The following is a 57,671-nucleotide window of genomic DNA, read 5'->3' on the forward strand; positions in this document are numbered from 1 at the left end:
ACCATCATTAAAGGCCTCCTGTAAGTCTGCCATAGAAAACCCGCCATCTCCTTCCAAAGCATCTGGACAACCATCGCCGTCGCTGTCGAGGTCTAAATGATTAGGTATCCCATCTTTATCATAATCACAAGCCCCTCCCTCCTCTCTTATTGCCACCCTATCAATTACAAAATCATCTTCACTATTGCTCGGCCCTAAGGTTTTAAACGCTAAATAATAATCGTCTGATGATGAATTGACACTAAAACTACTATTAATCACTTGATAACCTTTACCCGTCCCTCCGTCATTATAGTTTTTCAAGGAGCTCAATGATTTTCTCACTATCTCTTTTTCAACAGCATCAGTTGTTCCGTTATATAAATAAACAACATAGTCCTGATTATTTGAAACTGGAAAACCTCGTAGCGCTATATCAAATGCAAGTTCATAAGTTGCCGTTGAAGATAATTTCTGCGGAAACTTGTAAACAATTGATTTGTTGGGATCTTCACACAAAGCATTTATCGCCCCAGAATTGCTGTTATCTCCATTTAGTTCCCCAAATAAATCTTCATACAGCGGAGAATTTACTTGCCCACTATTAACTCCATACCCAAACACTCCATTTGGGTACTGAAAATGTTTAACTTCAAAATCGTCCCCTTGGGAAATGTACCAATGGGGAGCAGTATTAGCATTCGTAAAACCTCCATCAATAATTAATCCTCTAAAATACTCAGGACTTTCATCAATATCCGGAATCCCATCATTATCATCATCTAAGTCATTACCATTGATTACACCGTCTCCATCATAATCACAACTTGGATCTGTTAAATCTCCACCAGGACAAGGAGCGTAAGCACAACCTCCCAAAAACTTAATTTCCGCTACGCCAGACCTATCAGATACCGAATAGCTAGATGTAATTTCTACTCTTGAAACTGGTCCTGCAAAATAAAAAGTTACTCTTGCTGTGGAATTTGAAGGTGCACTAAGAGACGTGGTCGCAGAATTAGTCCCCGAATTACTAATGTTAGCCGAATAACCACTTTGAGAGGTATATGAGGTATAACGTACCGGATTGCCTTGAGGATCATAAGCTGTTAACCTAGCGCGTTCTGCTCCACTGGAGGTATGGGCTAGATTACCTATATACAGGTAAAAGTTCTCCAAAGGTCTATTGAATACGATATTTCCACCCCTATAAGTCGTTCCATCACTAATTACTGTAAGCCGCTTACCTAGACTATTTTCACTCCAGTAAATCCCGTTTTTGGTCCCTATTTGCTCCACCATAAAAGTAAAACCATCAATTGGGGTTGCTATTGGTTCTGTTAGTGTGTGTAAATAAGTAGTTTCGCTAAAGCTCATGGTATTAGGGCTGATAACTTCGGTATTACTGTCCTCCGCACACGGAGATGCAGAGGTTGCGATACCTCCATCGAAAGACTTCCCCTCAAAAACCTCTGCACTTGGCTGCCAAAGCAAATATTTGAAACGATCAACTCCGTTATTCAAATATGTTTCACTTTTGGTGTCGGCATCTAATTTGGGCATGCCATAACTAGACGACAGCAACACCAAGGCAAAACCTAACAATATCTTATAATTCACCTTATACATAAAGCTTACTTTTTTTATTGAACTGTCCCCTTATTCCTTTACCACGAACACCACATTCATAAAGGAACCTTCATAGACTTCAGCACCATCTATAACATCATAGGTTAATACACCTGTTTCAGAAACTTGTACGTTTTCAAACAAACTTTCATCAAACCATGTAATATGGTATTCCAATTCATTTGCAGGCAATACAGGAATTCCTTCCGAAGCCCCGGTGCTGCTCACCAATGGATTCGTAAATTGACTGATATACTTGGAATGTAAATCTATGGTACCGAAGGTATCTCCTGAAGGCACCTGCTCTTCATTCACAGGAATGAGCACAGATGGCATGTAAAAGAATTTTGGCAGTGTTGCCTTAAGGGATTTAATAACACCGTCTGTTCCTGCAACCAGTACACGATCCTTCTGACCTGTCTCAGCAGCCTCAATCGTACCAATGTTTGTATTAATCTCACGTATTCTTACATTACCATCTTTTACATCAAGCCTAACCGAAACGGCTTCACCTGAAAAATCCCCTACTCCTACATTACCCACTTGGTAAATATGCTCGGTATTCGATTGTGCCTTTGCTGTGGTATTTTCTATTTGCCATGGCTCCGTTACATTTGTTTGTATCCATGTAGCATCATTAGTTGAGGGATCTCCATCAGGGTCTTCAATATAAGTATATACATCGCCCGTCATTTCATCAACATAGATATCACCTCCCTCTCCTGTCGTGCCGTTTCCGTTCGGGTTGCCCGTTCCGCTCTGCGTGACATCAAAGCTCACCGCTGAACCATCAACGGCAGTATGCGTTACCGTGCCGTTGTTAACCGCCAGCATGTCAGAAAGGCCACTCGCCTGTTCCCAGGTATCGGTCGTAGGATTATACGTGTAGATTTCCCCTGTCGATTCGTCAACATAGATATCACCGCCTTTGCCTTGGGTGTCGTTACCGTTCGGGTCGCCCGTCCCGCTCTGCGTGACATCAAAGCTCACCGCTGAACCATCAACGGCAGTATGCGTTACCGTGCCGTTGTTAACCGCCAGCATGTCGGAAAGGCCGCTCGCCTGTTCCCAGGTATCGGTCGTAGGATTATACGTGTAGATTTCCCCTGTCGATTCGTCAACATAGATATCACCGCCCTTGCCTTGGGTATCGTTACCGTTCGGGTCGCCCGGGCCGCTCTGCGTGATATCAAAGCTCACCGCTGAACCATCAACGGCAGTATGTGTAACCGTGCCATTGTTCACCTCAAGCATATCGGTGTTTTTATCCCACTCTCCAGTCGTTTCATTGTATACATACGTGTCGCCCGTGCTGTTGTCGATATACACATCACCACTCTCGCCTGACGTACCGTTATCATTGGGGTCGCCCTCGTCAACCGTGATCGAATCGCCATCGCCGCCAACCTTTACCCAGTCCGTACCATCATTGGTATATACCGTTCCTGTGGTTTCATCGACATAGATATCACCGGCCGCCCCAACTGTACCGTTGTCGTTCGGATCGCCCGTCCCGCTTTGCGTGACATCAAAGCTCACCGCTGAACCATCAACGGCAGTATGCGTTACCGTGCCGTCCTCTACACTCAGGCTGTCGCTGTTGACCTCCCACTCCCCGCTTTCCGGGTTGTAAACATAGGTGTCCCCTGTGCTGTTGTCAACATACACATCGCCCGCTTCGCCTGGCGTGCCGTTATCGTTGGGGTCGCCCTCGTCAACCGTGATCGAATCGCCGTCGCCGCCGACCTTTACCCAGTCCGTACCATCATTGGTATATACCGTTCCTGTGGTTTCATCGACATAGATATCACCGGCCGCGCCAACTGTACCGTTGTCATTCGGATCGCCCGTCCCGCTTTGCGTGACATCAAAGCTCACCGCTGAACCATCAACGGCAGTATGTGTAACCGTGCCATTGTTCACCTCAAGCATATCGGTGTTTTTATCCCACTCTCCAGTCGTCTCATTGTATACATACGTGTCGCCCGTGCTGTTGTCGATATACACATCACCACTCTCGCCTGACGTACCGTTATCATTGGGGTCGCCATCGTCAACCGTGATCGAATCGCCGTCGCCACCAACTTTCACCCAATCGGTACCGTCGTATGCGTATACATCCCCGGTACTCTCGTCCACATATACATCCCCGGCCTCGCCAACTGTAACGTTGTCATTCGGATTTCCTGATCCGCTTTGCGTTATATCGAAACTCTCGGTGTTGCCATCAAGGTCGGTATGGGTTACTTTTCCACCTGATACCGTCAGGCTGTCGCTGTTGACCTCCCACTCCCCGCTTTCCGGGTTGTAAACATAGGTGTCCCCTGTGCTGTTGTCAATGTACACATCGCCCGCTTCGCCTGGCGTGCCGTTATCGTTGGGGTCCCCATCGTCAACCGTGATCGAATCACCGTCGCCACCGACCTTAATCCAGTCCGTACCATCATTGGTATATACCGTCCCTGTGGTTTCATCGACATAGATATCACCGGCCTCGCCAACTGTAACGTTGTCGTTCGGATTTCCTGATCCGCTTTGCGTTATATCGAAACTCTCGGTGTTGCCATCAAGGTCGGTATGGGTTACTTTTCCACCTGATACCGTCAGGCTGTCGCTGTTGACCTCCCACTCCCCGCTTTCCGGGTTGTAAACATAGGTGTCCCCTGTGCTGTTGTCAATGTACACATCGCCCGCTTCGCCTGGCGTGCCGTTATCGTTGGGGTCCCCATCGTCAACCGTGATCGAATCACCGTCGCCACCGACCTTAATCCAGTCCGTACCATCATTGGTATATACCGTCCCTGTGGTTTCATCGACATAGATATCACCGGCCTCTCCTGTCGTGCCGTTTTCGTTCGGGTTGCCCGTTCCGCTCTGCGTGACATCAAAGCTCACCGCTGAACCATCAACGGCAGTATGCGTTACCGTGCCGTTGTTAACCGCCAGCATGTCGGAAAGGCCGCTCGCCTGTCCCCAGGTATCGGTCGTAGGATTATACGTGTAGATTTCCCCTGTCGATTCGTCAACATAGATATCACCGCCTTTGCCTTGGGTGTCGTTACCGTTCGGGTCGCCCGTGCCGCTCTGCGTGACATCAAAGCTCACCGCTGAACCGTCAACGGCAGTATGTGTAACCGTGCCGTTCTCAACTGCCAGCATATCGGTGTTTTTATCCCACTCTCCAGTCGTCTCATTGTATACATACGTGTCGCCCGTGCTGTTGTCAATGTACACATCACCACTCTCGCCTGGCGTGCCGTTATCGTTGGGGTCGCCATCGTCAACCGTGATCGAATCGCCGTCGCCACCAACTTTCACCCAATCGGTACCGTCGTATGCATATACATCCCCGGTACTCTCGTCCACATATACATCGCCGGCCTCGCCAACTGTAAAGTTGACGTTCGGATCGCCAGTGCCTGTTTGGGTTATATTAAAGCTTATTTCGGTATTATTTTCAGACGTATAGGTGTACGTTCCGTCCCCATTATCCTTAAGAGTGGTTACCGTCTCATTGGACTTTACAAGCTCATCAAAGCTTATGGTCTGCGTGTCACCTGCATCGTCAACGTAGGTGAATTTATCTCCATCGTAGCTCACATTCCCGCCGACGCTCTGGATGTACTCCTCTACCGTCGTGTAATCATTGCCGTTGATCGTAACGGGACCCTCATTGATGATTTCCTCGAACTGTTCCACCACACCGGCAGGAATGTCCACTGCTGTTCCCGTACCCGCAATGGGATCGCCATTCTCGTCGATCTCCGATTCGTTGTAATACGTATAGGTACCGTCGCCATTGTCCACAAGGGTGGTTACCGTTTCGTGTTCTTTTACAAGCTCTTCAATGTTGATGACCTGCTCATTACCTTCTTCATCCACATAGGTGATATTTTCACCGTCGTAATATACATTGCCGCCTACGTTCTCGATCAGCTCCGTAATGGATTTCTTTACGGTCTCATTATTGATGATGTCACCGAATTCATTGACCACAGCTGACGGTACATTGATGATCGTCTCCAGTCCTTCCTCGTTCGAATAGGTATATGTCCCATCACCATTGTCCACCAAGGTGGTTACCGTCTCGTGTTCTTTTACAAGCTCTTCGATGTTGATGACCTGCTCATTACCTTCTTCATCCACATAGGTGATATTTTCACCGTCGTAATATACATTGCCGCCTACGTTCTCGATCAGCTCCGTAATGGATTTCCTTACCGTCTCATTATTGATGATGTCACCGAATTCATTGATCACAGCTGACGGTACATTGATGATCGTCTCCAGGCCTTCCTCGTTCGAATAGGTATATGTCCCATCACCATTGTCCACAAGGGTGGTTACCGTTTCGTGTTCTTTTACAAGCTCTTCGATGTTGATGACCTGCTCATTACCCTCTTCATCCACATAGGTGATATTTTCACCGTCATAATATACATTGCCGCCTACATTCTCGATCAGCTCCGTAATGGATTTCCTTACCGTCTCATTATTGATGATATCACCGAATTCATTGACCACAGCTGACGGTACATTGATGATCGTCTCCAGTCCCTCCTCGTTCGAATAGGTATATGTCCCATCACCATTGTCCACCAAGGTGGTTACCGTCTCGTGTTCTTTTACAAGCTCTTCGATGTTGATGACCTGCTCATTACCCTCTTCATCCACATAGGTGATATTTTCACCATCATAATATACATTGCCGCCTACGTTCTCGATCAGCTCTGTAATGGACTTCCTTACCGTCTCATTATTGATGATGTCACCGAACTCATTGATCACATCTGACGGTACATTGATGATCGTCTCCAGTCCCTCCTCATTCTTATAGGTGTAGGTACCGTCGCCATTGTCCACTAGGGTAGATGTTGTTTCATTCAATAACGTTTCAATGCTAACCTCTACTAAATCCCCCTCTTCAGTGGTATAGCTAAATGAATCACCATTATAGTAGACATTTCCTCCGTTTTGCTCGATGATTTCCACCAGCTCTTGTAAAACCTCAGTATTGTTTACTATCTCCGTAAACATATTCACAACGTCTGAAGGAACATTTATGATCGTCTCCTCTCCTTTTTCGTTGGTATAAAGATATGTCCCATCCCCTTTTTCTTCCAAAGTGGACGTAGTTTCCTGTAGTAAATCGCTGATATCGATTTGCACCAAATCGCCCTCTTCATTTACATAGAAGAACTGCTTTTTTTCAGGATCAAATATCACATTATTGGCATCATCACCAGTAGATCTCAGCCTTCTCCATTTGTTTGAAAACCAGTAATAATAACCTGGTGAAATCAAGTCACTGTCTGTGATATTGAAAACCAACAGGCTTTCAATATTTCCTTCAGTTATCGTTTCGTTATCCGTAACGCTCTTCAATGCTATTCTTGGGATCAAAACTCCTTTATCTGATGAAACGATCTCCAATTGAGATGAAGGGTTCGGCGTGTTGGTTCCTATCCCTACTTGAGCATTGGCATACCCCGCTCCTAGGCAAAATAGCAACACTAAAAGTAAATTTTTCATGCTCATATTATTTTGGTCAAATGTCTTACAATATTTTTTTGTTATTCTAATGGTTCTGAGATTACCTGGATCCACCCTTTAAACTCTTCCTTTTGGCCATTTTGCATTATGACTTCGAGCACATAAAAGTAGGTTCCATCGACCAAGCCTTTTGCGGCCCAATCATTTTGGTAATCTTCAGCTTCATATACATGGTCACCCAACCGATTGAAGATGGTGATCCTATTTTCTTTAAACTTGTTCAGCCCATTGATTATGAATGTATCGTTATCTAAATCACCATTTGGGGTAATCACATTGGGTAAAAAGAACTTGTTTACCTTATTAATGTCCTCATCTTCGTTGTCTTCTGGATTAGCATCTTCTTCTGCCGAATTCACATTTACTGCGTTTAGGATCGTCCCCTCTTTTTCCGTCGTAATGGTCAGCTTAATGACCATTTCATCTCCAGCAATAAATTCTGGAATGCTCCACATCAAGGTCTGTCCATTCACTTCCAGCTCATACTCCAAAAGCCCAAATGCCGACTCCACTGTCATCTCTTTAAAGCGAGTTCCCGGAGGAAGATTATCCACCAGCACCACATCAGTAGCATTGACATCACTGTTATTTTGCACTATAATTTCATACTCAAGATCATCTCCTTCCCATACCACTTTCTCAAATGACGTCTTGGTAACCCTTAAATCAGTAATTCCGCTTTGTATCAAAGCAAAGGTGTACACCCCGCTAGCATTAAGCCGTGCCTTTGCGGTGACAGTGTAGTTTTCAATATCTACCACTCCTCCCAAATCAATCCATTGCCCCTCTTCCTCATCCCATTTTACGATGTGAATATTACGCTTTTCTTCACCTAGGATAAATGCAGGAGTGGTCACATCACGCCAGGACAACGTCACATCTATATCTTCACCTCCACCACTTACCCAGTTCAAAACCCAATATTCTGAATCATCAATCTCCTGAATTTTTGACTCCTTATTTGCCCGCGGATAGTGCGCATCGGGATCCTCAAAAAAATACTTGGTTTCTGCCGTATATAAATCACCCGCAGGGGAATACGACATCCCATCGAACCTAAAGTAACCTTTATCACCGATTGGACATATAAAATCCTCATTTCCACTCTTTTGAATCACCCCATCAACATGACTATCGTCTGAAACATTGCTGTGGGTCGCACCATTTTCGAAAATGATCAATCCTCCGTATCCATCACCTTGGACAATCCCACGCCTGAAATCTCCATTACCCGCAACACTCAACACCCCTCCCAAATGAAATGCATACTGGTCGTGGCCATTATCAAATACCACATCATTGAGTTCAGCGATCTGACTACCGGTAATTTCTTGAATTCCAGAAAGCCCTATAAAGCGTGTCATTCCTGCATTGCCTCCTTTGGTAAAAGTGACTTCTCCATCATTTTTAAAATGGGAATACACGTATAGGTCCCCATCATTTACTATGGACCCCTCCACCTTGTTTTCCAAAGGAAACAAGGTGGAAACTGTTGTTCCTTCCGCTATTGTCATCACGCCGTGATTGGAAGTCTGTGCATTGGCTATGTCACAAACCACCATCAGTATCATTATGGCCAGACTAGCGATAAGCGATATGTTATTCCTTCCTGGCATCATTTAATTTCAATTATTATTTCCTGTAGTCCTGTATCAAAAGAGGCCATCCGAGACTGGTGTTTGGTACCCTGAACTTCCTCTACATTCTCAAACCACTCCTTGGACAACCTTTTGGAGGAAATCCCTCTCCCCGTCAAATAGTCCACGGACATAGATGCCCATTTCTCAAAAACTGCTTGATCAGAAGCTCCTAAAAAACGTAAAACCACCTTTGGATTCATCTGCAAAAACAGCTTTAATCGCTCTAACGTCATCAACTGCTCTCCACCAAGGGCATCTTCTTCTGGCTCAAAATCCAATTTGTCCGCCTCTGCTTTTTTGAGCAATTCGTCCAAGGAACTGGTAAGTGAACAGTAATCCTTGTACTCCTTGTGATTGGCCAACCAATCATCGACAGCAACTTTAAGCACGAGTTCACTTCGTCTGTTAAGTTGATGTTGGTCTTCGCTGCAGTCCTTGCCATCAGGACAATCTACTGCCAAGCGTCCTTCTCCAAACCAATTGACATTTATCCGTTCTTTGGGTATTCCCTTTCCTACCATATAATCCTCCACTGACTTTGCCCTGCTCTTACTCAGTCGCTGATTGTAGCGATCGGTAGCCCTAGAGTCCGTATGGGAACTCACATCCAAGGACAATCGGGGATACATCTTCATAACTTCCACTACATCATCTAGGATATCATGCTCAGTCCTTCGGATAAGGCTCCTGTCCAAGTCATAATAGATGATTTCTGTAATGGCTATATCAGCCGCGGGGATCTTGGCCAAATAGTATGTTCTTTTGATGGTTCCGGAATCCAACCCGACACTCGATATACTCTTATCGTACACAGGAAAGTAGCCTTCAAGATCGATTTTGATCTCATAATTTTGCTCTGCTGACAAATCCGCAAGAAACGTCCCCTCCTCTTTTCTTTTCCATTCCACACTATCACCGTCGATTTGGTGAAGGACCACTGGGGCATTTTCCAAAACATTTCCATCGCAATCCATCACTTTTGCCAATAGCTTTCTCCGAGCGGGAAGCAATTGATAAATATCATCAAGACCTTCTTCTCCTTTTCTGTTTGAACTTATATAGATTTCTTCGTCACCGTACTGTCGGTAAGCAAAGTCATCACTGACCGAATTGACTTTCTCCCCCATATTGACTGCTTGGCCAAAGACCTCACCTGTGAGTGACCTAGCAGAAAAAATATCTAAGCCTCCGTATCCGGAATGGCCATCTGACGCAAAATAGAATTTACCTTTATATGCAAAGGGATCCCTTTCATTGGACTTGGAATTGATCCTCTCCCCTAAATTTGCCGGAGCAGAAAAAATAAACCTGTCACCTTCTTTATAATAGGTAACATAGTAAATATCGTAACCTCCGTATCCGCCTTCCATGTTGGACGCAAAGTATAATCGACTGGTCTCCTGATCAGCAAAAGGCGTAATCAGGCCATACTTGAGTGGTGAATTCCGTGGAAATGGCTGGGCAAACAAGAGCCTGCCGTCTTTATTGATTGCACCGTAATACAACTCGGGCTGTATCTCAAAGTCGCGGCTTTTCACCTCATCTTTCAGGTCCCTTGTTACCGAAAAGAACATATAATCCACTCCCTCAACAGTGACGACACTGGGGTCGCTTACATGCATAAAGCCACTGCCCTTCGTATTGACCGCATGAATATTACCTTCAGCATCCTGGCGGTAAATCTTAAGGTAATCACGTCCAGTCCATTCATAGATCTCCTCTCCATACATCTTGTTCTTGGCATCAAACCGAAGTTTCTTCACCCGTGCCCCATCATCAAGCTTTTCTCCCCTATCTGACACAAAGTAGCGATTCCCATTTGCGTCTTTGTCAAGTATAAAATCAGCTGCTACGCTGTTGATATCCCCTAGATACTTTACCGGATCCTCTCCTCCTGTTTTAGAAACAGGCTTATAGTTTACTGGCTTGTGTTCTTTATCCGTTATCCTGTTTTCTGACAGGTAATCCAATATTTCTTCTCTCTGGCCTATCGCTAGGGCTGCATCCAAGAAACCCGTAATGTCCTCATCTGTGTATTCTCCACTAAAAGCAAAGGCCTTCTTGTACCATTCAATGGAAAGGTCGTATTCATTGTTTTTTGAATGACAAAATGCAGCATTCTGGGCTGAAGTATAGGTAGGCCTTTTTTCATAGGCCTTTTCATACACCTCAGCAGCCACTTTATAATTCATCTGCGTCTTTTGCTGATCTGCATACCTGAGCAATGAATATTGGGCATTTGCAGTCAAAGCCACCAATAAAATCGATATGATTAAAACAACTCTCTTCATAACTAAAACCATCTTTGGTTTCTCATTTTGACTTTCTTTGGAGACAAATAATAGCCCAAGGAAATTTCGTGGGAATTGTGCCTTTTATTCTGTAGGACATTCATATTCACATCATAGGCATAGCCGACCCTGAAATTCTCTACAGCGAAAATCTCCACGATCAAGGCCACAGCATTTCGGTTGCTCAAATTCTCTGGAAGGTTGCTTTTCCAAGCTTTTGTATTCGTCCTGTAGGATCCTCCAAGCCAGAGCCTGTCATAAAACAAGAACAAAGCATTAAGGTCTATATTGGTAGGGGCACCCTTTACTTCTTTGACCAAAAAAGATGGTTTAAAGGATAAATTATCCGCAATGGGCACCAAACCACCAGCTGTGAAATAAAAATGAAATGCCTGATAGCCTCGACCAACCCCCTGTTTTTCAAACACTTTGTTATTAATGACATTATAGGCACTGATTCCTACATAAAAATTTGAAGTATTATAGAATAACCCCAAATTCAGGTTTGGATCGAGTACATTGACAACTCCCCGGCTAATATTTTCATCATCTTCATGTACCGCTTCTAGCATACTGAAGTCTATCCGATAGTCAGAAACCCCTGCACTGATTCCTAATCCCAAAAACCCCTCATAACCTACCTGAATGCGGTATGCATAGGTCAACATGGCTCCAGTGGTCTTGGAGGGTCCCAGTTCGTCATGTAAAAAAGAAATGCCAAAGCCCATTGTCCCTTCATTGGCACTGAAATCGGCCGATAAAGACATCGTCCTGGGAGCCCCAGGGAAATTGGCCCATTGAGAGCGGTAGGTGGACTGAATATATCCTTCCTCCTTGTAGCCTGCGTATCCAGGATTAATATAAAGACCATTAAATATGTATTGGCTAAACTGGGGAAGTTGTTGAGCATGCCCTTCCATGATGCCCAAGGCAAACATAATTAGGACTGCTACTTTTAATAATTTTCCCATAGCTCAAAGCATTTAATTCTTAAATTGGATTATTCTCATTCCAATGATCTAATTGCATCGTGCCGGCATTTTTGAGTGGATAAAAAAGAACTACTATCATTTATTACCACTTATAAACCATTCGACTACATACAAATGTCATTTATACAAATAACATAAGTTTTTTTATTAATTGATAAAAATCACATACGCAGATGTACGCAAACTGGTAAGTTATAACTACGCATTCATACTCAAAATTATTTATATACAATAAAAAATTCTTATAGTTAATTTTTATAGCATAAAAAACATTTAATAACACAAATATTTCACATAAATGTAAAAATTAAAAAATACATTGAAAGCCAAATAATCAAACCTAAAAATAATTATATTTAAATAGCGTATAGAACAGATTTCTTGCGAAATCAGTTAAATAAAACCACTTCATTGCTTACACAAATAAAACATCTCTTTTAAGTAGAAATCGCCAAATTTAACTGCACGTATTTTATTTTCCTTCATCCTGTTTGGTCATTTTCCGGATCAAGGCATACTTCTGCGTGGGGGCTCAAAACAATTTTAAGCTACAGACTATAAGGATGAGCACCGATTTACAATTGCTCAAGAGTCCTATCTGCGTTAACCACATCTATCTCCGGTAGAAGTACTGGGTGTAGCGAAACCTGAAGAGCGGTGAAAAGAAAAATACCGATGACCGCTGGCATTCACTTTACATTTATTAAGGCCTCAGAGCCTGAAAAAACCCAAACACAAATGGGGAGACTGTTTGGCTTTGCAGCCCTACACCCTCCCCATTTGAATATGTTAAATGTTCCTTATAATTCAGCTTTTATCCGAGCAGCTATCTCCGCCAGCTCATCATCACCTAACTTTAACTTAGGCCGTGTAAAATTGATATCATCCATGGTATTCAAAGGCACCAAATGGACGTGGACATGAGGCACTTCCAATCCAATTACCGCAACCCCTACCCGTGTACATTTGATTGCCTTATCCACTCCCTTTGCAACTTTTTTAGCAAAAATATTCAGCCCTGAGAGTATTTCATCTTCTAGGTCAAAAATATAATCAACCTCCTTTTTGGGAACAACCAGCACATGCCCCTTTACCAAGGGCATAATGTCCAGAAACGCGATAAAATCTTCATCTTCCGCCACGATATGGGCGGGGATTTCTCTATTAATAATTTTTGTAAAAATGCTTGCCATGGGATAAAAATAAAAAATCCCGAATGGAAAACCATCGGGATCGTGTTTTTTAGTAAGTAATATCTAGTACTTCAAATTCTACGACTCCTGCAGGCGCATTTATCTGTGCAACTTCTCCTACTTTCTTGCCCAAGAGGCCTTTTCCAAAAGGTGAAGCCAAGGAAATTTTATTGGCTTTCAGGTCTGCTTCCTCTTCCGACACCAAAGTATAGGTCACCGTCATGCCATTTTTTACGTTTTTTATTTTCACTGTGCATAGGATCCCTACTTTAGAGGTATCCATTTTGGAATTGTCCAGCACGCGGGCATTGCCGATCACCCCTTCCAACTTGGCTATTTTCAATTCAAGAAGTCCTTGCGCATCTTTAGCGGCATCATACTCAGCGTTTTCACTCAGGTCCCCTTTATCTCTTGCCTCAGCGATCTGCTTGGCAATATCCTGTCTTCCTTTGGTCTTTAGTTCCTGAAGTTCATCCTTCAGTTTTTTAAGCCCCTCTTCAGTATAATATTGTACTTGTCCCATAGTCTTATAATTTATCAAAGTGTGAAAAATAAAAGAACGGTCTCATTTCTGAAGACCGTTTCTCTTTTCCACTTGTATCTTGTGTATAGCGCAAATATAAGTATATATTGACGACAAAGCAATTTTACCCATTGGATTTATAGGCCAAACCACCTCATTCTGCCAAAAATTCACCCGAAATCTTCTTCACGAGCACTTCATTGATCTTTTTATAAGATTGGAAAGTCCATCCTGCTATATGCGGAGTAAACACCACATCTGTGCGCATCACTAACTTATCAAAAGAACGCTTCTGGAGGGGCGTTAAGGATTGAAGCTTTTCATTTTCGAGCACATCAAGCAAGGCACCTTTTAGGATCCTTTTTTCCAACGCCTCGTTTAATGACTCCAGGCTGACCACCTCTCCTCTCGCCGTGTTGATAAGGTAAAATGGCTTGCTAAAATCATCCAACACCTCTACGGTGAAGAAATCCCTCGTTTCAGAAGTGAGTGGCACATGGATACTGAGTACATCTGCCTTTTGCTGAATATCCTCAAAAGTCGCCTCTGTGGCATATTCATCACTGTAATTTTCCAAGTACTTATCATAGGCCAAAACCTCAACACCAAAACCACTAAGCCTGCGGGCAAAGGCCTTTCCCATATTGCCATAGCCAAAAACCCCCACGGTCTTACCCTGAAGCTCTTCACCTCTGTTGCCTTCCCGGTCCCATATTCCTTGGCGCACTTCTCTATCTGCATTCTGGAGGTTATTGAAAAGCATCAGCAGCATCGCAACGGCGTGCTCAGCCACCGCGTCCCGGTTCCCTTCGGGTGCATGAAAAAGCCTTATGCCATGCTCACGGATATAGTCCAAGTCTATCTTATCCAATCCTGCCCCTGCCCTACCGATGAATTTTAGCTTTTTGGCCTTCTCCATCAGTGCCTTGTCCATTGGAGTCTTTGACCTGATGATCAACCCTTCATAATCTCCAATGATTTCTTCTATCTCCTCCCTGGTGATCTTTGGGCTATAATTCACCTTAAAGCCTTTGGCCTCCAGTAAAGGAGTAATACTGGCGTGCATTTCGTCAATTATCAGTATGTTCATCTATCTGTAGATTAAAAACCTGGCCAAACCAAGTTTTCTATTGTTAACTTTTAAAGATTAAGGAGCATCATGGCCACTAAAAAGTAAACTGCCAGGCCCAGCAGGTCATTTGCAGTGGTGATAAACGGGCCGGAAGCCATCGCAGGATTGATGCCAAATTTGTCCAAAACGATCGGGGTCACCGTCCCCATGAACGATGCCAAAAGCACTACACTGAACAATGCAAATCCCACCACGACTCCAAACTTCATCTCATTGCCATAAACGAATACCACCGTGCCAAAAACAACGGCACCAAGCACTATGCCATTGAGCACGGCCACCAGCAGTACTTTAGCAAATCTCCTCCCAATACTCTCCGCAAAGACCGACTTCGCCGCAAGGGATTGTACGACCAGTGAGGAAGATTGGATCCCGACATTCCCCCCGGTCGCGGTGATAAGCGGTATAAACGAGGCCAGCTGTATGTACTTGCTCAGCCCATCATTGAACACCCCAATGATCCTTGCGCCCATCAATCCGCCAAAAATCCCTATCAATAGCCACGGCAAACGTGCCTTCGAAAGCCGGAACACAGAATCCGACTCCTCTACGTCATCGGAAATACCGGTCATCGCCTGCATGTCTTCTTCCGTCTGCTCTCTGATCACATCCAACACATCATCTACCGTAATCCTCCCTACAAGTTTGTTTTTGGCATTGACCACAGGAAGTGCTTCAAGATCGTATTTACGCATAATCTCGGCGATTTCCTCTTCATCCATATAGGTAGGCACCGACATGATATCTTCTTCATAAATATCCTTGATTTTGGTATTTGCAGATCCCAAAATAATTTTCTTTAGCGCCACTCTACCCAAAAGGCTCTCTTTATTATCCACCACATAAATGGAATAAATTTTCTCCACATTCTCTGCTTGCCTTCGGATTTCGTCTATGGTCTGGACAACGGTCCAGTTAAGATTGGCCTTGATAAACTCCTTAGCCATCAGCGCACCGGCACTTCCTTCTTCATACCGCAACAGCTCCATGATGTGGCCAGCTTTCTCTTTTTCTTGAAGATGGCTGATCACATCTTCCCGGTCTTTCACTACTAGCTGATGCAGGATATCCACCGCATCATCAGACTCCATAGAATCAAGCAATACAGCCAATTCATCTGATTCCATCTCTTGGACCAGCTTAAACTGCGATTCCTCATCCAGTTCAATAAGCACGTCTGCAGCAAATTCACGCTCAAGTATCCTCAGCACAAACAGTACTTCTTCCATCTCCAGTTCGTCCAGCAGTGAAGCCACATCAGCCTCATTGGTTCCCTCCAAGGATTCCAAGATACCATCGATGTTCTCCTCCTCAATACCTGTCCTAAAGGATTCCAAGTACTCTCTTGAGAGCTCAAATTCTCTTATTCTTTCCAAGACATTTCCAGTTTATTGGTTAGTGAAATAAAAGCTGATACATCTAGCTGTTCTGCACGCTTGTCCAAAATGGGGTCTTGTTTCATTTCATCAGACAGCCCTAGCGATTTCAACGCATTCCTTAAGGTCTTTCGCCTCGTGCTAAAGCCCTGCTTTACCACCCTAAAAAACAACTTTTCGTTGCAATCCAGCATTTCGGTTTTATTTCGCTTTAGCCGGATCACACCACTGTTTACTTTTGGAGGGGGATCAAAAACGGCTGGCGGAACGGTAAATAAATATTCTATATCATAGTAAGCCTGCAAAAGCACGCTCAGAATACCGTAATTCTTATTGCCATGGGGAGAGGCTATCCGTTCGGCCACCTCCTTTTGAAGCATACAGACCACTTCTGCCACATTATTCCGGACTTCCAAAATTTTGAAAAATATCTGGGACGAAATATTGTATGGAAAATTACCAGCTACGATGTACCTTCCAGCAATAACCCTTCCAAAATCATATTTCAGGAAATCGGCATCAATAATTTTTTCATCCAATTGGGGATATTTCTTGTGCAGGTAAGCAATCGATTCCTTGTCAATGTCCACCAAATATAATTCCCAGTCCTGCTCAAGCAGAAAGTCGGTCAGTACCCCCATCCCCGGACCTATTTCCAAAACCTTCTTGACTCCCATGTGTCCTGTTACGGACATGGCAATCCTTTCAGCTATCCCAAGGTCTTTCAGGAAGTGCTGTCCAAGGTGCTTTTTCGCTCTGACCTTCTCCATCTTTATTTGTCTGATAAAATTATACTAAATTGCCAATCAAAATTAAGACAATATATGTTAACCGCCATAAGATTACTAGACTCTCCGGGAAATCTTCTCCACCAAAGTGGGGTGATATTTATTTCCAGTGAGCAAGACCTCGAAAGGGTCCCTGTAGATACAACCAAGTCTGCCTATATCAAGTCGCAGTTATGGGAAAAGAACAAGTCACAAGTACATTTTTCAAGTGAAAGTAGCCAATTGGTTTTTGTAAAGACCAAAGATCATGATAGCTCCAGTTATCAATTGGAATTGGCCAGAAAAGCAGGAGCTGCCAGCTGGAAAGTATTGAAGGAATGGGACCGCCCTCGTGTCTTTTATTTTGGAAAATCAGAGAAACTCCTGATGGCATTTCTTGAAGGCGCTGTACTGGCCTCTTACAAATTTTCCAAATACAAATCCTCAAAAAACCAAGCCCCTTCTTCTGTAGAAGTTTGCACAGACATTACGGATGAAAGCAATCTGGAAGAGTTGATCTCGGTTTGTCTGGCTACTTTTGTTGCCCGGGATTTGGTCAATGAACCAGTGATCTACCTGAATGCTGTCCAGCTTAGCAATGAGATCGAAAAACTGGGAAAGGCCTATGGCTTCCATACTGAAATACTGGATGAAAGTAAAATCACCTCATTAAAAATGGAAGGACTGCTGGCCGTCAATGCAGGAAGTGAACTCCCTCCCACCTTCTCAGTGATGCATTATAAGCCTGCTTCTACCAAGAAATTCAAGAAACCTGTTGTCCTGGTGGGAAAAGGAGTCGTGTACGACACCGGCGGACTTAGCCTTAAGCCCACACCGAATTCCATGGATTTCATGAAAGCAGACATGGCCGGTGCAGCAGCGGTCGTGGGCACATTATGCGCCGTTGCCAAAATGGGATTGCCTGTGGAAGTGATCGGGCTCGTTCCTGCCACAGATAATCGACCCGGATATAACGCCATCACTCCCGGGGACATCATCACTTACCCAAACGGCAAAAGTGTGGAAATCCTCAATACCGACGCAGAGGGCCGGCTGATTCTTGCCGACGCCCTACTCTATGCGGCTAAATACGACCCAAAACTGGTCATCGACCTGGCCACACTTACCGGGTCAGCTGCTGCTGCACTAGGGAAAGAAGGTGCCGTGATGATGGGCAAAGCCTACGATGAGGAAAAAGGGTTCCTGAAAATAGCGGGCAAAGAAGTTTGTGAGCGATTGGTAGAATTCCCCCTGTGGGAAGAATATGGCGATCAGCTAAAGTCAACTGTGGCGGACATCACCAATATCGGAGGCCCTACTGCAGGTGCTATTACAGCAGGTAAGTTTTTGGAACACTTCACGGATTACAACTGGATCCATATCGATATTGCTGGGCCTTCGTTTATCAAAACGGGAGAAAGCTACCGGCCCGCCGGAGGAACGGGCTTTGGCGTTAGGCTGATCACGCAATTCCTAAAGAACATTTCCAAATAAGCCGTTTCCACAAAACATAAATCATCGTAAAATGTCCACAGCCAAAACACCTTCTTAGGATTAGGGCAGGGCATCGAAAAACATAAACAAACTGATGAAATGAATTCTAAAAAGAATAAACCTGTAATAGGCATTACTATTGGCGACATTAACGGGATTAGTGCTGAGGTGACCATGAAAGCACTGATGGACAATCGTATCCTAAAACTGGTCACACCAGTCATCTACGCCCATGGTAAAGCGTTGACATTTTACCGAAAGCACTTAAAGCTGGAAGACTTTAACTTCATGCAGGTCCGAAACATCGGTGAAATCCATCATAAAAAGGTGAATGTCATCAACGTGACGGAAGAATGTCCCGAGGTCATGCCAGGAACGGAAACTTCTGAAGCCGGCAAAATGGCCTTGGCAGCACTGGACCGAGCGATTGCGGATATCAGAGAGCATAAAATAGATGCCTTGGTCACCGCTCCGTTAAATAAAAACAATATTAACGCGGAGTCGTTGAAGTTTGTGGGGCACACAGAGTATTTGACAGAGGCTTTCGAAGCCAAGGAAAGCATGATGTTCATGGTTTCCGAAGACATGCGAGTGGGATTGGTTTCCGGCCATGTGCCCCTTAGCCAGGTAACCGAAAATGTCACAGGCAAAAAAATCAAGCAAAAACTAAAAATAATGCTGGCTTCGCTGCGTGACGATTTCGGCATCGAAAAGCCGCGAATAGCCGTTTTGGGACTGAATCCACATGCGGGAGAAGATGGACTTCTGGGCAAGGAAGAAACGGAAATCATCCAACCAGCCATTCGGGAATACAAAGACAAAGGCCATTTGATATTTGGCCCATACCCTTCGGACGGTTTCTTCGGGATGATGCACCAGAAAAAATTTGATGGAGTACTGGCCATGTACCATGACCAAGGCCTCATCCCTTTTAAAACCTTGGCTTTTGAAAATGGCGTCAACTTCACGGCAGGATTGCCTATCGTAAGGACATCGCCAGACCACGGCACTGCGTACAATATTGCCGGCAAAAACATTGCTGATGAGGGCTCTATGCGCGCAGCCATCTTTACAGCCTACGATATCCTCTCCCAAAAGCAACCTTGGGAAGAGGATGAATAAAAATAAATCGTAGCCATATTTTATATTTAAAAATAGTTCGCTAAATTTGCGGTCTTAAACAAGCAGGAGGAATGGTTAAATTCTGGAGAGCTTTTGACATTGACATCATCAAACTCAACGAAGGAACGCATGAGTTTTCCTTGGATGTAGGCGATGAATTCTTTGAGCAAATCAAAGGCAATGATCTGGTAAAAAAAGGAAATCTGCAGGTCACGCTCCTTTTACGAAAGGAAGTCAACCTTCTGGAGGCAACATTCAAAATAGATGGCACAGTGGAACTTACCTGTGACAGAAGCTTGGAAAAATATGACCAGGCACTGCACACGGTGGAGAAGATCATCTACAAATATGGGCCAGAGGAGCAGGAAATCAACGAAGAAATCTTCATGATTACCCGTGACACGCCCAAAATCAATGTTGCCCAATTGATTTATGAGTTTGTAATACTTGCTTTGCCGATCAAAAAAATTCATCCTGATTATCGGGACGAAGAAGAAATGGAAGGTGAAGGCAGGTTGGTATATTGGTCCGATGAGCCAGAAGAAGAGGAAGAAAGCAATTCTTCTGAACCTGACACGGACGACCAGATAGATCCCAGATGGGAAGCATTAAAAAATATTAAGAAAAAAGATTAATCTAAAAACTGTATAGAGATGGCACATCCTAAGCGCAAAATTTCAAAAACCAGAAGAGACAAGAGAAGAACGCATTATAAGCTTACCGCTCCAGGTTTGGCTCAATGCCCTACTACTGGTGAATACCACTTGCCTCACAGAGCTTATTGGCTTGATGGAAAACTTTATTACAAAGGTCAAGTGATCATTGAAAAAGAAGTCCTTGCCTAAGCAAGTGGAATCGATCAACGAATCTTATGTCACTTAGAAAAAGTGATAGCCATAAAAAAATCCATTTGGAAAAATCCAGATGGATTTTTTTTATGGCTTTGGTTCTCTTTTGTCACATCACAGATGAATAGCCATACCCAAAAGGCACCAAATGCATGTCGCAACCTGCACCCATAGGAATTTATAATCCCATCAACTTCAAAAAAGATATCCGAAAATCACACCCTGCAGGTCAAATCGAGGGCTGCTTGGTCTTAATCGGCCACAAAAAGGATTCTACTTCCAAAATTACTTGGTGGTAAGGCACATTTTAAATAATTTTGAAAGCCAAAATTATTTTGTATTTGATTCACTGTAAGAAATACTACAAAATAGCATAAAGTAAGGAGCAATTGCTGACATCCCACCGATTTAACAATAGCATTTGCCCAAAACAAAAAATAAATGGAAAAAACAAGAGCTGTCATTACCGGTGTCAATGGATGGGTTCCGGATTATGTTTTGACAAACAAGGAACTCGAGTCCATGGTGGAAACCAGCGACGAATGGATTACCTCCCGTACCGGTATCAAAGAACGACGAATACTTAAAGGTGAAGGCAAAGCCACCTCGGACATTGGTGCCAATGCCATCAAGGGCCTACTAGAAAAAACGAATACCGCCCCAGAAGACATTGACCTCATCATCTGTGCGACGGTAACCCCGGATATGCCTTTCCCTTCCTGTGCGAACATGATTGCTCATAAAGTAGGGGCCAAAAACAGCTACAGCTTTGACATTTCTGCTGCCTGCTCGGGCTTCATCTATGCCCTGACCATCGGCAGCCAATTTATCGAAACGGGTATGCACAAAAAAGTCATCGTGGTAGGTGCGGACAAAATGTCCTCCATCGTAAATTATGAAGACAGGACGACCTGTATCATCTTTGGTGATGGTGGCGGAGCGGTCTTATTGGAACCTACTACCGAAAACGTAGGGGTCATGGATTCCCTGCACCATTCAGACGGATCAGGCTCTCCTTACTTACACATCAAAGCAGGAGGCAGCTTAAATCCAGCCACCGAGGAAACCGTCAAAGCAAAAGAGCATTATGCTTACCAAGAAGGCTCCACTGTATTTAAATTTGCCGTAACCAATATGGCAGAAGTGAGTGCCCAAATAATGGCCAAAAACAACCTCAATGGAGACGACATCGCTTGGCTAGTACCCCATCAGGCCAACAAACGGATCATTGACGCCACTGCAAACCGCATGAACGTGGGGCCCGAAAAAGTAATGATCAACATCGAAAAATACGGCAACACCACCGCCGGAACCATCCCGCTCTGCCTATGGGATTATGAATCTAAACTTAAAAAAGGAGACAATATCATCCTTGCCGCTTTTGGAGGAGGATTTACTTGGGGCTCCGTTTATCTCAAATGGGGATACGACCCAAAATAAATTAACATAACTAACAAGAATCTTATGGCAAGTACTGCAGATTTCAAAAATGGTTTATGCATGGAGATGAACAATGACATTTGGAGCATTGTGGAATTCCAGCATGTCAAGCCCGGAAAAGGTGCTGCTTTTGTCAGAACCAAACTAAAAAGCCTAACCACTGGCAAGGTACTGGAAAAAACCTTCAACGCCGGAGAAAAAATCACGACCGCCAGGGTAGAAAGAAGACAGCATCAGTTTTTGTATGCAGACGACTTGGGCTATCACTTTATGGACACCACTACCTTTGAGCAAATCCCTATTCAAGAAAAACTCATCGAAAGGGCGGATCTGATGAAGGAAGGACAACAGGTGGACATCCTTATCCACGACGAAACAGAAACTCCCCTTGGCGTCGAGTTGCCGCCTTTTGTAGAGTTACTGATCACCTATACAGAACCCGGCATCAAAGGGGACACGGCCACCAATGCCCTGAAACCTGCCACAGTGGAAACTGGAGCGACTGTGATGGTACCTCTTTTCGTGGATCAAGACATCATCATTAAGGTGGATACACGGGACGGTTCCTATTCTGAAAGAGTAAAATAATTTCAAAAGCTATGTGATTTGTTTAAATTACATAGCTTTACGTTTTTATAAACCCATCAATTGCTCTATCAAAAAAAGCAATTCTTAAAACATAATTTCATGAAAGCCAAAGAAATACAAGAACTAATAGATTTTATTTCCAACTCAGGCCTAGCCGAGGTAAAAATCGAAACGGACGAATTCAAGTTGTCCATCAAGAAAAATGCAGAAGCCCAAGTAGTAAAAGCTGCCGAAGCAGCTCCTGCACCTACCCCAAGCCCTGCACCCGCTCCTGCACCTGCGGCGGCTTCTCCTTCTCCGGAAAAAGAAGCTCCTGAGGCAGAAGACACTTCCAAATACTTAGAAATAAAATCGCCGATGATCGGTACCTTCTACACCACACCAAATCCTGATTCTGACAACTTTGTCAATGTGGGAGACAGCGTGAAGACAGGACAGACCGTTTGCATTATTGAAGCCATGAAACTTTTCAATGAAATTGAGTCTGAGGTTTCAGGAAAAATCGTAAAAATCCTTGTCGAAAACGCTACTCCAGTAGAATACGACCAACCACTTTTCTTGGTTGACCCAGCAGGATAAATTTATTTTTCCACCAATTTGAAATAACCGTGTTTAAAAAAATACTAATTGCCAACAGAGGGGAAATAGCACTAAGAATCATCCGTACTTGTAAAGAAATGGGGATCAAAACAGTAGCCGTTTACTCCACTGCAGATAAAGACAGCCTCCATGTGAGATTTGCAGATGAAGCCGTCTGTATAGGCGCGGCGCCCAGTCGTGAATCCTATCTGAATATCCCAAGGGTAATAGCAGCAGCCGAAATCACCAATGCTGATGCGATCCACCCCGGCTATGGCTTCCTTTCAGAAAATGCCGAATTTTCCAAAATCTGTGAAGAATACAACATCAAGTTCATTGGTGCCAGCTCAGAAATGATTGAGAAAATGGGCGACAAGGCTACTGCCAAAGCGACCATGAAAGCAGCTGGCGTACCTACCATCCCTGGCTCTGAAGGCTTGCTTGACTCTATCGAGCAAGGCATCAAGATCGCCAATGAAATGGGATACCCAGTTATCCTCAAAGCCACCGCAGGTGGTGGTGGACGTGGCATGAGGATCGTCCGTGAAGAAAGTGGATTCAAAAAAGCTTGGGACGACGCCCGCCAAGAATCAGGTGCAGCCTTCGGCAATGACGGCCTTTACCTCGAAAAATTCGTTGAAGAACCTCGTCACATCGAAATCCAAGTCGTCGGCGATAACACGGGCAAAGCTTGTCACCTTTCTGAAAGGGACTGCTCTATCCAACGAAGACACCAAAAACTGGTCGAAGAAACACCTTCTCCTTTTATCACTGACGAACTCAGGGATGCCATGGGCAAAGCTGCCATCAAAGGCGCCGAAGCCATTGGTTATGAAGGTGCCGGTACCATCGAATTCCTTGTGGACAAACACCGTAACTTCTACTTCATGGAGATGAATACCCGTATCCAAGTAGAACATCCGATTACCGAAGAGGTGACTGATTACGACCTGATCAAGGAGCAAATAAAAGTAGCTGCAGGCATCCCTATCTCGGGTCAAAACTACTATCCAAAATTATACGCCATGGAATGCCGGATCAATGCCGAAGACCCTGCCAATGGTTTTCGACCCAGTCCTGGCAAAATCATTAACCTTCACCTCCCCGGAGGACGTGGCGTAAGGGTGGACAGTCATGTATATGCTGGCTATATCATCCCACCAAACTATGATTCGATGATCGCAAAGCTGATTGTCAGTGGGCAATCGCGGGAAGAAGTGATCGTTAGAATGAAGCGTGCGCTAGAGGAATTTGTGATTGATGGCATCAAGACCACCATTCCATTCCACATAGCGCTTTTAGAAGACGAAGAGTTTAAAGCAGGCAACTTCACCACAAAGTTCTTGGAAACGTTTGACTTCTCAGTCATTAAAGGCTAAATAGGTCATTAACAGTTATAAAAAAAGCAAAAAGGCTCCAATTTTGGGAGCCTTTTTGCTTTGGCATGCCTATCTTTGGCATGCCTATCCTCATCAGTCCTCGCATTCCACTTCCATTTTGGCACCGACGTGAACCGAGTAATAGGGATATCGCTTCAGGATTACTTCGTAATACTCCCAATCATCACCTGTGGCGATCTCTGCCACACCACTGTGCGTATCAAAAGTCGAAGGATCAAACCCGCCAGAAGGCTCACTTGTAAACCCCTGAACTTTTATATTTTCTGTATCCGGACCGAAATACCACATAGGCTCGTCAATCCGAATAAGCAATTTCACATATTCTCCGGCCGCTGATCCTTCAGGAATCTCACCAGGCTCTAACTCCTTAAACTTGACAGCACCTATGTGCTCATGCTCATCACCATCTGTATCCAATTCGAGATAAAGCCATAAAATATCCCCTTTACCTACCATACTTTCATCATATGTAGGAAGATCAATGAACTTAATGTGATGACTTTCATGATCAAGCCCCATTGCCCAAGCATTATTCTCAATAAAGCACCTCGCCTCCTCTGGAATTCCCTCTTCTGCCTCCCCTTCTGGATTCTCCGGTTCTTGTTCCGAATCACTGCAAGCCAGCATCACACAGGCAATTAGAGCCATAAAAAATGCCCTCATCACCTCAGTTACTTCTCTGTGTCTCATGGTAATAACGTTTAGTTTCAACATCGTAAATATTAAACAAAATACATATTAATAAGTCTAAATTACATTTTTTATTATATTAATCACAATTTATAGTAAACAAAATAAAAAATAAACTACCAAATTCATTTCATTAATTGGCTTGAACAGAATAAAACCATCTACAAATCCAGCTCAAAAGCCTGAAGCATTTTCTCCTTTTTGAGATGCATTTATGTAAAATCAATGGGTATAAATATCGATCTTCATGATAAAACTGATATATTTAACATCACCACTAATCATATTGGCCTATGCAGACTATACTTGGATCAGGAGGAGTTATCGCAAATGAATTGGCCAAAGAGTTAAGCCCATATACGGCTAAGCTCAGGTTGGTGAGTCGGCACCCTCAAAAAGTCAATCCTGAAAACGATATTTTCACTGCAGACTTAACCAATGCAGAACAGGTAAACCAAGCAGTAGCAGGAAGCCACATTGTGTACCTCACTGTAGGCCTTAAATACAAGGCCCATATATGGGAAAGTGCCTGGCCAAAAATCATGTCCAATGTTCTGAATGCCTGCAGCCGCCATCGATGTAAGCTGGTATTTTTCGATAATGTATATATGTACGACCCCAACTACATTGGTAAAATGACGGAAGAGACCCCTATCAGGCCGGTCAGTAAGAAGGGGACAGTCCGAGCTAAGATTGCCGATATGCTTTTAGAAAAAATTCAAAAGGGTGAAGTTGACGCCATTATCGCCAGGTCGGCTGATTTTTACGGCCCCCATATCAAATTAAAAAGCATTCTTACAGAACTAGCCTTTAAACCATTGGCCAAATCGGGAACTGCCAAATGGCTAAGCAACGCCCATCAGCCTCATGCATTTACCTTCACCCCTGATGCAGGTAAAGCACTCGCACTGCTTGGCAATACGGAAGATGCCTATAATCAGGTATGGCACCTCCCCACAGCCTCTAATCCGCCAACAGGCAAAGAGTGGATTCACCTGATCGCAAAGGAACTGGGCAAAACACCAAAACACCAGGTCTTGCCGCCATGGTTTTTTACCACTTCCGGCTTGTTTGTTCCATTTATGAGGGAACTAAAGGAAATGCTATATCAATACGATAGGCCATACATTTTTGACAGCACCAAATTTCAAGAGAATTTCTTCTTCAAACCTACCAACTATAAAGACGGCATAAAAAAAATTGTCGAGGCTGAATTTTCAACCTAAATCAAAAGAGAGAAAGCCCCTTTACTGAATTTCTCCCTTTTGGACTGGAGTTTATTTTCCTTCAATATCTGCCACCAGTTCCTCATACCATGTCTCACCGTACTTACGGATCAAGGCATCTTTGACAAACTTATAGATGGGGACATTCAGCTCTTTTCCGAGGCCACAGGCTGGGCTACATATATCCCACCGATCGTAGTTTAGTGCATCATATTCATCGTATTTGGTCACTCGCACTGGATAGAGGTGACAGCTGAGGGGCTTTTTATAATCAATATCCCCTTGGATATGGGCTTCTTCAATGCCGCATTTTAAGGTACCGTTTTCATCCCGAAGTGCATAAGCGCATTCCCGATTATTTATGGTGGGAGTGCCTTTTTCACCTTCTTGGTCGATCACCCAGGCACCTTGCTTTTCTATCGCTTCGATACCTTCTTTGGTAAGGTATTTTTTGATTTTGGGATAGAGTTCTTCCAAAATCTCGGTTTCATCATCTTCCAAAGGCGCACCTGCATCACCTTCTACACAGCAAGCCCCCTTGCACTTCTCCAAGTTGCAAACGAAGAAATGTTCCTTAAGGTCATCGCTGAGCACTGCATTACCTACTAATATCATAAATTGTCTCTTTTCCGGTACAAAGTTAGAAAAAGTACGTCGCATATCCCTCTCCATTTGCCAAAGCATCACATTGGAGCACAACATTTCTATAGATTGATGAAAAATCAACGGAAATTAACTTATTTTGCAAGGTGCAAGCTGACTTGTCGCTCCGACCCTAGTGGTCGGTGAGGAAAGTCCGGGCAACATAGAGCGCCATACTTCCTAACGGGAAGGGGGACTGCTGGAGACAGCAGGGCTACAGACAGTGCCACAGAAAACAAACCGCTCCGTCCTTTATGGATGGAGTAAGGGTGAAAAGGTGAGGTAAGAGCTCACCGGGCAGCGGGTGACCGATGTCGCATGGCAAACCTTATGGGTTGAAAGATCAAATAGGCTCCGGTCCAAGGGCTGCTCGTCCAATTCCCGCCTCGGCGGGAAAACCGGAGTGGGTAGATCGATAGATCCTGGTCGCGAGGCCAGGGCCAGATAAATGACAAGTACCCGCCACGGCGGGGACAGAACCCGGCTTATAGGCTTGCACATTTATCATTTAACATTAACAACTACTTATGCCGAAAATCCTGATTATCGATGATGAAAAAGTCATCAGATCTACGCTCAAAGAAATTTTAGAATACGAAAATTATGAAATCCACGAGGCACAGGATGGTGTAGAAGGACTAAAAAAAATAGAAAGCCAGGATTTTGATTTGGTGCTATGTGATATCAAAATGCCCAAAATGGATGGACTGGAAGTACTGGACAAGGTCTATCAATCCGACAAACAACCCCAATTCATCATGATATCCGCACACGGCTCCATCGAATCTGCGGTAGAAGCCACCAAAAAAGGCGCCTTTGACTTTATCCCCAAACCGCCAGATCTCAATAGGCTTCTCCTTACGGTCAGAAATGCATTGGAGAAGAAAGATTTGGTCACCGAAACCAAGGTACTTAAGAAAAAGCTGTCTAAAAAACTGGATATGGTGGGCGAATCCGCTGCAATTCAGCAAGTAAAGGAGACCATCGAAAAAGTAGCTCCAACGGATGCACGCGTACTCATCACCGGCCCCAACGGGACAGGTAAAGAGCTCGTTGCCCACTGGCTCCACCAAAAAAGTGGACGAAACAAGTCACCATTTATTGCCGTGAACTGCGCAGCCATTCCTGCAGAACTAATCGAAAGTGAACTTTTCGGACATGAAAAAGGTGCTTTTACTTCTGCCAACAAACAGCGACAGGGGAAGTTTGAGCAGGCCAATGGTGGTACGATCTTTTTAGATGAAATTGGAGACATGAGCCTTTCTGCTCAGGCCAAAGTACTCCGAGCGCTTCAAGAGCACAAGATTTCCCGTGTTGGTGGAGATAAAGATATCAAAATAGATGTCAGAGTTTTGGCGGCTACCAACAAGGACTTAAGAAAAGAGATCGAGGAAAACAACTTTCGCGAAGACCTCTACCATAGGCTTAGCGTAATCTTGATCCAAGTACCCGCACTAAAAGACCGAAAAGAAGATATTCCCCTACTGGTGGACCGTTTCTTGGAAGACATTGCCAAGGAGTATGGTACTTCCAAAAAGGACATTGAGGATAAAGCAGTAGCAAAACTGCAAGAATATCCGTGGACAGGAAATATCCGGGAGCTTAGAAATGTAGTAGAAAGACTGATAATCCTGGGAGGAAAAACAATTTCCTTAGATGACATAAAAAAATACGCTGACTTTTGATCAGCGTATTTTTTTATCCTTTTACTTCTTGGTTATCCATTGCCTTGGCGTAAGCAGGGCAAGGCTTGCTTGACGCGCACGCTCCCATTGCCAACAAGCCGGAAGCGAGAATTACAGCTACTAGTCTTCTCATACTAAAATCAGTTTTTATCCAAATCAAATATGTTCAATATTAGAAGGAATACAAAATTAATTGACCATTAAATTACACCCTCTAATCTCACTATTGTCAAATCGCCCTAGGATTTCAACCCTCCCTTGGCTGTCAAACCGTCCCAAATCCTGTGTCTCGATAAAGGCACAAGAATGGAAATTGGCCAGATCAATGATGTTGACACCACCTTGTTTCCGGGGGCTCCAAGACAGCGGGTCATTGACATCCCTAAGCATGACACGCATACTGGAAGGAAGCTGGTATTTCCCATCTCCCAACGAATATGCCTGGGACATCAATTCCGTCATGCCGTACTCGGAATGAATACGAGGCTGTTTAAACGCCTGTGTAAGTACCTCATGCACCTCCTCTCGAATCATTTCCTTTCTGCGCCCTTTCATACCGCCTGTCTCCATTACGATTAAATTATCCATTTCAGGAAAATCCTCCCCAAACTGCTCGGCCAAGTCCAACAAAGCAAACGTTACCCCCAGCAACAACACCCTTTTCCCGTCCTTCAATTGCCTCAGATGATAAAGCCGATCGATCAGTACATCGTAATTGTACAAATAGAATCCGGATTGGTCAGAGCCAGATTCCTTGATATAATGGTCGGCCATGGCCACCAGTGAGCTTCCCTTCCGCTCTAGGTATGCCGGCAAAAGTGCGAGCACATGAAAATCCCTAAGTGGACCATAAATTTGCTCAAAAATCCTCTCAGAATGCCTCAGATAATATTCCTCAGACCAAATAAAATGCCTGCTCGTAACCTGGCCAGTAGTACCGCTACTGGAATAAAACGACTCAAATCCATCCTCTGGCCCACTCACCACCTTATGTGATTTAAAAAAACGGATCGGCAAGAAGGGGATCTCATCCACCGCTTTCACTTCAACAGGATTGATGCCACGAGCATCCAAATACGCTTTATAGATCGTATTTTCTTTCGCTTGGTAATGAAACAGCTCCATCGCCAATGACCCGAAATCACCAGGCCCCATACGCTGCACCTGTTCCGAAAAACTTTTGAAATAATTCATCGTTTTATTATCTATAATGCACAAATTTAAGCAAATTTAAGATTGACTCTATATAATCAACTATTACTGGCCATATGAAAGCAAAAAGCTATGTATATATATTGGTTCTAATTTTTTCTGCAGGTGCCTGTGTATCTCCACCTGATAATTTCCCCACTGTTCCAGAAATCAGTTATGCTGGACTATCCTACCTAGAATTGGAGGGGGCTTCGGATTCTTTGAAGATAGCCATAAACTTCCGGGATGCCGAAGGGGATCTTGGACTTGACCCAAGAGAAGACAATCCTCCCTACAATCCCCTCTTTTTCTTCACTGACGATAATGGAGACTATATCACTTATTCCAACCGGCCCGCTGATGCCCCTGATTATAATCCAAGAGATTGGGCGGTAGAACCAACCATTAACAACGAAACCATCGAAGACACCCTCTGGGTAGAGCATAACCCGGACTACTACAATATCTTTGTGCGATTTTTCATTAAAAGAAATGGTACTTTTAACGAATTCAAGTGGACTGACGCTCCATACTACACCACCTTTGACGGGCGCTTTCCGCTGATCCTTAATGACAACAACCAGAGGGCGGTAGAAGGAACCATTGAATATGCCATGCTTTCCTCAGGATGGAGATCCATCTTCCGTAATGATACCGTCCGCTTGGACCTTCAGATCCAGGATCGAGCCCTAAACAAAAGCAATGTAGTCTCCACGCCGGAGTTCACCCTCAACCAAATCCAGCAGTAATAAACCAAAACGGCTTAAATCAGCAATTGATTTAAGCCGTTTTGGTTTACGCTCCATTCTAGGGGCGCAACATCCTACTCATGATAATCTCTCCTATTACCACATAGGATAGCCGACAGGATCCACCTCGTGCATGATTAGATAAGCTTTTTCGATCACATCATCCACGCTCGGTTTGGAGAAATAATCCCCATCCGAGGAATAGGCTGGACGGTGCGGCTGTGCAGAAAGGGTCACTGGCTCAGAATCCAATTGATAATAAGCCTTTTGCTTTTCCAACACCTGCTGCATCATATAAGCAGAGGCACCACCTGGAACATCCTCATCGGCAAATATGACCCGATTGGTCTTTTTGACAGAGTCCAAAATCAGGTGATCTACATCAAAAGGCAACAGTGTCTGCACGTCTATCACCTCTAGGGAGACACCGTATTCCTCCAACTGCTCTGCAGCATCCAAGGCGATACGGCACATGGCACCATAAGTAACTACCGTAATGTCCGTACCTTCTCTCAATACTTCGGGTCGGCCTAGCGGAACTGTAAATTCCCCAACATTTGAGGGCATGCGTTCTTTTTGTCGATAAGCATTGAGGCATTCGATCATCAGTGCAGGTTCGTCACTTTTCAGCAGGGTATTATACATTCCTGCCGCCTGCGTCATATTTCGGGGCACACAGACCAACAGTCCGCGCAAACTGCCCAAAATAGCGCTCATCGGCGATCCCGAATGCCAGACCCCTTCAAGACGGTGCCCCCTCGTCCTTACGATCATCGGAGCCTTTTGGCCACCCTTCGTACGATAATGGAGACAGGCCAAATCATCTGTCAGCGTCATTAAGGCATAATAAATATAATCCAAATACTGGATTTCGGCAATAGGGCGCAGTCCACGAAGTGCTGTACCAATCCCTTGGCCAATTATGGTCATTTCACGAATTCCAGTATCCGTAACACGTAAATCTCCATGCTTCTCCTGAAGTCCAGCAAACGCCTGGTTTACATCGCCGATTTTTCCGACATCCTCACCAAAAGCAAATACCCTCGGATCATTGGTGAGCATCTGGTCAAAACATGCTTGTAAAATTTCTCTTCCGTCCACTTTCGGGGAGGTCTCAGTATATTCAGGAGCGACTACCTCAATACGTTGATTCCCTTCTTCAGATTCACTGTAAAGATGGCTATTATAACGATCATAATTGAGCTTTTTCTGCTCTTCATACCATTGTTTTAAAAGTGTCCTGGCTTCTTCCGCATCAAAACGCATCAACAAAAGCGTCTTTCTAACAGCTCCAAAAACATCTTTTCTGATTGGATTAAGCGTTTTGGACAAATCATCTGCAAGCTGACTGAGTACATTTTGCTGCTTACTATTACTTGCTGCATCCTTGATCAGACCAACGACCACTTTAAGGTCAGATTTAATATCTTCTGTAAAGGATTTCCAAGCTTTTTCCTTCTGTTCCTTCACAAAGCGAACAGCCTCTTTATCGATTTCGTCCAGTTCCTCCTCGGTGGCGATACCGTTTTCCAGAATGTAGGAACGAAACATCAAGTTACAATCATGGTCCGCCTCCCACTGCAATCTTTCCTTGGACTTATAGCGCTCATGGGAGCCAGAAGTAGAGTGTCCTTGCGGCTGTGTCATTTCGACCACATGAATCAACGAAGGCACGGAATGTCTCCTAGCCAGCTCTTCGGACTTTTTATAGGCAGCATGAAGGGACTCATAATCCCAGCCTTTGGCAACAATTATCTCCACACCAGCCTTACCTTCTTCCCGCTGATACCCAGCCAAGGCTTCCGAAATACTGCCTTTGGTGGTCTGGAACTCATTGGGCACTGAAATACCATAGTCATCATCCCACACCGAAATAATGAGCGGGATCTGCAAAACACCTGCTGCATTTACGGTTTCTAAAAACATCCCTTCGGCACAGGAAGCATTTCCAATGGTTCCCCAAGCAATTTCATTCCCGAGCCCTTTGAATTGCTTCAATCCCTGAAGTGCTTGATTCTCCCTAAACAGCTTGGACGCATAACCCAAACCGATCAGTCGGGGCACCTGACCAGCAGTAGGTGAAATATCACCACCTGAGTTTTTGGTATTTTTAATGTCTTTCCAAGAACCATCATCATTCAGTGAGCGAGTGGCAAAGTGCCCATTCATCAAACGCCCACCAGAAGCAGGCTCTTCCTTGACCTCAGTATGCGCATAGAGCTGTGCAAAATATTCCTGCAGCCTCAACTCTTCAATCGCCAGCATAAAGGTCTGATCACGGTAATAGCCCGAGCGCCAATCGCCCTTTCTAAAATATCGCGCCATGACCACTTGCGCCAGTTCCTTGCCGTCACCGAAAATCCCAAACTTAGCCTTGCCCATAAAGACCTCTTTCCTCCCCATCAAAGAAGCTTGACGACTCTGCTGAACAATCCTATAATCAAATAAAATTTGATCCTTCTCTAAATCTAGATTAACCTTATGTCTTGGTAACGTTTCCAATTCTATCATATTTAAATATTAACAGCTATTTTGGGTTTTTCAAGGTACTTCAAAAATACTGAATTTTAAGTTCTATACAAATAGAACCCTTAAGTATTAACGCTCAAAACCCATAGTAAATTTCAAAAATAATTAAACTTAACAACCCCGTTAAAATAATATTCCGACAATAATGAAATCACTACAAAATTACAATATTTTAAAATTTTAACTGATTGTATTAAAGTAACGTCAATTTTTGAAAATTCTTTTACCAAATAAAAAACATTTAAAAAGAATTGTTTTAAAACTTTATACACATGAGATCAGTTTATTGGAATTTTATTCTTTAATTACATATTTTTCTTACCCATACCAAAATAATCAATAAGTATCTAACAACCAATCACATTACAGTTAGTATATTTGCAAGGTAAGTAGTACATCCAACCAATAACAGTTATGATCATAGGGATTCCCAAAGAGATTAAAAACAACGAAAACAGAGTTGCCCTAACTCCTGCTGGCGCTCAAGAACTGGTCAAAAGAGGCCACACTGTATATGTACAACACACCGCTGGTGATGGCAGCGGTTTTCCAGACCACGTTTATGAAGAAGCGGGAGCCAAAATCCTTCCCACTATTGAGGAGACCTACCGCATCGCTGACATGATCATGAAGGTCAAAGAACCCATCGAACCTGAGTATGACCTGGTCCGCGAAGACCAACTTTTGTTCACCTATTTCCACTTTGCTTCCCACGAGCCCTTGACCAATGCGATGATCAAAAGCAAGTCAGTTTGCTTGGCATATGAAACAGTTGAAAAACCAGGAGGCGGCCTTCCTTTACTTGTCCCTATGTCCGAAGTAGCTGGTAGAATGGCCACACAAAAAGGTGCAAATTACCTAGAGAAACCACTGGGTGGGAAAGGCATCCTGATGGGCGGCGTACCCGGAACCTTACCTGCAAAAGTCCTGATTTTAGGTGGAGGAATAGTAGGAACACAAGCCGCTTGGATGGCAGCAGGGATGAAGGCCGATGTCACCATCCTGGATGTTTCGCTCCCCCGGATGAGATACCTTTCCGACGTGATGCCTGCGAACGTAAAAACCAGAATGTCCAATGAATACAACATCAGGGAACTGATCAAAACAGCCGACTTGATTATTGGCGCGGTACTTATCCCAGGAGCCAAGGCACCACACTTGATCACCAGGGACATGCTGAAGGAAATGCAGCCGGGCACAGTATTGGTGGATGTTGCGGTAGATCAAGGAGGATGCATCGAAACCTGTAAGCCCACCACACACCAAGACCCGACCTTCACCATTGATGGTGTATTGCATTATTGCGTCGCCAATATGCCTGGAGCAGTACCTTATACCTCCACTATCGCACTGACCAATGCCACCCTTCCTTATGCTATCCAATTGGCTGATAAGGGATGGAAAAAAGCCTCTAAAGAAAATGTAGAGTTAGCAACAGGACTGAATGTGATAAAAGGGGATGTAGTTTATAAGGCTGTAGCTGATGCTTTTGACCTTCCATTCACCGCAGTTGAAAAACACTTAGCAAACTAAAAATCAATCCCTTAAAAAGGATATTTCCCAAATATAAATAAAAAGACTGCTTAGTAAGGCAGTCTTTTTATTTTTTGACGCAAACTACAGGACCTGTCCCAGTATGGAACGACGTGAAAAAGTTGGGAAATAGATTCCGATTGGAGCTAATAGCATCTAGGTAACGCAAATGATGAAGATTATCGCTGATCTTTTTCCTACCCAGAATCAATGCTGCTTAGTTAAGGAAACTTCTTTCTTTTCATACACCTAAAAGGACTTTTTTGATTGACTTTGGCTGGGAAAACCTGATCATCTTAGTGAATTTTATCCTTTTCCTTTTTTTCCATTAATGAAGAAAGAAAAAAATCTAGGCCGGTGATATGCTTTTTATGGCCGTTTTATGCATTAGCCTATCTATTACGAGCTGATACTACTTCAAAATCAACCGAGTTAAACGTAACAAATGCCCTTGCCACGGCAATCCCTTTCAGGAAAACCACCCCTCAAACTCCTCGACTTTTCTCTCCTTTAAAAACTGTATCGTCTTATTGATATCCATTGACAGCACACGATCTTGGACGTTAAAGCTCACCTGCTCTCTATAACACCCAACCAAGCTCTCCACAATGGCAGAACTTTTCGCTGGACGCCTAAACTCCAGTGCTTGTGCGGCCGTCAACAACTCAATGGCAAGAATTTTTTCCAAGTTATCCAAAACCCGCAAGCACTTTGTGGCTCCATTGGCCCCCATACTGACATGATCCTCCTGTCCATTTGAGGATACAATCGAATCCACAGACGCGGGGGTACAAAGCTGCTTGTTTTCACTCACCACAGAAGCGGCGGTATATTGCGGAATCATCAATCCCGAATGAAGACCAGGATCATTCACCAAAAATAACGGAAGCCCACGCTGACCAGAAAGCAACTGATAAGTCCGTCGTTCCGAAATACTGCCGATTTCTGCCATCGCAATGGCGAGATAATCAAACCCCAATGCCAGTGGCTGGCCATGAAAGTTTCCGCCGGACAATATCTCGTCTTCGTCAGGAAAGATATTTGGATTATCGGTTACTGAATCTGCCTCGCGCTCAAACGTCCTTTTGACAAAGGCCAGTGTATCTTTAGAGGCTCCATGCACTTGGGGAATGCAGCGGAAAGAATAAGGATCTTGCACCTGTTTTCCTTTTGACAGGGCAATTTCACTGCCTTCAAGATAGCGTCGCATGGCCGCAGCCGTACTCAACTGCCCTTCATGCCCCCTCACTTGATGAATCAATGCATTAAAAGGCTGCAAATTCCCATTAAAACCATCTACCGAAATAGAAGCTATCAAATCAGCCCATCTGAACAATAACTCTGCCCGCTGGGTAATATGTACCCCATAACTAAGCATGAACTGGGTGCCATTGATAAGCGAAAGCCCTTCTTTTGACCTTAACGTAACAGGCTCCCAACCAAATTTATCCAGCACTTGATCACTGGGCAAAATCTTGCCTTCAAAATAAACCTCCCCCATTCCAATCAACGGCAAACTCAAGTGGGAAAGCGGCGACAAATCCCCAGATGCACCCAACGAGCCTTGGTTATAAACCACCGGAAGCACATCGTAATTGTATAGATCGACTAATCGCTGGACTGTCTCCAGCTGCACACCAGAATGACCACGAGAAAGGGATTCGACCTTGGTCAGTAACATCAGCCGTACCAACTCCTTTGGCACTTTCTCCCCCACCCCACAGGCATGGGACTGCAGTAGATTATATTGAAGCTGCTGGATCTCCTTTCGATCAATCCTCACTTGCTGCAAATAGCCAAAGCCGGTATTGATCCCGTAAAACTGCGCCGTTTCATCTTGATAAATCTTATCATCCAGGTATTCCCGGCATCGCTGTATCCTTTCTATTGCCGTTTTCGACAAGGTCAAATACGCTCCACTGGCCACTGCATGGTGAATCCGATCTAAGGTAACGGGCATGTCCCCCACTTTATATTCTTCTCGCTTTATTGCAACATCCATCATAATAGGTCAATTTAATTTCTGTAGAAATAATTGGTTTTTTACGCTGACAGCAACAAAGGTCAAGATTATAAATAATAATAAAAAATAGTATTATATTCACCATATAATAACTTAAAGTGATCAAAATGGAATTGAGACAGCTAAAATATTTTTTGGTATTGGCAGAAGAGCTGCATTTTCGAAAAGCAGCCGAACGGCTACACATCGTCCAGCCAGCCCTTTCTAAGCAAATCAAATTACTAGAGGAAGAGCTGGGGATCACACTGCTCAAAAGGGATAAAAGAAACGTACACCTCACCGCTGCTGGCGAATACTTCAAAAAGGAAACTAAAGCCATTATAGACCAACTGGAACTTATAAAAAGCCATACTCGGCTTGTACAAGAAGGTGAAAAGGGGGAAATCAGAATTGGCTATGTAGGATCCTGCATCCATACGTTTTTACCCGATGTACTTACCAAAATGCACAAATCCCATCCACACATCCAAACATACCTCAACGAAATGACCAGCCGCACTCAATTAGAAGCCATCAAAAACGGGGAACTGGACATTGCCTTTTTAAGAAACCCCTATCCCCAGCCACTGTATGGAAGCCAACTGGTATTCAGGGAACCTTTTTCACTAGTCGTACCAAAAGATCACCCAATCGGCACTGAAAACTTCCAAGAAATCTCCCAACTAAAATCAGAGGAATTCATACTCCCCACGCAAGCAGACGGGGAATTATACTACAGACTGCAACTGAGTATTTGTGAAGACGGTGGATTCTCTCCCCATATTGCCCACGAGACCGTCCATGGCCACACCGTGCTAAATCTCGTGGACCACGGTCTGGGCATCACCTTCCTCCCAGCCTCTTTCGAACAGTTCACCAGCGCCGCCGTAAAATTCATCCACCTTCCCGACATCCCTCAAAAGGCTGAAATCACCGCTCTCTGGAACAAGGAAAACCCAAACCCAAGCCTCCAAAAACTCCTCAGCTATATCCCGACCATTGATTGACTTGTGATGGTGTCATCAGTCAGATAATCCACCATATTTTCATTCTCCTATTTCAAGCTATTTAAATTTTCGTTATATTTCTTTTCCAAAATAAAAAATTACATAACGAAAGATAAAATAGCGAAAAGTCCATATTAAACTCCCCACAAATGATTAAAAGAAAAACAACATTCGCCATTTCGGCACTATTCCTTATCGGCTCACTCCAAGCCCAAGAGCCTAAGAAACACCTTTCAGTCATCCCCAAACCAGCTGAAATGACCATAAAAGAAGGCCATTTCACCCTAAATGAGGAGACTTACATATTTGCGGAAAGCGACCAATCAAGAAAATCTGCTGATATATTCAATAATTTCCTGGACAAGCTTTACGGCATACGGCTTCCCATATCAGCCCTCAAGCAAGATAGGCCCTCGATCAGATTGTCTGTAGCGACCGACAAACCTGCGACTGGCGAAAGTTATCAATTGGACGTTCAAGAAGGAGACATCTCCATATCAGGATCAGAAAAAGGTATATTTTACGGACTTCAGACCAGTCTACAACTTATCACCCGTACCCACGGTACACTGACTATTCCTGCTGTTTCCATTAAGGACAAACCGGAATTTGGTTATAGAGGCATCATGTTGGATGTTGGGCGGCACTTTTTTGAAGTGGCAGAAATCAAAAAGATGATCGATTTGATGGCATATTTTAAATTCAACAAAATGCATTGGCACCTGACAGAGGACCAAGGCTGGAGATTGGAAATCAAAAAATACCCCAAGCTCACTGAAATAGGTGCGTGGCGAGACTCCACTATCATCGGGCAATATTGGGACTATGACCCTTTCATCTATGACGGCATTAAACATGGCGGCTTCTACACCCAAGAAGAAGCTAAGGAAATCGTCAATTATGCCGCGGAAAGAATGATTACTGTCATCCCTGAAATCGAGCTCCCCGGACACAGTTCGGCCGCACTTGCTGCATACCCAGAATTTGGCAGTTTCAAAATGGACGGATACGAACCAAAAGATGGAAAACCATTGACGGGATCTGTCATGGCCATGAATGAGGAGGGCAAACCTTATGACAACGACCTCAACACTGCTGTTCCCGGATATTGGGGAGTCCATCCCAATATCTACGGCGTAAAAGAAGAAACCTTCCAGTTTCTGGAAGACGTCCTTACCGAAGTGATGGATATTTTCCCAAGTGAGTACATTCACATCGGAGGTGACGAAGCCCCAAAAGACCACTGGAAGACCTCTTCCATCTCCCAAGACCTCATCAAAAAAGAAAACCTAGAAGATGAGCACGAACTCCAGAGTTATTTCATTACCAGGATCGAAAAGTTCCTTAATGAAAACAACCGAAAGCTCATAGGATGGGACGAGATCTTGGAAGGCGGATTGGCGCCCAATGCAACTGTCATGAGCTGGAGAGGGGAAAAAGGTGGAATAGCAGCTGCCAAAATGAACCACGACGTCATCATGACGCCCAATAGCCACATGTACTTCGACCATTATCAGGCAGAAGACAAAACGACCGAACCAGTGGCCATCGGCGGATTCCTTCCACTCGAAAAGGTTTACCATTATGCCCCACGCCCTGAGGCCCTGTCCACCGATCAGCAGGCTCATATTTTAGGCGTTCAAGCCAACCTTTGGACAGAATACATTGCCACCAATAATAAATTGGAGTACCATCTTTTCCCTCGTGCTTTGGCCTTGGCAGAGGTTGCCTGGATGGACAGGCCGCAAAAGGACTATCAGGAGTTCACCACCAATCGTCTCCCCAATAGACTTTCAGAACTAGAACAACTTGACGTATTTTACCGAGTGCCCGAAGCCGAGATCACTATATCCACTGATGAGACTTCAGGCAGACACAAGGTTTCTATTCGCCCTTTGGTAAAAGGCAGCAAAGTGTACTACACCGTAGATGGGCACAAGGCTGATCAAACCGGAACCCTCTACACCGGCGCTTTCCTCGCACCCATCACTGGGCCAGAGCAGGAAAACCTAACCCTGCACTACATCGTCATCACACCTAAAGGAAGACAAAGCAACGAATTCTCATATCCCATACAATAATAACAGATCTAATGAAAAAACTATCTTTAGCACTATTGCTTACCCTGGCTGGACTCCCATGCTGGACCCATGCCCAGGAAATCTCCCTAACCCTGATGAGCTACAACATCTATCACGGGGAGAAAGCATACGAAAAGGGGCATAAGAACATCGAAGAGATCGCTCAGCTGATCAAAGACATAGACCCGGACTTTGTGGCCCTACAAGAGGTGGACAGCATGACCCAGCGGACTGCCTCGATTTATGAGAAACCGATAGACTTGGTAAAAGAACTGGCAGGGCGAACCGGAATGCATGGATTCTTCGCCAAAGCCATTGACTTTAGCAACGGAGGATACGGTGAAGGACTGCTCAGCAAACATCCTGCAAAAACGAGAAAAATAGACCTCCCCATCCCCGAAGGAGGAGAAGGAAGAGCAATGGCTTTAGCTACTTTTACCATGGAAAATGGTGAACAGATCACTTTTGGCGCCACCCATCTGTGCCACCAGTTTGACATTAACAGAATCGCGCAAACCAAGGCCATCGTGGAATATTCCCAAAATATAAATGGAGCGGTAGTAGTAGCAGGCGACCTTAACTTTAAGCCAACCGACAATCCCTACCCTATCATGGAAAAAGATTTCACTGATGCCGCGGCCGCCTTCGGCAATCCAAAACCTACTATCCCATATGACAATCCCAGCTCTAGGATTGACTATGTTTGGCTTTCTAAAAATGCAAACTGGGAGGTCAAAGAAGTAAAAGTGGTCCCGGTGGATTTTAGTGACCACATGCCAGTGGTCGTAAAAGTTGTCTTAAAGGACTAAATCTTCTCCAAAATAAAGAGGGCCTTTCCCGATTGCTGTGAAAGGCCCTTATCTTTTTAGCTGGCAATGATCACCTCCACATTGTTTCGTTCAAGCATTTTGACATGCTCTGTTTCGATCCGATCATCGGTTATTACTTTATGGACTTTATTGAAACCAGCTATAAATGCCAATCCTATTTTTTTGAACTTAGTGGAGTCGGACACCACAATTACCTCCTCGGCAATATCAATCATGATTTGGTTAAGGTATGCTTCTTCCATGTAGTGTGTAAACACGCCCACATCAGCCTTAATCCCATCGACCCCTAAAAACAATTTGTTACAGTGAAGTTGCTTCAGGTTGCGCTCTGCCATCGGACCGACTAGCGACATGGAAAATTCCTTCAAGAAACCACCCGGCATCATCACATCCAAATTATCATAACTGGCCAAATTATTAACAATATCCAGCGCATTACTAATTACCGTCAATCGTTCAAACTTTGCGAGGTTATTGGAAATCTCAAAAGTGGTGGTCCCGGAATCCAAAATGATCGAATCATTCTCTTCAATCATGGATACCGCTTTCTTGCCTATCTTACGTTTGAGGTCTAGGTTTATCTTTTTCTTTTCAGTGACTGGAAGGGCCATATTGTTGGTCTTAAAAGCACCACCGTGAGCCCTTACTAAAAGCTTGTTTCTTTCCAGATTGGCCAGGTCATTCCGTATCGTCACCTCACTCACCCCCAACAACTTACTCAACTCACTTACATTCACTTGCCCGTGCTCATCCAAAACTTCCAAAATTCTGGATCTTCGCTGCGCAGTCTTTTTCATATCTATTTTATGTTTTATTAAATAATATTATTCCCTTAAAAAGTCTTTCGAAAAATACTCAATAAGCTTCATTTATCAAACACACTTTGCATTCATAACCTTTTGATCGCAATCAAAATAACCTGTCATAATTTACGATTATGACTTTTTAACTAAAAACGAACACATGAACACGAAATTATATTTTCGTTTTCAATTTACCTAAAAACTTAATTAAAAGACAACTTTAACCAAACCAAAGTTTTCGGATATTTTCATTTTTAAAAATGGCATTTATCAATCCGCTGTCCCAACTCACCTCTGAATCAACTCATTTACAATTGACTAATCCTATACTTTCACCCATTCACGTAATCACCCAACCACCTAGACCACCATATCAAAATATAATTTAGTACTTTTCAAAACTCCACAATCAAAAATAAAAGAAATCAAAACTATATTTATTTTCGTTTTATTTGTATTGTGAATTTAATTTACGAAATTAGAGGCCAGATAAAGATTATCTGGTTTGTTAGGGTTATTTTTCGAAAAAGGCCGACCACTGTACTCCACACACAGATGGTCGGTTTTTTTATTTATGTTAAGTTTGGACTGAAAAAAGGATTAAGGATCACACGGTATTTCTGGATAAGCAGAAAAGTCGGGGACGGCCTGTTTTCTTAATGATAAAACCACGTATAAATAAAAATGCCACAAAGGCATATTGAGCCTGTATTAAAAGGAATGTATAATCGCTTTGTGCCTAGGCGCCTTGGTGGCGTATCATTGTTCCCACAACAAAATTTATCGACTCACAAATGTATTGCTTGGCCCGTATTTCGTTGGGACTTCACCATAAAGGGACATAATAAATGGGAGAGCAGAAAGGCGATGGGCCATCTTGTAAATACCTCCCACAATAAGTATAAAACTTGTCGGCCCTCAATTATCTCGCAAAGGCGCGTATATCTTTCCAATTCTGTCATTATCTTTATTCATAATTATGACCACAAACTAACCGCCATGAAGCTTTTCCTTTCCATAATTTTGATATGTTTCAGTATTCAATTTACCCTACGGGGACAAGATGTTCCCAAAAATTATTCACTGATTTATGAGCAGAGCTTTTCAGAAAAGGAGGCCATTGAGGATTTTGAAATGACCGATCCGGAGGCTTGGAGTCTCACTACTGAAAAAACAGGATATGCTTTAGCCATTTCCCAACAAAGCAACTATACCCCGCCATTTAGATCGCCATTTAACATTGCCATCGTAAAGGGATTTAGTGTAGGCAGTTTTATCCTAGAAGCTGAGTTACAGCAAACAGGAAAAGAGTACGGTCATCGGGACCTTTGTATTTTCTTTGGCATGGAAGATCCAGCGAACTTCTATTACACCCATATAGCAACAGCACCAGATCCTCACGCCCATAATATTTTCCTAGTCCACAACGCTCCCAGAGTGGCCATTGGCAAAAAAATAAACAATGGCATTGACTGGGGAAGTACCGAGCAGTGGCACAAAGTAAAAGTCGTCAGAAACCTGAAAGACCATAGTATCAAGGTTTACTTCGATGATATGACCACTCCAATTATGGAAACCAATGACCATCATTTCGACTATGGCCAGATTGGTTTTGGAACTTTCGACGATATTGGCAGGTTTGACAGCATTAAAATATGGGCACCAGAAAAAACCTCGACTTCTAAAACTCTCTTCGGCAACTGATAAGCGATAACTAAAGTTATTTGGCCAGTTCCCGGTCGATTAATTCATTCCACTTCTGCTGAGCACCTTTATTTCTACCGTGATCAGTTTCATCGTCATAGGCTTCCTGCATCTTGTTCATCTCCCTATATGTCTCGATATACAGGTAGCCTATACGACCATCATAATCCTGAGGTGTGAGCGACATCTCACGAATCTTCTCCTTAAAACGTTCTACCACGATCTTGGTGATATCAAAATGACGCTGCTCATGATTTAACCCATACCCATCCTTTCTTGAACTTCTTGCCCAAGAGGATGATTTGAGCATAAACACCTTCACGATCAGCTCCAGCTTCACCCTGCCCTCCTCCACCTTTGGGTCTCCTTCCCAAGAAAAACTAGTGAAAATCGAAGCAGCATAAGAACTCCCAGGGTGTGGCCTTGCCTTAAAATCATCCCAGTCCAGTTTTCTGTCTTCATGGTAAAAAACAGTATCCCCCTTCTCAACGACAGGATAATCTATTATTTCTAAGTCAAGCCCGGTGGCCAGCTTAATATTCCTTGGCGCTTGCTGATCCATCCATTCATTAAAGTATTTTAAAGCATTCCCCAGAGACTGCTCCATCGCATTACCAATGACGGTATAACTTCCCAAAGACCTGGTATAGCGGGCTCCACCATCATAATCAAGTAAATGAACCAAGCTATCCCCTTCCAATAAAAACCGTATGGATAAATCTATCTGTCCTTTTACCTTGCCATCTGTCGCACTATTTTCCGATACATTCATTTTTGATACTTGCATCACCACAGGTCGCTTAGAACGATCGGTGTACATCATACCTGAGACAAATTCCCCAACACCTTCGACCACTCCGCCCCTGATCTCCAAGGATTCTTTCCTTTGGGAATGAGAAGAAGTATAAATCTCACCTATAAGTGGCTGACCGGCCCTAACGTCCTGTATTTCACTAACAAAAAACTCAGTTGGTCGAATAGACTGCCTGCTGGACTTCAAGAGCAAATACACAGGATCATCCTGAGCCTTCACCTCCTCTACAAAACATACCAAAAGCAATAGTGTAATGCCTTTTGCCAATATTCCGATTGTCCTCATAGCTCCTTATTCCACCTGTTCATTTTATGAAAGATAACAAAAAAACTGCCGTGTGTTCACGGCAGTTCCCCTACTTGTACGAAATATCTTTTATTAAGGCAAGATCACATCATTTATCACATGGATTACGCCATTAGTTGCATGAATATTTAACATACCTGTATTGAGCGCAGCACCACCCACAGTTCCCGCTCCTAGATCCACTGCTAGTGACGCATCAGTGTTTAGTGGTGTAAGCGACGTTCCTGTCCTTAAATCCTGGGAAAATGCCCTGGCTGGCACCACATGTGCGGTAAGCACTGCAGTAAGGGTTTCCATTGGAATATCATTGTAGTCGTTCCAGTTTGGATTGGTATCATAAAGTGCTTGGAAGGCTGCATCTGTAGGGGTAAAAACAGTAAGATCACCTTCATCACCGCTCACCGCATCCACCAAATCGGCACGCTGCAAGGCACCTACCAACTGTGTAAATTCAGGAGTAGAAGCCGTGGTCATCCCTACCGCTATTTCTGCAATGGATTCTGAAGGAGGCATGATCACGTAATCCAGCGTATGAATCACCCCGTTGCTGGCCTCAATATTGGTATCCACCACCATGGCCGAGCCATTGATCCAGAAGTTCCCGTCCACGTCCTCACTTACGTAAAAACTGGCTCCATTAACGGTCCCTACCTCTCCGGCGCTGACATCTGCAGCCACCACCTCACCAGCTAGTACGTGATAAGTCAAAATATCCGCTAAACTGGAATTTCCCAACAAGTCACTAGCAGACATACCCGTATCATCCAAAAACATTGTAAAAGCTGCGTCAGTAGGCGCAAACACGGTAAAAGGACCATCGCCTTTAAGGGTGGTGACCAAATCAGCCTCCACCACGGCTGATTCCAACACGGTAAAGTCACCGCTTGCCATCACGACATCCACGATATCGTCTTCTTCCATGGGTACTGGATCATCATCATCGTTACAGGCGATCAGAAACATCCAAGCAAATAGAAGCATCAAAAGTGTAGGAAACTTAGTCTTTGTGGTTTTCATGGTTCAGTTGAATTTAAGTTAATATTTTGTTACAACTGAATAACCATTGGCAGGTAAATTTGTTTAATATTTATTAAAAAAAGTTAAACAAATTAGTAAAAATCACCACTTGAGCACATTAAAAGACGAAATAAAAAATCAATAAATCATTATTCTTCCAGCTCGTACCACTCTATCTCATCAAGATTGGCCCTCCTGCCACGCTGAACAGGTGCGTAGTACGCTGCCAAATAATCAACGATAATCTCTTCATTTTGGCCAAGATCCCATAACCCTTGGGTTTCCTGCATCCAATCAATTAACTTCTCCCAATGTTCTTTGTTTCCACGATTCTGTGTGATCAAATTGGCCGCATGACAATTGGTGCAATTGGCAATTACGGTTTCATACCCCTTCTCTGCCACTAGGCCAGTGGCCACATGCACACCATCTTTGACCAAATTTTCCGTCACCAAAGGAGGTGGATTTTCCTTTTCACCCTCATTTTTACTCACCAAAACACCAGGATTCTGCTGTAAGAACACCAACCCTACCAGCAGCACCATTACAACCACCCCCAAAACCACTACCATCGTAAAAAGCCCCTTTAATGACTTGATAATATCCTGATCCATCCTAACTTACTTTTACGGCAATTCTGTGACATGCATTGTTTAGATACCCTTTGGGATTCCAGCCGGGAACCACCATTGGTTGACTTTCCCCATTGCTATCAGTCGCCCTTGCCCACACTTCATAGTATCCTTCCTGCGGAAACTCCACCTTTGTAGTGAAATGCTGCCATGCCAATCGATTAACAGGCGGCGCCAGTTTACAGACCTGCCATGTAGCACCAAAATCAATGGAAACATGCAGCTCACTTACCTCCAGCTCTCCCGCCCAGGCATGCCCCCTGATCTCCAGCGAATCCCCTAAATCTATCATCGCACCACTTTTAGGATAGGTAATCAACGACTTCACAGGCATGGACTCAATGATGCACATCTCCTCATCGGGCACCTCATCCCCCGGAGAGACAGGCTTGCATGGAACACGGTAGGAAGGCGCAGCCATTTTTGTTCCATCGTGTACTTTATCCCTTACAGAAATCCGCTTTAGCCACTTTCCGGAAGCCGATGCAGGATAGCCCCCTGCCACCAACCTCAGCGGATATCCATGAGCGATAGGAATGGCCTCACCATTCATCTCAAATGCCAACAACGTTTCTTCTTGCAAAGCCTTGGTAATCGGAACGCCTCTGGAGATCGGTTCTTTACCGGGATCACCGCTCAGGTGGGTATCAGCAGAATGATAGCCAATATAGACCGCATTATCCCTTATGCCCACATCTTCCAGTACATCTTTAAGCCTCACACCGGTCCAGGACGCACAAGAGACAGCTCCTGTTTTCCATTGGTTGCCGCTAGCGGGAGGATAAAACTCACTACGGCCATTCCCTCCACACTCTAAGGTAAGCTGATAAGTATAATGCTTAAAATCACGCTTTAGGGTTTCCAATGAATAGGTCTTGGGAGAGGAAACAGCCTCTCCGTCCAACACCAACTCCCAACTCTCTTCATCAATAGATGCTGGGATCAGGCCATTATTCCTGATGAACATCTTATCCGCCGGCGTCACCTTATCATCTAAAAGGTGGGGCTGCGACTCTAGGTTCCAAGGTTTATTATTGAGGACAATTAGGTCTTTATCCTTCTTGAAAAGCTTATAGGGATCATCACCCTGTAATACTACCGGCACGTAACCCTCAGGCATGGATGATGCGAAAACCACCTTGGCCCCCACCGCTGCGGCCACAGTCGCAAGTACACTGTTCCTTAAAAACTTCCTCCTACTGTTTACAGAAGGGGTCTGCTTATCTTCATTGGTCATTGGTATTGCTAATTTGTACTAAAAACTAAAGCTAACTGATTTTTACAGTAAAACCTCCCCACCCTCGTGGTAATTCAAAAATAACAAAGTTTCAAAATCTTCCGAAAGGAATTTTATTGATCCTCCATAACTATATAGAATACCCTTTGTAAAACAAATCCAACCCATCCCCTTCCCCTAAAACCATAGGGGATTTCCACAATTTGTACAGAACAAACTACACAGCAGCTTAGTCTTCCCTTCCTAAATTAACAAATCTCCCCCTTTCGTACATTGGCACAAAAAATGAATCTTAATAAACAAGTTTGCTTCAAATGTCTGAGTAAGCTTACGATCAGTAGCGGAAGTAGCCGTTTTGACTAGTAATCATGATCAATTCGACAAAAATAACTAAGCTACTTACCTGCTGCTTAATGAAAACCAACTAAACCAAAACAACTATGAAAAAGCTAGCATTAATATTCACTATGGGGGCAATGATGTATTTTGGGACGGTAACCACTCCATCATTAAATTTACATGCCCAAACCTCCATCCACCAGGACAATAGGGTAGAAATCGTCCCTGAAGATTTGCCCCTGAAAGTAAAAGAGGCCATTCTAGATGACGAAGAATTAAAAACCATGCCCATTACCAAGGCATTTAAGGTTACCGACATGGATGGATCCGTCACCTACGAAGCCCACTTCGGAATGGAAGAAGAAACCATCGTTAAAAAATATGATGAAGAAGGAGAAGAGATCGAAGATGTATAATCAGTGAATTTGCTTTTAATCTATTTGTAAAAAGATGTCAGCCTGAGCGGACCTGTCTATTCGCCAGATAGCGTCGAAGGCCAGACGCTGGACCTCGACTCCGCTCGGTCTGACACTTTTTGCTTGAATAACTAACTTTATGGGCTAGAAGCGGCTCCCTGGCATCTTTCTGCTATCCTCCAGTTCTTACACTTGGTTCCTAAACCGGCCATTTTTCCAAGCGATAAGCACTGTCCCAAAACATCCACTCTAGTTTGGACGCCATTTCAAACGCCTCAAACATCTCCTCCCGTAACTCCGGACTAGCTTTTTCTGCAAGCTGGTCAGTGATCTCTAAGGCCTTGGCCACGGATGTAGCGAATTCTTCTCCCGCATACGTATCTATCCAATTTTTATAAGGATTATCACTTCCATCTTGCTGTGCGTAGATATGATCACCAACTTCTTTATAGATCCAAAAACAAGGCAAAATAGCCGCTGCAGCCTTTTCTATGTTGGCAAATCCAGCTTGATTCCGAATATAATTGGTATAGAGCAAGCAGGATGGGGAAGGATCTACCTCATCAGGAAGGCCCAACTCTTTAAAATAGCTCTCATGTAGTGCTCTCTCTACCACGATGGCACCAGCAGCAAATTCAGAAAATGCCAACACCTTATCCAAATCGTTCAAACGCCCACTAATGGTACTGAGCGCCTTGCCAAATTCCCCCAGGTAAAAAGCGTCCTGAGTCATATAAAATTTAAATGTTTCCTTTGGAAGTGTGCCTTTCTGCAATTCTTGATTAAAAGGCATATAAATAATCTTGTCATAAAGGGGAGCAATTCTCTCCCAAGCTTCACTGGTCCAGCTCATGGATAATCATTTTTTCGGGTTGGTAAAAGTGATTTAAAGGCCCACTTCCCTGGCCTGTTTTGACTGATTTTCCGGCATCAATTGCCTGAAAGACGAAGTTTCTGGCCAACTCCACCGCTTCGGCCATTCTCATCCCCTTGGCTAGAAAAACAGCAATGGCTGAAGACAACGTACAGCCAGTTCCGTGGACATTGCCAGTATTTATCTTTTCACTTTCAAAAACATGCATTTGCCCATTACCACCAAGGACATCCGCTACCATTTCTCCATGTAGATGTCCTCCTTTGACCAATACGAAGGCCGATTCATAAGTCAATAATTGGCTAGCGGCTTCCTTCATTTCATCCAAAGTATCCACTGCTTTGCCCATAAGTACAGCGGCCTCGTCCATATTGGGCGTGATAATACGTGAAATAGGGAAAAGCTCTTTTTTCAATACCTCCACGGTTTCTTCCTTGATCAAACGGTCTCCGCTCGTAGCTACCATGACGGGATCAAAAACAACCGGGATATCCGGATATGGCACCAGTGATTCCACAATGACCTGCACCACTTCAGGCCGATTGATCATACCGATCTTTATGGCTTTCGGCCTGATATCTGTAAGCACTGCTTCCAGTTGCTCCTTGATATGCGCTACGGGAATATCATGGATACTCTTCACACCCATGGTATTTTGCGCAGTAGTGGCGGTGATAACACTCGTACCAAAACAGCCCAAAGCAGAAAATGTCTTCAAATCCGCTTGGATTCCTGCACCACCACCACTATCCGATCCTGCAATGGTCAATACAGGAATATAGGTTTTGACTTTATCGTTCATGTAGCTTTTTCGATTTCATTTCGGAATTTTTCGGCAGCTTTAGCGGGACTTTGTGCACTGCAAATGGCGGATACCACTGCCAGGCAATCTGCCCCTGCTTCAATAACCTCAGCAGCATTAAGTTCATTGATATTACCAATGGCCACTAATGGCGTTGCTGTCGCTTTTCTAAGTTTATTTAACCCCGCTAATCCCCATTCAAACCGGGTATCAGGCTTGGTGGGCGTAGAAAAAATAGGACTGACTCCGTAATACCAGGCCAAGTTCGCCTCCTCGTGAGAAAGCTCATCCATTTGCTCTAAGGATAGGCCGACAGGGAAGTCATCTCCCAAATACGCCTTGGCAGACTTCATACTGCTATCAGATTGCCCGATGTGGACACCATGGGCTAGAGCCTGTTTTGCCACTTCCAAGCTATCATTGATGATTAGAGGAACCCTGTACTGATCGCAGAGATTTTTTACTTTAAAGGCCTTTTCCAAGAATGCAGCCTTGGGAAGATCCTTTTCCCGCAATTGTACCAGATCCACACCACCTTTGAGTGCTTCTTCCAGCACCCAAAAAAAATCCCTGCCAAGACATGCCTTTTCATCGGTCACCAGGTAAAGCCTGTAAGGGAATAAGCCATCAGTCATTGCTCACTTCCACTTTTGCCCACTGCTTCACTTCGCTTTCCTTGAGATGATAAAGTGCATCGTATAGGTACAACTGAAGCGTCCCAGGCCCCTCTGCTTTTCTAGCAGCTATCTCACCGGCAAGGCCTAATAGGGTCATTCCTGAGACAGTTGCCGTGAAAGGATCTGGCTCAATTCCCGCTAAGGCAGCCACTAAAGCGGTGGCAGTACACCCCATCCCGGTCACCTTTCCCATCAGGGCATCCCCGTTCTTGATTACCGCCAACTTATCTCCATCAATAACATAGTCTATCGCACCTGAAATACAGACAACAGACGAAGTCTCTTTGGATAGCTGCTTTCCATATGCTAAGGCCTCATCAGAAGAATGGCTACTGTCCACTCCCTTTGTTTGCACATTTGCTTTGGCCAACGCCATAATTTCAGAAGCATTTCCTCGAATAATGGTCGGCTTGAAAGCCAAAAGCCTCGTCAAGGTCTCATTTCGATAGGGTGTGGCACCAGCCCCCACCGGATCCAAAACCCAAGGGGTGTTTCGCTCATTGGCTTCTTTGGCTGCCAGTAACATACTGTCCACCCAAAACTCGTCCAGTGTCCCGATATTCACGACCAGTGCATTGACGATGTTGACCATGTCCGCCATCTCCAGCTTGGCATGGGCCATGATTGGGGATGCCCCAATCGCCAGCAGCGCATTGGCGGTATTGTTCATGACCACATAATTGGTGATACTCTGCACCAATGGGCCTTTTTCCCTTACTGTCTTTAGATTGTTGATTACAGATTCTTTCATATCCTCAGCTTAAAAAACTTTAGGGAACCTGCAAATTACCTGAGCAAAAGCTCACATGAAAAGGTCACTTTTTCCTTCGCCGGTATGATCCGTTTCAGGTTCGAAGGGTATCATCTCAGCCCCATCACAGGGACACCCCTAAAGTTTGTCATAGGTTGAAATTACGATTTTAATCCCATGAAGCAAAGTTAGCAGCACGAAGTTTTACCCCATCCAGAGGCAATTCCAAAACGTGCCCACATACAAAACTCAATTACGGCGCTACCAAATCCTTGTTAAAACACGAAGCCGCCAGCTCATAGGACTTTAGGCGTTCCCCGTGATCAAAGATGTGGGAACAAATCATGATTTCATCCACTTGGGTGATTTCCTGAAAATGCTCCAAATCCTCCCGGACAGATGTCTTATCTCCCACAAAACTACAGGCCATCATCTGGTTGATAGCGGCTGCCTCAGCTTCTGTCCAAATCCCTTCCATGGTATCCACTGGAGGCCGTAATGGATAGGATTTCCTTCGTACGATCCCCAAGGCCATTTGATAAAATGAAGTGGCCATCTTATGGGCTTTTTCATCGGTTTCGGCAGCAATCACATTGACACATGAAATCACATAGGGGCTTTTTAAATATTCAGAAGGCTGAAAATGCTCCCGGTAATACCGAATGGCATCCAAAAACTGCGCAGGCGCAAAATGACTGGCAAAAGCATATGGCAATCCCCTTTTAGCAGCAAGCATAGCACTGCTCATACTGCTTCCCAAAAGGTAAATGGGAATATCAAGTCCCTCACCGGGAATGGCCCTTACCTTACCATCGATATTTTCATCGGACAGGTAAACCTGCAATTCCTCCAAATCTCGTGGAAATTCCTCTACGGTTTCCAACCGATCCCTTCTCAAAGCCTTGGCAGTGGTCTGGTCGGTACCAGGTGCCCGCCCCAAGCCGAGGTCGACCCGATCAGGATAGAGGGATGCCAAGGTGCCAAATTGCTCTGCCACCATCAGTGGGGCATGGTTGGGCAGCATAATTCCTCCCGAGCCAACCCGAATGCGCTGCGTGCCACCAGCGATATGACCGATCAATACTGCTGTGGCAGAACTGCCCACGCTGACCATATTATGGTGTTCCGCGAGCCAAAAACGTTTATATCCCCACTTCTCAGTATGCTTAGCCAGGTCTAAACTCCTTTCGAATGCATCAGCTGCATCGTGGTTTTCTTTGATAATAGCCAAATCCAATACGGAAAAAGCTACTTCGTCCAGTGGTTTAGTATTCTTCATTTTACTTCTTATTGTCGTCTTCTTACCAACTGGATTAAATCCAAAATCGTTCTTTCAACGCCAATAATTCGCGGATATTCTACCTTAAAAAATCATCCAAACAAATCAGAGCTCAGATAGCGATCACCACGATCACAGGTGACACAGACAATCACTCCTGAATCGAGAGTCTCTGCTAGCTTCACCGCAGCATGCAAAGCTCCTCCACTGCTCATTCCCGCTAGAATGCCTTCTTCCTTTGCCATTCGACGGGTCATTTCAGTGGCCTCATCCTGACTCACATCGATGATTTTATCCACTCGGGAAGCATCATAAATCTTGGGCAAAAATTCAGGTGACCATCTTCTGATCCCCGGTATACTAGAACCATCGGTAGGTTGTGTACCGACAATTTGGATCATCGGATTTTGCTCTTTCAGGTACCTGGAAACTCCCATAATGGTACCGGTGGTCCCCATAGCGGAAACAAAATGCGTAATCTCACCATTGGTATCCCGAATGATTTCAGGCCCTGTCCCCTCATAGTGAGCTTGGTAATTATCTGGGTTGGCAAATTGGTTAAGGATATAATACCCTTCCCTTTCGGCCATCTCCTCGGCAAGTGTCCTGGAATATTCAATTGTCTTGGCTGCTGGAGTCAAGATGACTTCTGCTCCGTAGGCTTCCATTGAAACCACCCGCTCCCGGGTTGAATTATCGGGCATGATCAGGATCATTTCCACACCGAGCACTTTGGCAATCATGGCAAGGGCTATGCCCGTGTTGCCACTGGTAGCCTCTACTATCCTATCACCCTTTTTGATATCTCCGCGGTCCATGGCCCTCTTGATCATGCTATAGGCAGCACGGTCTTTTACACTGCCTCCGGGGTTTTGTCCTTCCAGTTTACAGTAAATTTTGACATTAGGGTTGGTAGGGATATGTTCAAGCTCCACCAGTGGTGTATTGCCAATCAACTCAACTAATTTCATGTGCTACGCATCATTTTTGAAAACATACATATCAGTGGTCTCCGCACTGGCATCGTACATTTTGGTCTGATAATAAATTTTGCTTTTGGCAGGAATACTTTTGGTCAGCCATACATTCCCGCCGATCACACTTTCTGCCCCAATGACGGTCTTGCCCCCAAGAATCGTCGCTCCAGCATAAATGACCACATGATCCTCGATGGTGGGGTGGCGTTGGACATCAGCATCCTCCTTGTTCACACTTAGCGCCCCAAGGGTAACCCCTTGATAAATCTTCACATGGTCACCTATCCTGGTGGTCTCACCAATCACCACACCGGTACCATGGTCTATGCAAAAGAACCTACCAATTTCCGCTCCCGGATGGATATCAATACCCGTTTTGCTGTGGGCAAACTCTGTAATCATCCTAGGAATAAGTGAAACGCCTTGTTTTTGGAGCAGGTGGGCAATTCGATACGCAGCTATTGCATAAAACCCAGGATAACTTCTGATCACTTCTGTGGTAGATTTAGCTGCTGGATCCCCTTCAAACATTGCTAGTATATCTTCATGAATCGCATCATAAACATCAGAAAGCCGATCAAAAAAATCCGCTGCTACGGTTTCACTACTTTCGTCAATCAGGCGATTGTTATTGCCCAAAATTTCACGCAATTGGATTTCGTAATATGCCAACCTATCCTCAATCTCTTGGGGATCTTTCATGATCTTGACCGCATATTCCGGAAAAAGCACTCCCAAAACACCCTCAAAAAACTCCTGAACCTTTCTGGGAGAAGGGCATCCTGGGCATTGCTTGTGGGAATCGTAAATTTTCTTTATAAATGATTGTCTATATTCCATTGTAATCGTTAGCAGTTATAAGACAAAACCCAGTCTGATCACATATGGTTCAGTATAAATCAGGTTTTGGTTGTCATAAAGAACATTGTACAAGAGGGTGAAATTCATTCCTCCCCTACGGCCAAAAGGCACAAAATAACCGCCACCCAAGAAAAGGCCAGGCACCCACTCCCGATCAGACACTATTCTGCCAAAATCATCCTGTCGATAAGCTTCTACGCTCAGGTTTTCATATTCCGCATGCGCAAAAAGATTGGGCAGGATATTGTAACGGTTAAAGATCCTCCCACCATAAACATTCGATGATTCCCCAAAATCTTTGTATTTCAAGTACTGGTAAGTAATCCCAAGACCGGCAGAGTAGCGGTCGGTCACCATAACACCTACCAATGGAGAAACTTCCACATAGGTTACATACCCAAACTGAAGCCCCAAGTTCCCGCCAAAATATAACCGTTCGCTAAGGGGGACTTTTTCATCTTCTTCTTGATAATACTCGATTTGAGCAAATGTCTTGGTTTGGGAAAACAGTAAAAATATGCCTACCAAACATGCCAGTAGGACACCTTTATTCTTCAACAATAACATATAGGTCTTCAGTTTTTTTCTTCATCAAATATCTTTCACGAGCAAACTTCTCTAAAAGTTCATAATTACTGAGCAATTCTTCCCTTTCTGCCTTGATTTTTTCTTTACGCTCCATATAGAACTCCTTTTGATCTTCCAAACTGTTGAGCTTAGCCTGTAGTTTGATCTGACTGATGATGTCGTTATTATCGATAAACACCATCCAGATCACAAAAAGTACCGTGAAGATAAAATAGAAGTTTTTGGTGTATTTGAGGTATTTGGCCATAAGACACATGGTTTTGCTTATGACAAATATAGGAAATAGTGGGGATTATTCTTAAATCAGCTATATACAATAAAAGATTGCGTACTGGAAGTTTAACAGGTTTGAAAATTATAAGTTGAAAGATACGAAGATCCCGTTATAATACGGATAAGTATAAGAGCCGGTGCGACCTTTGTCTAGTATGCTTTGGTCTCAGCCCAGGATCATCCCCTAGCTATCAATCCCCAAAAACCATTAAAAATTGAAATCCACACCTATAACCTCAGTTCGATTATAAAACCGTCACTGTGAGGCTTAGCGGTAGGCCTGAGCGGGTGGAAGCCGTGGCAGTCTCAGTATTTCGGGATTGCCACACCCTTTTCCAACCCACATCTTCCTAAATAGGGTTCGCTATGACGCTTTTTATACTAAAATTAAGTCGAGCGCAGGTCTATAGTTTAAAAAATTTCAAAGCACACACTACTTTGGTCGCTAGTGGGCAGTGGGACCTGCCCTTCTTCAAACGCCTTCCATTGAAGATTCTTTCAACCCGCTTTATCAAAGTCGTTTAGTTAGTGTGTATCTGGAAATATTGGTTTAATTACTTTTCTTGTTAAATTCCAAGATGGTTTTCATCTCTTTACCTTTGCTACTTTTTTGCTTCAAGTCAAAGTCGAGTAGGCCTGGGCCCTATGCCCAAGCCTCTCTCAGAACCGTACGTGACAGTCTCCCGTCATACGGCTCTTGACAATCAAATCTGATGTTCCAGATTTTGTTTCAAACAACTCCATCTTCCCTAATTTTAGGTTGTGTAACCATTTAAAACTGATTGCCTCAGTCCCTTCGCTCTTTCTCCGTTTCCAGAGCTTTCAACACTACTACGGACTGATCCGCCCCATCCCTATTAAAGGGGATGGTTCTCCTGTTCCATCTAACCGCCTGCTTCGAACTCCTGCCGCCTTAATGCCGCCTGCCAATAGGCCAACTCTCAGTCTGCGCTGCCTATTTTGTCCCGGAAGTCACTCTAGCCCCCGGTTTTGACAGGAAGTATTTTTCACGACACTTCATCGAACGGTTCACTTTCGTTCAGCTTTTCGAAACACATTCCTTCTGATCGCTCAGTACCACAGCCTTGAAAGCGCAGCACCATCAGGGGAATTTGACTGGTCTGCCTGATCCAGTCCCAGCCGTCGTGCCAAGGGTTGTAACGCCCTATTCGACATCAGTTGGATAGCATGTCCGGTTTCCCGAACTTCAGGACACACAAAGTGACCAAAAAACCCCGCAGCTGTGCATCTATCGGCCTAAAATTAAAACCTTCGCTCATGCAGGCAAACTCCTCCTTTTCTAGCTGCCAATATTCTTTTTGGCTAGTATTTCGTCAAACAAGCCTGCCTTCTTGCCTACCCGCTTTTTAATTTCTTTACGCCCAATACCTGCAAGTCGGATCCATTTTATACAGGTTTAAAAAGACCATGGACTAAAACCATGATTTTCTCAATGGACGATCCGTATTGGAAAATCTCTTTAACTATACGACATTGCTCGCTTTATGCATTTGGAATCGTTATGGCCTGTCCCGATAGCTATGGGGAAGAACTGAAACTACAAGGAAATCAAGCTGTTTGGAGATTGAATCATAGCATCGCTATAGTGAGATCGAAAACAGCAGCAAAGCGACTGATTTTGAAGTAGTGTCAGGTAGCAATAGATAGGCTAGTGATTAATGCGGGTTCAAATAAAGATAAAAAACATCCAAGCTACAATACCCTTTATACCTCCTCAAAATGAAAAAAGCACTCCGACTTCTCGGAGTGCTTCTACAGTTATTAGTAAAGCTTGGACGTTTATTTCTTAGGGAAATAAGCAGTATCGCCCAATAGCTCTTCAATTCTCAAAAGCTGGTTGTACTTGGCCATTCTGTCAGAACGGGAAGCAGAACCGGTTTTGATCTGACCAGTGTTACAAGCTACGGCAAGATCAGCAATGGTGCTGTCTTCGGTCTCACCTGATCTATGGGACATCACAGCAGTAAACCCAGCCTTATGTGCCAGATCAATTGCTTCCAATGTCTCGGTCAACGTACCAATTTGGTTTACTTTGATCAATATGGAGTTGGCAGACTTTTCTTCGATTCCTCTTTGCAGGAATTTTACATTGGTCACGAATAGGTCATCTCCTACCAGCTGTACTTTGTCACCGATTTTGGCGGTAAGCATCGCCCAGCCTTCCCAGTCTTCCTCTCCGCATCCATCTTCGATCGAGTCGATTGGGTACTTTTCGGTAAGCTCAGCCAAGTACGCTACTTGCTCTTCTCTATTTCTTTCGACACCAGTATCACCTTCAAATTTCTTATAGTTGTACTTTCCATCTTCAAAGAACTCAGAAGCAGCACAGTCAAGCGCAATGGTCACATCATCACCTGGCTTATATCCAGCCTTGGTAATGGCATCCAAAATGCAGTTAAGCGCCTCTTCAGTACCACCGGAAAAGTTTGGTGCAAAACCACCTTCATCACCTACAGCAGTACTAAGGCCTTTGTCGTGAAGAATCTTTTTAAGATTATGAAAGATCTCCGCTCCCGTTCTCATCGCTTCGGAGAAGTTAGGTGCGCCCACTGGGCGGATCATAAATTCTTGAAATGCGATAGGTGCATC

At 44.1% G+C, this 57,671-nt stretch carries 48 protein-coding genes, 1 other RNA gene and 1 riboswitch (2 of these 50 cut by a window edge); of the genes, 19 read left to right on the forward strand and 30 right to left on the reverse strand.

All coding sequences use genetic code 11. The annotated features are described in order from the left end of the window. From FDP09_RS00830 to rsmA, 10 genes are all read right to left on the reverse strand, one after another. Positions 1 to 1,608 carry the 5' end (the start) of a hypothetical protein gene (locus FDP09_RS00830; RefSeq protein WP_137400863.1) on the reverse strand. It extends 3,171 nt beyond the left edge of the window, so the window shows 1,608 of its 4,779 coding nt (coding positions 1-1,608); its start codon is at positions 1,606 to 1,608; the stop codon falls past the left edge of the window. A 30-nt stretch (positions 1,609 to 1,638) separates the two neighbouring features. Continuing rightward, positions 1,639 to 7,140 carry a hypothetical protein gene (locus tag FDP09_RS00835; RefSeq protein WP_137400864.1) on the reverse strand — a complete coding sequence of 1,834 codons (5,502 nt, stop codon included), beginning with the start codon at positions 7,138 to 7,140 and terminating at the stop codon, positions 1,639 to 1,641. 41 nt (positions 7,141 to 7,181) lie between these two features. Beyond that, a complete protein-coding gene (locus FDP09_RS00840) occupies positions 7,182 to 8,780 on the reverse strand; it encodes a T9SS type B sorting domain-containing protein (protein ID WP_137400865.1) in 1,599 nt (532 codons plus the stop codon). Further along, positions 8,777 to 11,092 (reverse strand): OmpA family protein, encoded by a 2,316-nt coding sequence (locus tag FDP09_RS00845; RefSeq protein WP_187328766.1) that lies wholly within the window; start codon positions 11,090 to 11,092, stop codon positions 8,777 to 8,779. Before FDP09_RS00845 ends, FDP09_RS00840 begins: the two co-directional genes overlap by 4 nt. Before the next feature lie 2 nt (positions 11,093 to 11,094). After that, the gene (locus FDP09_RS00850) at positions 11,095 to 12,063 is read right to left on the reverse strand and encodes a PorP/SprF family type IX secretion system membrane protein (RefSeq protein WP_137400867.1); all 969 of its coding nucleotides are present in this window, start codon (positions 12,061 to 12,063) and stop codon (positions 11,095 to 11,097) included. Between the two features lie 821 nt (positions 12,064 to 12,884). Continuing rightward, a complete protein-coding gene (locus FDP09_RS00855; protein ID WP_137400868.1) occupies positions 12,885 to 13,277 on the reverse strand; it encodes an HIT family protein in 393 nt (130 codons plus the stop codon). Positions 13,278 to 13,326: 49 nt separating this feature from the next. Then, a complete protein-coding gene (greA, locus tag FDP09_RS00860; RefSeq protein ID WP_137400869.1) occupies positions 13,327 to 13,800 on the reverse strand; it encodes a transcription elongation factor GreA in 474 nt (157 codons plus the stop codon). 154 nt (positions 13,801 to 13,954) lie between these two features. Then, on the reverse strand, positions 13,955 to 14,890 hold the full coding sequence (locus tag FDP09_RS00865; RefSeq protein ID WP_137400870.1) for an NAD(P)-dependent oxidoreductase: 936 nt from the start codon (positions 14,888 to 14,890) through the stop codon (positions 13,955 to 13,957). 50 nt (positions 14,891 to 14,940) lie between these two features. Next, positions 14,941 to 16,308: a magnesium transporter gene (gene mgtE / locus FDP09_RS00870; protein WP_137400871.1), complete on the reverse strand. Its 1,368-nt coding sequence runs from the start codon at positions 16,306 to 16,308 to the stop codon at positions 14,941 to 14,943. After that, on the reverse strand, positions 16,296 to 17,078 hold the full coding sequence (rsmA, locus tag FDP09_RS00875) for a 16S rRNA (adenine(1518)-N(6)/adenine(1519)-N(6))-dimethyltransferase RsmA (protein ID WP_137400872.1): 783 nt from the start codon (positions 17,076 to 17,078) through the stop codon (positions 16,296 to 16,298). The genes mgtE and rsmA overlap by 13 nt, the downstream gene beginning before the upstream one ends. A gap of 54 nt (positions 17,079 to 17,132) precedes the next feature. Here rsmA and FDP09_RS00880 point away from each other — a divergent pair, with 54 nt between their 5' ends. The 8 genes from FDP09_RS00880 (at position 17,133) to accC (ending at position 24,525) form a co-directional block, all read left to right on the forward strand. Then, a complete protein-coding gene (locus tag FDP09_RS00880) occupies positions 17,133 to 18,569 on the forward strand; it encodes a leucyl aminopeptidase family protein (protein WP_137400873.1) in 1,437 nt (478 codons plus the stop codon). Positions 18,570 to 18,668: 99 nt separating this feature from the next. Continuing rightward, a complete protein-coding gene (pdxA, locus tag FDP09_RS00885) occupies positions 18,669 to 19,691 on the forward strand; it encodes a 4-hydroxythreonine-4-phosphate dehydrogenase PdxA (protein WP_137400874.1) in 1,023 nt (340 codons plus the stop codon). Positions 19,692 to 19,762: 71 nt separating this feature from the next. Next, positions 19,763 to 20,326 carry a YceD family protein gene (locus FDP09_RS00890; protein WP_137400875.1) on the forward strand — a complete coding sequence of 188 codons (564 nt, stop codon included), beginning with the start codon at positions 19,763 to 19,765 and terminating at the stop codon, positions 20,324 to 20,326. An 18-nt stretch (positions 20,327 to 20,344) separates the two neighbouring features. Then, positions 20,345 to 20,536 (forward strand): 50S ribosomal protein L32, encoded by a 192-nt coding sequence (gene rpmF / locus FDP09_RS00895; protein WP_015264052.1) that lies wholly within the window; start codon positions 20,345 to 20,347, stop codon positions 20,534 to 20,536. Between the two features lie 444 nt (positions 20,537 to 20,980). Continuing rightward, positions 20,981 to 21,979, forward strand: coding sequence for a beta-ketoacyl-ACP synthase III (locus tag FDP09_RS00900; RefSeq protein WP_137400876.1), 999 nt, complete (start codon positions 20,981 to 20,983; stop codon positions 21,977 to 21,979). A 24-nt stretch (positions 21,980 to 22,003) separates the two neighbouring features. Beyond that, complete coding sequence (gene efp / locus FDP09_RS00905) at positions 22,004 to 22,567, forward strand: elongation factor P (protein WP_137400877.1); 564 nt, start codon at positions 22,004 to 22,006, stop codon at positions 22,565 to 22,567. Between the two features lie 99 nt (positions 22,568 to 22,666). Then, complete coding sequence (gene accB, locus FDP09_RS00910; protein ID WP_137400878.1) at positions 22,667 to 23,146, forward strand: acetyl-CoA carboxylase biotin carboxyl carrier protein; 480 nt, start codon at positions 22,667 to 22,669, stop codon at positions 23,144 to 23,146. Between the two features lie 29 nt (positions 23,147 to 23,175). Further along, the gene (gene accC / locus FDP09_RS00915) at positions 23,176 to 24,525 is read left to right on the forward strand and encodes an acetyl-CoA carboxylase biotin carboxylase subunit (RefSeq protein ID WP_137400879.1); all 1,350 of its coding nucleotides are present in this window, start codon (positions 23,176 to 23,178) and stop codon (positions 24,523 to 24,525) included. Between the two features lie 93 nt (positions 24,526 to 24,618). On the opposite strand, the gene FDP09_RS00920 is transcribed toward accC, so the two are convergent. Further along, positions 24,619 to 25,236 (reverse strand): hypothetical protein, encoded by a 618-nt coding sequence (locus tag FDP09_RS00920; RefSeq protein ID WP_137400880.1) that lies wholly within the window; start codon positions 25,234 to 25,236, stop codon positions 24,619 to 24,621. Between the two features lie 293 nt (positions 25,237 to 25,529). Here FDP09_RS00920 and FDP09_RS00925 point away from each other — a divergent pair, with 293 nt between their 5' ends. Further along, the gene (locus FDP09_RS00925; protein WP_137400881.1) at positions 25,530 to 26,462 is read left to right on the forward strand and encodes an NAD-dependent epimerase/dehydratase family protein; all 933 of its coding nucleotides are present in this window, start codon (positions 25,530 to 25,532) and stop codon (positions 26,460 to 26,462) included. Positions 26,463 to 26,513: 51 nt separating this feature from the next. Here the strand turns inward: FDP09_RS00925 and FDP09_RS00930 are convergent, their stop codons facing one another. Then, entirely contained in the window at positions 26,514 to 27,077 is a 564-nt protein-coding gene (locus tag FDP09_RS00930; RefSeq protein WP_137400882.1) for a DUF3109 family protein, read from the reverse strand. Between the two features lie 133 nt (positions 27,078 to 27,210). Between FDP09_RS00930 and rnpB the strand changes: the two genes are divergently transcribed. Then, an RNA gene (gene rnpB / locus FDP09_RS00935) (RNase P RNA component class A) lies at positions 27,211 to 27,608 on the forward strand. Between the two features lie 23 nt (positions 27,609 to 27,631). Next, positions 27,632 to 28,789, forward strand: coding sequence for a sigma-54-dependent transcriptional regulator (locus tag FDP09_RS00940; RefSeq protein WP_137400883.1), 1,158 nt, complete (start codon positions 27,632 to 27,634; stop codon positions 28,787 to 28,789). 189 nt (positions 28,790 to 28,978) lie between these two features. Here FDP09_RS00940 and FDP09_RS00945 read toward each other — a convergent pair whose 3' ends face one another. Next, the gene (locus tag FDP09_RS00945; protein WP_137400884.1) at positions 28,979 to 29,983 is read right to left on the reverse strand and encodes a LuxE/PaaK family acyltransferase; all 1,005 of its coding nucleotides are present in this window, start codon (positions 29,981 to 29,983) and stop codon (positions 28,979 to 28,981) included. Positions 29,984 to 30,057: 74 nt separating this feature from the next. Here FDP09_RS00945 and FDP09_RS00950 point away from each other — a divergent pair, with 74 nt between their 5' ends. Further along, the gene (locus FDP09_RS00950) at positions 30,058 to 30,729 is read left to right on the forward strand and encodes a hypothetical protein (protein WP_137400885.1); all 672 of its coding nucleotides are present in this window, start codon (positions 30,058 to 30,060) and stop codon (positions 30,727 to 30,729) included. A 96-nt stretch (positions 30,730 to 30,825) separates the two neighbouring features. On the opposite strand, the gene FDP09_RS00955 is transcribed toward FDP09_RS00950, so the two are convergent. Beyond that, the gene (locus FDP09_RS00955; protein WP_137400886.1) at positions 30,826 to 33,240 is read right to left on the reverse strand and encodes an alpha-ketoacid dehydrogenase subunit alpha/beta; all 2,415 of its coding nucleotides are present in this window, start codon (positions 33,238 to 33,240) and stop codon (positions 30,826 to 30,828) included. Positions 33,241 to 33,672: 432 nt separating this feature from the next. On the opposite strand from FDP09_RS00955, the gene ald reads away from it, so the two are divergent. Then, positions 33,673 to 34,791 (forward strand): alanine dehydrogenase, encoded by a 1,119-nt coding sequence (ald, locus tag FDP09_RS00960; protein WP_137400887.1) that lies wholly within the window; start codon positions 33,673 to 33,675, stop codon positions 34,789 to 34,791. 469 nt (positions 34,792 to 35,260) lie between these two features. On the opposite strand, the gene hutH is transcribed toward ald, so the two are convergent. Continuing rightward, on the reverse strand, positions 35,261 to 36,796 hold the full coding sequence (gene hutH, locus FDP09_RS00965; RefSeq protein WP_137400888.1) for a histidine ammonia-lyase: 1,536 nt from the start codon (positions 36,794 to 36,796) through the stop codon (positions 35,261 to 35,263). Positions 36,797 to 36,921: 125 nt separating this feature from the next. Here hutH and FDP09_RS00970 point away from each other — a divergent pair, with 125 nt between their 5' ends. From FDP09_RS00970 to FDP09_RS00980, 3 genes are all read left to right on the forward strand, one after another. After that, positions 36,922 to 37,800: a LysR substrate-binding domain-containing protein gene (locus tag FDP09_RS00970; protein ID WP_137400889.1), complete on the forward strand. Its 879-nt coding sequence runs from the start codon at positions 36,922 to 36,924 to the stop codon at positions 37,798 to 37,800. 149 nt (positions 37,801 to 37,949) lie between these two features. Then, positions 37,950 to 39,881, forward strand: a complete 1,932-nt coding sequence (locus tag FDP09_RS00975) for a beta-N-acetylhexosaminidase (RefSeq protein ID WP_137400890.1) — start codon at positions 37,950 to 37,952, stop codon at positions 39,879 to 39,881. A gap of 11 nt (positions 39,882 to 39,892) precedes the next feature. After that, a complete protein-coding gene (locus FDP09_RS00980) occupies positions 39,893 to 40,690 on the forward strand; it encodes an endonuclease/exonuclease/phosphatase family protein (RefSeq protein WP_137400891.1) in 798 nt (265 codons plus the stop codon). A 56-nt stretch (positions 40,691 to 40,746) separates the two neighbouring features. On the opposite strand, the gene agaR is transcribed toward FDP09_RS00980, so the two are convergent. Then, positions 40,747 to 41,508, reverse strand: a complete 762-nt coding sequence (gene agaR, locus FDP09_RS00985; RefSeq protein ID WP_137400892.1) for a transcriptional repressor AgaR — start codon at positions 41,506 to 41,508, stop codon at positions 40,747 to 40,749. A 1,005-nt stretch (positions 41,509 to 42,513) separates the two neighbouring features. Between agaR and FDP09_RS00990 the strand changes: the two genes are divergently transcribed. After that, positions 42,514 to 43,218, forward strand: coding sequence for a hypothetical protein (locus tag FDP09_RS00990; protein ID WP_137400893.1), 705 nt, complete (start codon positions 42,514 to 42,516; stop codon positions 43,216 to 43,218). 16 nt (positions 43,219 to 43,234) lie between these two features. Here FDP09_RS00990 and FDP09_RS00995 read toward each other — a convergent pair whose 3' ends face one another. The 4 genes from FDP09_RS00995 to FDP09_RS01010 all read right to left on the reverse strand — a co-directional run bounded on the left by FDP09_RS00995 (position 43,235) and on the right by FDP09_RS01010 (position 47,224). Continuing rightward, positions 43,235 to 44,317 carry a hypothetical protein gene (locus tag FDP09_RS00995; RefSeq protein ID WP_137400894.1) on the reverse strand — a complete coding sequence of 361 codons (1,083 nt, stop codon included), beginning with the start codon at positions 44,315 to 44,317 and terminating at the stop codon, positions 43,235 to 43,237. A gap of 93 nt (positions 44,318 to 44,410) precedes the next feature. Beyond that, positions 44,411 to 45,355, reverse strand: a complete 945-nt coding sequence (locus tag FDP09_RS01000; protein WP_137400895.1) for a fasciclin domain-containing protein — start codon at positions 45,353 to 45,355, stop codon at positions 44,411 to 44,413. Positions 45,356 to 45,504: 149 nt separating this feature from the next. Then, a complete protein-coding gene (locus FDP09_RS01005) occupies positions 45,505 to 45,969 on the reverse strand; it encodes a hypothetical protein (protein WP_137400896.1) in 465 nt (154 codons plus the stop codon). 1 nt (position 45,970) lies between these two features. After that, positions 45,971 to 47,224, reverse strand: a complete 1,254-nt coding sequence (locus FDP09_RS01010; protein ID WP_137400897.1) for a sulfite oxidase — start codon at positions 47,222 to 47,224, stop codon at positions 45,971 to 45,973. A 273-nt stretch (positions 47,225 to 47,497) separates the two neighbouring features. On the opposite strand from FDP09_RS01010, the gene FDP09_RS24265 reads away from it, so the two are divergent. After that, positions 47,498 to 47,587, forward strand: coding sequence for a hypothetical protein (locus FDP09_RS24265; protein ID WP_137400898.1), 90 nt, complete (start codon positions 47,498 to 47,500; stop codon positions 47,585 to 47,587). A gap of 77 nt (positions 47,588 to 47,664) precedes the next feature. Continuing rightward, complete coding sequence (locus FDP09_RS01020; RefSeq protein WP_137400899.1) at positions 47,665 to 47,979, forward strand: hypothetical protein; 315 nt, start codon at positions 47,665 to 47,667, stop codon at positions 47,977 to 47,979. 199 nt (positions 47,980 to 48,178) lie between these two features. Here FDP09_RS01020 and tenA read toward each other — a convergent pair whose 3' ends face one another. From tenA to eno, 10 genes are all read right to left on the reverse strand, one after another. Beyond that, entirely contained in the window at positions 48,179 to 48,832 is a 654-nt protein-coding gene (gene tenA, locus FDP09_RS01025; protein WP_137400900.1) for a thiaminase II, read from the reverse strand. Beyond that, positions 48,816 to 49,655 (reverse strand): bifunctional hydroxymethylpyrimidine kinase/phosphomethylpyrimidine kinase, encoded by an 840-nt coding sequence (gene thiD, locus FDP09_RS01030; protein WP_137400901.1) that lies wholly within the window; start codon positions 49,653 to 49,655, stop codon positions 48,816 to 48,818. The genes tenA and thiD overlap by 17 nt, the downstream gene beginning before the upstream one ends. Continuing rightward, positions 49,652 to 50,290 carry a thiamine phosphate synthase gene (thiE, locus tag FDP09_RS01035; protein ID WP_137400902.1) on the reverse strand — a complete coding sequence of 213 codons (639 nt, stop codon included), beginning with the start codon at positions 50,288 to 50,290 and terminating at the stop codon, positions 49,652 to 49,654. The genes thiD and thiE overlap by 4 nt, the downstream gene beginning before the upstream one ends. After that, a complete protein-coding gene (gene thiM, locus FDP09_RS01040; protein ID WP_137400903.1) occupies positions 50,283 to 51,083 on the reverse strand; it encodes a hydroxyethylthiazole kinase in 801 nt (266 codons plus the stop codon). The genes thiE and thiM overlap by 8 nt, the downstream gene beginning before the upstream one ends. A 54-nt stretch (positions 51,084 to 51,137) precedes the next feature. Next, positions 51,138 to 51,233, reverse strand: a riboswitch (TPP riboswitch). A gap of 103 nt (positions 51,234 to 51,336) precedes the next feature. Beyond that, complete coding sequence (locus FDP09_RS01045; protein WP_137400904.1) at positions 51,337 to 52,362, reverse strand: LLM class flavin-dependent oxidoreductase; 1,026 nt, start codon at positions 52,360 to 52,362, stop codon at positions 51,337 to 51,339. A gap of 92 nt (positions 52,363 to 52,454) precedes the next feature. Beyond that, a complete protein-coding gene (gene cysM / locus FDP09_RS01050; protein ID WP_137400905.1) occupies positions 52,455 to 53,333 on the reverse strand; it encodes a cysteine synthase CysM in 879 nt (292 codons plus the stop codon). Between the two features lie 3 nt (positions 53,334 to 53,336). Continuing rightward, positions 53,337 to 54,179 (reverse strand): serine O-acetyltransferase EpsC, encoded by an 843-nt coding sequence (gene epsC / locus FDP09_RS01055; protein WP_137400906.1) that lies wholly within the window; start codon positions 54,177 to 54,179, stop codon positions 53,337 to 53,339. 15 nt (positions 54,180 to 54,194) lie between these two features. After that, positions 54,195 to 54,767 carry a hypothetical protein gene (locus FDP09_RS01060; RefSeq protein WP_137400907.1) on the reverse strand — a complete coding sequence of 191 codons (573 nt, stop codon included), beginning with the start codon at positions 54,765 to 54,767 and terminating at the stop codon, positions 54,195 to 54,197. After that, positions 54,748 to 55,035, reverse strand: a complete 288-nt coding sequence (locus FDP09_RS01065) for an FtsB family cell division protein (RefSeq protein WP_137400908.1) — start codon at positions 55,033 to 55,035, stop codon at positions 54,748 to 54,750. The genes FDP09_RS01060 and FDP09_RS01065 overlap by 20 nt, the downstream gene beginning before the upstream one ends. A gap of 1,826 nt (positions 55,036 to 56,861) precedes the next feature. Further along, positions 56,862 to 57,671 carry the 3' portion of a phosphopyruvate hydratase gene (eno, locus tag FDP09_RS01070; RefSeq protein ID WP_137400909.1) on the reverse strand. It continues 468 nt past the right edge of the window, so only the last 810 of its 1,278 coding nucleotides appear in the window; the start codon falls outside the window, past its right edge; it ends in the stop codon at positions 56,862 to 56,864.

Source organism: Echinicola rosea (assembly GCF_005281475.1).
GTDB classification, from domain to species: domain Bacteria; phylum Bacteroidota; class Bacteroidia; order Cytophagales; family Cyclobacteriaceae; genus Echinicola; species Echinicola rosea.

What these genes read in the sequence shown, in the direction of transcription:
- FDP09_RS00835 (WP_137400864.1), bottom strand. Translation starts at nt 7,140, where the DNA reads ATGAAAAATTTACTTTTAGTGTTGCTATTTTGCCTAGGAGCGGGGTAT.
- FDP09_RS00840 (WP_137400865.1), bottom strand. Translation starts at nt 8,780, where the DNA reads ATGATGCCAGGAAGGAATAACATATCGCTTATCGCTAGTCTGGCCATA.
- FDP09_RS00845 (WP_187328766.1), bottom strand. Translation starts at nt 11,092, where the DNA reads ATGAAGAGAGTTGTTTTAATCATATCGATTTTATTGGTGGCTTTGACT.
- FDP09_RS00850 (WP_137400867.1), bottom strand. Translation starts at nt 12,063, where the DNA reads ATGGGAAAATTATTAAAAGTAGCAGTCCTAATTATGTTTGCCTTGGGC.
- FDP09_RS00855 (WP_137400868.1), bottom strand. Translation starts at nt 13,277, where the DNA reads ATGGCAAGCATTTTTACAAAAATTATTAATAGAGAAATCCCCGCCCAT.
- greA (WP_137400869.1), bottom strand. Translation starts at nt 13,800, where the DNA reads ATGGGACAAGTACAATATTATACTGAAGAGGGGCTTAAAAAACTGAAG.
- FDP09_RS00865 (WP_137400870.1), bottom strand. Translation starts at nt 14,890, where the DNA reads ATGAACATACTGATAATTGACGAAATGCACGCCAGTATTACTCCTTTA.
- rsmA (WP_137400872.1), bottom strand. Translation starts at nt 17,078, where the DNA reads ATGGAGAAGGTCAGAGCGAAAAAGCACCTTGGACAGCACTTCCTGAAA.
- FDP09_RS00880 (WP_137400873.1), top strand. Translation starts at nt 17,133, where the DNA reads ATGTTAACCGCCATAAGATTACTAGACTCTCCGGGAAATCTTCTCCAC.
- pdxA (WP_137400874.1), top strand. Translation starts at nt 18,669, where the DNA reads ATGAATTCTAAAAAGAATAAACCTGTAATAGGCATTACTATTGGCGAC.
- FDP09_RS00890 (WP_137400875.1), top strand. Translation starts at nt 19,763, where the DNA reads ATGGTTAAATTCTGGAGAGCTTTTGACATTGACATCATCAAACTCAAC.
- rpmF (WP_015264052.1), top strand. Translation starts at nt 20,345, where the DNA reads ATGGCACATCCTAAGCGCAAAATTTCAAAAACCAGAAGAGACAAGAGA.
- FDP09_RS00900 (WP_137400876.1), top strand. Translation starts at nt 20,981, where the DNA reads ATGGAAAAAACAAGAGCTGTCATTACCGGTGTCAATGGATGGGTTCCG.
- efp (WP_137400877.1), top strand. Translation starts at nt 22,004, where the DNA reads ATGGCAAGTACTGCAGATTTCAAAAATGGTTTATGCATGGAGATGAAC.
- accB (WP_137400878.1), top strand. Translation starts at nt 22,667, where the DNA reads ATGAAAGCCAAAGAAATACAAGAACTAATAGATTTTATTTCCAACTCA.
- FDP09_RS00920 (WP_137400880.1), bottom strand. Translation starts at nt 25,236, where the DNA reads ATGAGACACAGAGAAGTAACTGAGGTGATGAGGGCATTTTTTATGGCT.
- FDP09_RS00925 (WP_137400881.1), top strand. Translation starts at nt 25,530, where the DNA reads ATGCAGACTATACTTGGATCAGGAGGAGTTATCGCAAATGAATTGGCC.
- FDP09_RS00930 (WP_137400882.1), bottom strand. Translation starts at nt 27,077, where the DNA reads ATGATATTAGTAGGTAATGCAGTGCTCAGCGATGACCTTAAGGAACAT.
- FDP09_RS00940 (WP_137400883.1), top strand. Translation starts at nt 27,632, where the DNA reads ATGCCGAAAATCCTGATTATCGATGATGAAAAAGTCATCAGATCTACG.
- FDP09_RS00945 (WP_137400884.1), bottom strand. Translation starts at nt 29,983, where the DNA reads ATGAATTATTTCAAAAGTTTTTCGGAACAGGTGCAGCGTATGGGGCCT.
- FDP09_RS00950 (WP_137400885.1), top strand. Translation starts at nt 30,058, where the DNA reads ATGAAAGCAAAAAGCTATGTATATATATTGGTTCTAATTTTTTCTGCA.
- FDP09_RS00955 (WP_137400886.1), bottom strand. Translation starts at nt 33,240, where the DNA reads ATGATAGAATTGGAAACGTTACCAAGACATAAGGTTAATCTAGATTTA.
- ald (WP_137400887.1), top strand. Translation starts at nt 33,673, where the DNA reads ATGATCATAGGGATTCCCAAAGAGATTAAAAACAACGAAAACAGAGTT.
- hutH (WP_137400888.1), bottom strand. Translation starts at nt 36,796, where the DNA reads ATGATGGATGTTGCAATAAAGCGAGAAGAATATAAAGTGGGGGACATG.
- FDP09_RS00970 (WP_137400889.1), top strand. Translation starts at nt 36,922, where the DNA reads ATGGAATTGAGACAGCTAAAATATTTTTTGGTATTGGCAGAAGAGCTG.
- FDP09_RS00975 (WP_137400890.1), top strand. Translation starts at nt 37,950, where the DNA reads ATGATTAAAAGAAAAACAACATTCGCCATTTCGGCACTATTCCTTATC.
- FDP09_RS00980 (WP_137400891.1), top strand. Translation starts at nt 39,893, where the DNA reads ATGAAAAAACTATCTTTAGCACTATTGCTTACCCTGGCTGGACTCCCA.
- agaR (WP_137400892.1), bottom strand. Translation starts at nt 41,508, where the DNA reads ATGAAAAAGACTGCGCAGCGAAGATCCAGAATTTTGGAAGTTTTGGAT.
- FDP09_RS00990 (WP_137400893.1), top strand. Translation starts at nt 42,514, where the DNA reads ATGAAGCTTTTCCTTTCCATAATTTTGATATGTTTCAGTATTCAATTT.
- FDP09_RS00995 (WP_137400894.1), bottom strand. Translation starts at nt 44,317, where the DNA reads ATGAGGACAATCGGAATATTGGCAAAAGGCATTACACTATTGCTTTTG.
- FDP09_RS01000 (WP_137400895.1), bottom strand. Translation starts at nt 45,355, where the DNA reads ATGAAAACCACAAAGACTAAGTTTCCTACACTTTTGATGCTTCTATTT.
- FDP09_RS01005 (WP_137400896.1), bottom strand. Translation starts at nt 45,969, where the DNA reads ATGGATCAGGATATTATCAAGTCATTAAAGGGGCTTTTTACGATGGTA.
- FDP09_RS01010 (WP_137400897.1), bottom strand. Translation starts at nt 47,224, where the DNA reads ATGACCAATGAAGATAAGCAGACCCCTTCTGTAAACAGTAGGAGGAAG.
- FDP09_RS01020 (WP_137400899.1), top strand. Translation starts at nt 47,665, where the DNA reads ATGAAAAAGCTAGCATTAATATTCACTATGGGGGCAATGATGTATTTT.
- tenA (WP_137400900.1), bottom strand. Translation starts at nt 48,832, where the DNA reads ATGAGCTGGACCAGTGAAGCTTGGGAGAGAATTGCTCCCCTTTATGAC.
- thiD (WP_137400901.1), bottom strand. Translation starts at nt 49,655, where the DNA reads ATGAACGATAAAGTCAAAACCTATATTCCTGTATTGACCATTGCAGGA.
- thiE (WP_137400902.1), bottom strand. Translation starts at nt 50,290, where the DNA reads ATGACTGATGGCTTATTCCCTTACAGGCTTTACCTGGTGACCGATGAA.
- thiM (WP_137400903.1), bottom strand. Translation starts at nt 51,083, where the DNA reads ATGAAAGAATCTGTAATCAACAATCTAAAGACAGTAAGGGAAAAAGGC.
- FDP09_RS01045 (WP_137400904.1), bottom strand. Translation starts at nt 52,362, where the DNA reads ATGAAGAATACTAAACCACTGGACGAAGTAGCTTTTTCCGTATTGGAT.
- cysM (WP_137400905.1), bottom strand. Translation starts at nt 53,333, where the DNA reads ATGAAATTAGTTGAGTTGATTGGCAATACACCACTGGTGGAGCTTGAA.
- epsC (WP_137400906.1), bottom strand. Translation starts at nt 54,179, where the DNA reads ATGGAATATAGACAATCATTTATAAAGAAAATTTACGATTCCCACAAG.
- FDP09_RS01060 (WP_137400907.1), bottom strand. Translation starts at nt 54,767, where the DNA reads ATGTTATTGTTGAAGAATAAAGGTGTCCTACTGGCATGTTTGGTAGGC.
- FDP09_RS01065 (WP_137400908.1), bottom strand. Translation starts at nt 55,035, where the DNA reads ATGGCCAAATACCTCAAATACACCAAAAACTTCTATTTTATCTTCACG.